Source organism: Natronoflexus pectinivorans (assembly GCF_004345615.1).
Taxonomy (GTDB): domain Bacteria; phylum Bacteroidota; class Bacteroidia; order Bacteroidales; family Marinilabiliaceae; genus Natronoflexus; species Natronoflexus pectinivorans.
Map to the genome: position 1 here is coordinate 346029 of NZ_SLWK01000002.1, position 57671 is coordinate 403699.

Here is a 57671-nt window from a genome sequence, read left to right on the forward strand (position 1 = left end):
GGATCAGAAAGTTCTGAAACATGGCCGGTTTGATTTAACTTTATCTGGCCATACCCATGGAATGCAATTTGGGATAGAACGGGGAGATTTCCGCTGGAGTCCTGCACAGTATGTTCAAAAAAGATGGGCCGGACTTTATCAGGAGGACGATAAGTTCTTGTATGTAAATCGCGGTTTGGGATATCACGGATTGCCGGCTCGCGTAGGTATGCCGCCAGAAATTACTATTATTGAATTGAGTCGGGGTGCATCGGGCACTGAACCCATGTAGTGGTGTTTCATGCTGAATTCCATTTTATCCATATTGGTTATCTGGTTGAATGATTAGATTTTGGCAATCAGGGTTTCTGTTATGCTGCAATCACTCTGTCTTAAGTTTTATCTTCTACCATTTGTTTTAAAAATTCAGGGAGCTTGCAATTTTTAATAAAAAGTGCTTATTTTGATAACGGCATTAATTAATAAAACACCATTTTAATGGTGTTTTTTGTTTTATCTCTAATCCTTTTCAAAATGAAACTCATTTCTAAGAATTTACTAACTGTTTTAGGCTGTTTCTTTGCCTTTTCTTCACTTACTGCTCAAAATCTTGCAGAAATACCCGTTCCGTTAGACCCAATGGTGCGAACAGGCACATTGCAGAACGGTCTCACATATTACATTCGCTATAACGAAGAGCCACAAGATAGAGCCAGTTTCTATATTGTTCAAAATGTGGGAGCACTTTTGGAAGAGGATCATCAAAATGGGTTGGCTCATTTTCTGGAGCACATGGCTTTTAATGGCACAGAAAATTTTGAAGGGAAGGGAATTCTCAATACGCTCGAACGTCATGGAGTGGCTTTTGGTCGTAACATCAATGCATTTACCTCTTTTAATGAAACTGTATATAACATCAGTGATGTGCCGGTTAATCGTCCCGGTATTCTTGATACCTGTCTGTTGATTCTTTATGATTGGAGCAACGGACTATTGCTTACCGACGAAGAAATTGAACTGGAGCGAGGCGTGATTCTTGAAGAGTGGCGAACCAGAAGGAACTCCAATGTCAGGATGAGAGATCAATGGTTCCCGGTTTTATTTGAAGGGTCGATGTATGCAGTTCGTGATGTTATTGGCGACACAACGGTAATTAAATATCATGACCCTGAAGTACTCAGACAGTTTTATCATGATTGGTATCGAACCGACTTGCAGGCCATTATTATGGTTGGTCAATTTGATGTGGATGAAATGGAGGAAAAAGTTATTGAACTTTTTTCAAAAATTCCAGCAGTAGAAAATGCCATGGAACGACCGTTTTTTGAAATCCCAGAGCGGGAAGGCACCGCATTTGTTGTGGCCACCGATAGAGAAGCCACTCAAACGAGCATCACCATTTATATCCCGAGAAGAAACTTGGATTTGCAAAATAAAACTCTTGAAAATTTGAGGTCCGGATACATACGCTCTCTGTATAACTCAATGACAAGTGCTCGAATTCAGGAACTATTGCAACAGGGAACACCTCCTTTTATAAATGGTTACACACAGGCTGGTGGTTTTATGAGGGGTTACGATTCTTATGCTATTGGGGTTACTGCGAATCCCGGAGAAGCAGAAAAGGCTCTTGAAGCCATAATGATTGAAACAGAGCGTGTTTTAAGGCATGGGTTTACCGAAAATGAGTTGGCAAGAGCCAAATCCAATATTCTCACAAACCTGGAGAGTAGGTATAATGACAGGGGGAAGATTCGAAATGATGTATTTGCACGACAATTGCAGAATCATTACCTGATTAATGCTGTAGTTCCAGGCATTGAGTTTGAGTATGAATTTGCCAATCAGGTAATTCCCGGAATCACTGTTGAAGAAGTTTCTGCAATAGCGCGGGAGTGGATACGCGAAGATAACCGAACCATTGTTGTGACTGGTCCTGATAATATAGAACACATAACAGAGGCAAGCGCCCTATCTATAATGGATGGTGTTAAACTTGCCGAAATTGCACCATATGAGGATCGCTTGCTCGCTGAGAGCCTTATTGAAGAGGGCTTGCCCGGATCCTCAATTGAGAAAACTGTAATTCTTGAAGATTTTGATGCCGTGGAATGGACGCTTTCAAATGGTGTTCGTGTGGTGTACCGACATGCTGATTATGAAAAGGATAATGTGTTGTTGTCCGCCTATAGCCCGGGTGGCTCTTCTGTTAAGGGAAATGATTTTGTGCCATCAATTACGCTTTTTAACGAGCTGATAACCAGTTATGGTGTAGGTGATTTTGATGCCGTTTCATTGCAACAGATGCTATCCGGGAAACGGGTTTCGGTGCGCCCCATGGTTTATGATTTTTCGGAAACCATAAGTGGCAATGCCGCGCCACGCGATTTTGAAACCATGATGCAACTGGTTTATCTCTATTTTGAGCAGCCAAGATTCGATGAGGAAGCACATAATGCATTGATGTCGCGCTATGTTTCGTTTGTATCCAATATGCAGAATGAGCCTCGCAAAATAATGAGTGATTCTATCACATTATTATTGTCAGATTTTCATCCCAGAGTGAGAAACTTAGATGTTTCATTGATTAATGAGGTCTGTTTTGAGCAGATTAGAGCGATTTATCAGGATAGGATTCAAGATGCTTCTGATTTTGTTTTCTTTATCGTTGGTAATATGGATGAAGATGTTGTCAGGTTAATGTCGAAGCAATATCTGGGTTCCTTAACCAGCACCGGCCGTGAAGAGACATGGGTTGACCATGGCATAAGGTTTCCTCAAGGCCAACAGAAAAAGCAAATTGAAATACCATTGGAAATACCCAAAGCCAATGTAAATGTGTTCTATTCACGGGAAATGGACTACAGTCCTGAAAATTTGATGTATCTGCGCGTGTTGAGAGGAATCCTTAATTTGAGATACATTGAGACCATTCGTGAAGACGAGGGAGGCACTTACGGAGTTTCTGTTGGCTGGTCGATGAACCGTAAACCGGTTCAAACGGGAGGGATACAGATGAGGTTCGAAACAGACCCTGAAAGAGTTGACCATCTGAAACCAATTCTTTACAGAGAGATTGAGAAAATCATTGCAGAGGGTCCCACGCAGGATGACTTCCAAAAAACCATTGAGAACATTTTGAAGGACAGAGAGCAGGCACGCCGGCACAATTCGTTTTGGCTTAATTCGATTTATAACTTCTATAGAGAAGGGGTTAATCATGCGGATGAAGAGAACTTTGAAGAGATTGCCCGTAACATGACTTTGGATGATATACATCAGTTTGTTATAGAGTTTTTTAATGAAGCTGATTTGATGGATATACTATTTCTGCCACAGGCAGAAATAGTATCTGCTAATTAATTCTAATCAGTTCACCAAAAAACTATTAAAGCCCGTTCTCAGAATAAATTCATGGAAAGGTTCATTGTCGAAACTTCTTATTCCAAACCGGTATCCTAAACTAAAAGGAAGAACAAAGCGGAAAAAATGAGTGTCGGCGTGTAATTCGGTTCCATAGGAAGAGAAGTTGCGTTGGTTTTTCGTGATTTCACCGGTTTGGGCATCGGTCAATGAATAGTTGACAATGGCTGCATCGTAAAACAGGTTTAATCTCAGCCGTTTAATGTATGCAAACGCCCCCATTGAAACATCAGGATTCCAGAGTGGCAGCATGTAGGTGTTTCGCATAACATACATTTCATCGTTGTAAATGGATGAGTAGCCTCGCGGATAACCCAGCACATCGTTGTATCTGAAATAACGGACGAAATCGTCACCATTTCCGGATTCTTCTCCGTTATTTTTTATCTGATAGTTGTTGTCGATGGCAATAGCGTGGTGTTGCATTATGCCCGGGAAATACAGCCTGGAGAACAGGCCAAAAATATTTCCTCTGTCCAGGTCACCATGGATTGAATGCCTGTAAACTCCTTGAATTACCTGACCCATGCGAGGTGCAACATCACGGGATGCACCGCGTCTGATGTTTTGAAAATAGAGACTGTACTCCATGCTGTAAAAATCATAACCGCGACGTGTCTCTTGTTTGGTAACTCCTGTCGGAATAAGCTGATTGGCTTGCAAAATATATTGCGTCATAGGGAAGCTGATGCCGGTCTGTTTTTGCCATGAGAGGGTGACTTCAGGCGATAAAAACCTGCTGTAATTTCCTCTGCTAAGGTTCAGCGGCACCTGCATTCCTAACTCAATTCTGGTATGGTTTATTTGCTGGTCGGTATCAATAAAATATATTTCATCATCTAATTGATAAAATCCACTGCGTTCAAATTGAGATTCACCTGCTCTGATTCCCAGTTTCAGCACTGGAAACCAGGCACGATAAATCATTTGAAGGTGATATTTTTCGTGCGATTGAGACGGATCGGCATTATATCCTGCCGAAAAGATTGCTGTACCAAGTAGATTTTGTGACATTACAGAAACGCCGGTATGAACCTCACTGCGGTCGAAATCTGCATAAACCGGAGCCCAGCTGTGGACGTTAAACAGGTTCCATTTGCTGTATTTTTCAACTTCATATTCGGTGTTTGGGACAGGCGTCGGTGTGGTATCTTTCTGTACTATGATGCTGTCAATGAGGTTGTCGATGAATGAATTGGTCTCTGTTGTCGCTTTTTTCGATGGGTTGTCATTGTATAGCGCCAAAGAAAACCCGCGACTGTTATATTGGCTGTAAACTATTTGATTGCTTTTTGAAACGGCAGGGAACATCGCCCCAAATCTGGATGAAGTCAACTGTTTTTTTTGGCCTGTTTGGATGTTGATGGAGAATATTTCATCACTGATTGCACCTTTGGCATTGTACCAGATGGTGTCTCCGCTTTGTGCCGGATGTCTGATTTCATCAAACCCCGGTGAGGTAATCTGTCGCCACGTTTCTGATTCAGGGTTTAGTGTATAAATTGCTTTCCCCCCCGGGGAAAGCAATACGCAAACAATGTTTTCTCCATTCAGATTCCATGATGGTGTGAGCGGAAAGTAGTTTTCCGGAGTTGAAATTTCTTTTAATTTCTCACCTGTTTTACCATCAATCAAGGTGATGAAAAACCTGTAATCGGGTGTTGATTCAACAACGGCTATTCTATCTTCTAAGGGATGCAAGGCAGGTGCAAAGAAATTGGTTTTTTGAGTAATGGTTGAGGTTTTTCCCGTTTCCAGATGATGGGTTCTGATGACCGACCATGATTCATTTTCCCATCGCGGATGGTACACCAGTTCACTCCATGCCACAAGGTTGCTGTTGGCCGATATGGGTTCAGCTTCACGTATTCCCGTGTAAACAAGAGTTTCAGTTTGTCCGGTATGCAGATTCACTGAAACTATTTGCGAACGCAACGCCGGCCCGCGCAGCTCTGCAACCACCATTGAGTCAGAGATGAATTGCGGATGTGTGTAGCGAAGATAATCGGTGTGCAAAGCAGACACAGAGTCATACCGCGTAAAATTTTGTGCAGCTATTTCATTTTCCCATTCACGGGTTAATTGCTCAAACATGTTGTTGTAAAGCCGTTTTTGATTCAAACCGGTATGTTGGCGTATGGCACGATTAAAGGGGGTCAGCATCCAGCTGTTTCTACCGCTGTTTCTAATGGTTTTTTCCCAGAGCTCGGCGCCATAAGTCTGCCTTGCCATAGCAGTGAGCGGGTAACCCATTTTGTAATAATCAGGCACATGGTCTCTGAATGAACCCATATATGCCTTATCGTAGCTGAATTTTCCTTTTTCAACCAGCTGCGCTTTCAGCTCACGGTTAAACTCGAAAGAACGGCCACGCCCACTGTTTGTAAGGGCTGTTTCAGCAATGATGGCATCACCCTCCAAAAACCACATGGGTAAATACATTCCCAACACTCCGCCCACAGCCTGTTGACCGGTAAAATAGCTTAAAATTCGAGTGAAACCCTGGTTGAGTTTGTCAATCTGCACAACATGCCTGTATTCGTGAATGGCTAAATGTTCAAGCCAATCAGTTGAGCCGATGTTTTGATGGGGAGTTGAAAAGAATTCAGTTCGCCGGGGAGCCCACGAAACAAAACCATTTGAATATACTGTATGATTGTGAATGAGCACATCAACCCTTCGGGGTTGATGTTTCAACGTTCCTGAAATATGCGGAGCCATGCTGTCGATGAAAGCCGCCAGCCGTAACGCTTCTTTTTCTAAGCTCTCCTCAAAAACAATGCGAATCGCCGGTGTTTTTATCTGGTTCCATCTGAGTCTTGCAGGGTCTGAACCTGATGAGTAATACTGCGACAATACCGAAAAACTTAATACCAGAAGGACAAAAATGGCAGTATATCTCATTGGAGTGGTTTCTTATTCAGTTTATATTGTGTCAAATATAACAATAGATGATTAAATTTTGGGTGTGGATGAAGTTGGATGTTAATCATCACATCTAAAATTGTCCATTTTTCTATACTGAAAACAATCGGGTTTCGCCGATTGTTTAAGCCATATATATTAGTTTGATTAATCTGTTTTGTTGAACAATGGAAAATTAATCTCAAAAATATCATATTTTTACCTCGATGTTTTTTTTAGTGGTTTTGAAGGGAAGAAATTCAGGATGGATAAACACAGGTTTGTAATATACCAGTTGTTGCCACGTTTGTTTGGTAACACAAAGAGTGTCAATGTTCCCAATGGAAACATTGACCAAAATGGATGCGGAAAATTTAATGATATCAGCAAGGAAGCGTTGATTTCTATTGCCGGATTGGGTGCCACGCATGTATGGTACACCGGAGTGATTGAGCATGCCACATGCAGTGATTTCTCCAAATATGGTATTGCAGCTGATTCCCCCGATGTGGTTAAGGGACAGGCCGGGTCTCCTTACGCCATAAAGGATTATTACGATGTAGCTCCTGATTTAGCCGTTGATGTAAACAACCGAATGGCTGAATTTGAAAACCTCATTACAAGAACACATGCTGCAGGTTTAAAGGTGATTATTGATTTAGTGCCCAATCACGTAGCAAGAAATTACAACTCCGATGCAGCACCAAAAGGCATTGAGCCTTTTGGGAAAAAAGATAATAAAAAGGTCTCTTTCGCAAAAGACAACAACTACTACTATTTACCCGGTACCACATTCAAACCTCCTTTGCAGATTTCCAACGAAAAACCATGGAAAGAAACACCTGCCAGAGCTACCGGAAATGATTGCTTTTCGCCGACTCCATCGGTAAACGACTGGTACGAAACGGTGAAACTGAATTACGGAGTGGATTATCCGGGAGATACTCAGGTTGATTTTGAGCCCGAACCGGACACCTGGAAAAAAATGCTCGACATCGTACTTTATTGGTCTCAAAAAGGGGTGGATGGATTCAGGTGTGACATGGCCGGGATGGTTCCCGTTGAGTTTTGGCGCTGGATGATTGGTGAGGTACGCTCTAAGTTTCCGGAGATGCTTTTCATCGCCGAAATTTATGAGGCTGACAGGTATCAGGATTATATTTTTAAAGGAGGATTTGATTTTCTGTACGATAAAGTGGTGCTTTACGATGCTTTGCGTGATGTCATGGAGGGAAAGGTTCCGGCATCCGGGTTGACAGATTGTTGGCAAAAAACTGACGGGCTGCATCATTTTCTTCTCTATTTTTTGGAAAATCATGATGAGCAGAGACTTTCCAGTGACTTTTTTATGACCGTAGGTCATAAAGCCATTCCCGGAATGACTGTGGCCGCCACCATGTTTAATAACCCTTTGCTCATCTATTTTGGTCAGGAACTTGGCGAGAGAGGAATGGATGAAGAGGGTTTCAGTGGTCGGGACGGACGTACCACCATTTTTGATTACTGGAGTCTGAAATTAATTCAAAATTGGCGTTCAAATGGCGATTGGACGGGTGCGGATTTGCCAAAAGCGGCCGCTGAATTACGCAGTTTTTATCAAAAACTGCTAACCATTATCCATCAAAAACCTGCATTTTACAAAGGTCGCTTCTATGATTTGATGTGGGTGAACAGACATGAATCATTCTGCCACGACAAAATTTATGCATTTATGCGATATGAAGGAGGCCATTGTTTTCTCATATTGGCCAATTTCTCAGACAAACAGCAATCCTATAAACTGAAAATCCCTTTGGATGCCATGGATACTTGTGGCATGGAGAAAGAACTGTTCTATAATGGGATTGACTTGCTTGGATTTAACCGTCCACTTCAATTTCCTGCCGCTGTTGCTTTAAATGGAGGGATAGGAGGTCGTTTGGAGCCCTATACAGCCTCAATTTACGAGTTAAAGGGGTATGTATTGGATTGATTATTCTGGTTCGATTCTGACCAGGAACTATTTACATTCACTCGTTTTGTTTGTATATTATAGAAGTTATCATTTACTAAACTTCTAAACACACAAAAAATGGGGAAAATTAATTTCACTTTTAACATTGCCCTGGATGAGCAGGAATTTGTGAGGGTTGACGACTATATTTTTACCACCAGGGAAACTTTAAGGAGGGAAGAACCAAAGGTTCAACTGATTTGTGAGAAATTTCTTTCTACGCTTAAAGAGTTTGAAGGACAGCTTACCATGAAAATAGTTGAAGAGTACCTTCTTTTATCAAGAGCTTTAGACCAAACCTGCAGTTTTGAGAACAATTGGGACGATAAAAAAATCCTCACCGAATTAATCAATGGAGCAGACCACCCGGTTAGCTGGTACGCACGTAATTGTAAAATGGCTTGTGTTTGATTAATCTGATTTTTGCTCAGTAAGTTCCTGATATTTTATATTTTTGTACAACATCTGTTCAAAAGGGTTTTTTAAAGCTCTTTTAAACAGATGTTGTATTGTTAAATGATATTCAATTCAATAAGAATATGATAGAAAGTTCGCAGGTGATAATCGAAGATGTGGTGGTTCACCACATCGGAGCTAAAGCTGAAGGTCAGCCGGTTCGATATTCAAAAAATGCGCTTAAACTTCAGGATGAAGAGTTGGTTGGCAACGTTCTGAAAAGTTATTTTTTTAACGCCTTTAAAACCGAAGCTTATTTTAATTTTATTGGAGCAGAGGAAGGTGCAGCCGGAAAGGTATATCAGTTAGCCTGTGAGGTTTTTGACGATTCTTCGTTGTTTTACAATACGTCTCTTCAATTTGCCGAATTTTTGCACGAACAAAGCAATCATCCAAAAATAAGAGGTGGCGAGTTTTACCTGGCTCTGTTTCGCAATTGCGTGGTGGATGGGGAGGTTGTGGATGGCTTAGGACTATTTAAATCTGAAAATAAGGAAACGTTCCTGAAGGTATATCTCAAAGAGCAAAATTTTGAGTTGGGAACCCAGGAGGGAATCAACATCCGAAAGCTCGACAAAGGGTGTATTATTTTTAATACCGAACGCGAACAGGGTTTCAAGTGTGTAATGGTTGATAACATCAACAAAGGAAATGAGGCTCGTTTCTGGAAGGAGGATTTTCTGGGGTTGCAACCACGTGAGGACAGCTACTATTTTACACAAAACTACATGGATGCCTGCAAAGGGTTTGTGAAGGATGTTTATAACAATGAAAACCAGGTTTCCCGCCCTGAGCAGTTCGACTTTCTGAATCGTTCACTGGACTTTTTCGATAATAAACCCAATTTTAAACAGGAGGATTTTGAGAGGGAAGTGGTTCGCTTTCCCGAAGTTTCTGAAGCATTTGCCGATTATCGTCAGCAATTCGAACAGGATAGGGGTATTCCCTTAAACGACAGTTTTGATATATCAAAAAGCGCTGTTAAAAGTGAGAAGAAACACTTTAAATCGGTACTCAAACTGGACAAGAATTTCCATGTTTACGTGCATGGAAAACGCGATTACATAGAAAAAGGATTCGATTCCCAAAAGGGGATGAATTATTATAAACTCTTTTTTGAACAGGAGTTGTGATGCATTCCCGTTTTCCTGCAGAGTTCATACAAAGAATCAACCAGCAATTTGGAGATGATGCCAATGCTTTTCTGGGCGCTCTCTCCAACGATGTTGTAACGTCGGTACGTTACAACCCCAACAAAATGCAGGCATCTTACGAATTGGGAGCAGAGCCTGTTCCATGGTGTAAAGATGGGGTTTATCTCTCTGAAAAACCAGTTTTCACTCTCGACCCTCTTTTTCATGCAGGATGTTATTATCCTCAGGAGGCTTCGAGCATGATTCTCGATTGGGTTTTGCAAAACCTTACAGATTTGCCTGAACATCCGCATGTTCTTGATTTATGTGGTGCGCCGGGAGGTAAAAGCACACTGATGGCCTCTTTTCTTGCAGGGAAAGGTGTTTTGGTGGCCAATGAAGTCATAAAAAGCAGAGCCAATGTGTTGGCAGAGAATCTGATGAAATGGGGTTATTCAAACTGTGTGGTAACCCGAAACGACCCTTCGGATTTTAGCCGTTTACCATCACATTTTGATGTGATGGTGGTAGATGCACCATGTTCCGGTGAGGGGATGTTCAGAAAAGATGAACGTGCCATTGAAGAGTGGAGCCAAGGCAATGTCGCGATGTGTGCATCGCGTCAAAGGCGAATATTGGCCGACGCATGGCCGGCTCTCAAGCCTGGTGGTTACCTGGTTTATAGTACTTGTACCTTTAATCCGGATGAAAATGAGGAGAACATCAGGTGGCTGTGCGAAGGAAACAGAGCTGATATCATTTCATTAAATGCACCAAATGATTGGTGCATTTCTTCGGTAAAGATTGCCAATGGCGAAGCATTGGCATTTTATCCCCACAAATCGAAAGGGGAGGGTTTGTTTGTCGCTCTATTGAGAAAAAATGATGAAGATTCTACAATATCCTTTCCAAAAAAGATTAAAAACAAAGAGAAAAACAAAGCACCCGGTGCTTTGACGCAGTGCTTTAAAAATGCCCCAGCTTTTTTCTTCTCTGAAGAAGCAAACGGTTGGAGAGCTTTTCCGGCTGAGTTTAAAAATGACCTCTTTCAGTATCAGAAGAATTTGTCAGTATTGAGATATGGAGTAGAAGCCGGTCAGGTTATCAGGAACCGCTATCAGCCGTCACATGAATTGGCGATGAGTGTCGATTTGCAACCCGAATCCTTTGTTACCTGTAATTTGTCGCTCAAGGATGCATTGAAATACCTGAAAGGTGAGGTTCTGGTGCCGTCGACAGGATTGGAGACTGGCTTTGTTCTGATGAATTACAATGGGGCTCCGCTTGGTTTTGCAAAGAACATTGGCACCCGGATGAATAATCTGTATCCATCATCGCTGAGGATTCGTATGGCATTGCCGGACTAAAGGTTTAGGTAATATTGTTCTATCGATTTTAATTATAACGAGTCTATTGTTCTTAAATTCTAATAATCTCATCATCTGTTCTAACTTTTAATGTATACATTTGCGCCGCTGAAAAGGGTTTTGTAGCTTTATTCTTTCTTATTTAAAGTGATATAAGGTTGTTAATCTTTTTTTTGTCCGTATGATAATCAGGTGTTTATGAATTTTGCAAACGTAGAGTTCAATCGTCTGATAATAAAAATCTTGCTTATATCTTAAATCTAATATCTGAAAGTCTAACGTTCTATTGATAGTGATGAACATTCGCTTTATAATAAATATTTTTGGACGAGTCCTTATTTTGCTGGGCTTGTTTATGTTAACCCCCATTATATGGGCCTTTGTGTATGGTGAAGATACTGTGGGAGGCATTCTTGCATCTTCGCTTATCACACTTGCAGCCGGAACGGTCATGTATTTTGGCTCCTTAATTAATCTTAGAAAAGAGTTGGGGCTTCGCGACAGCTATTTTACGGTTACGTTTACCTGGGTGGTTATATCTTTGTTTGGCATGTTGCCTTATATTTTTACAGGCACCATCGTGGGTCTGCCAAACATCTATTTTGAAACAGTTTCGGGTTTTACTACCACCGGTTCGTCTATCTTAACAGATATTGAATCTTTACCAAAGAGTGTTTTATTTTGGCGCAGTTTAACTCACTGGATTGGAGGTATGGGAATCATTGTTCTTGTAGTAGCCATTCTACCACTATTGAGAATTGGAGGATATAACCTTTTTAAAAATGAAGCGTCCGGTATTTCTTACGAGAAACTGACTCCTAAAACGGCCAGCACCGCTAAAAGATTATGGGGGGTGTATGTGGCTTTGACATTTATAATGACTGCGGTTTTAATGTTTGGAGAAATCAACTTGTATGATGCACTTAATCATGCATTCAGCACGATGGCAACAGGAGGTTTCTCTACTAAAAATGAGAGTGTTGGTGCTTTTTCTGCTTACGTGCAATATGTTGTAACTTTCTTTATGTTTTTAGCCGGAGTCAACTTTTATTTACACTATCACTTTATAAAAGGTCGGTTTAAAAGAGTGTTTTCCAACGTTGAATTGCGAACTTATGTAACAGTAATTCTTACTGTTACCATTATGATTGCTTTGGTAATTCTTTACGCTGACCATGCACCTATTGAGCATGCATTCAGAGATGCTCTTTTTCAGGTGATTTCAATAATTACAACTACCGGATTTGCCACCTATGATTATCTTCAATGGCCAACACCTGCATGGACTTTGATTTTTCTTCTGATGTTTGTTGGTGCCTGCGTGGGAAGTACCGGCGGTGGAATTAAAGTCATTCGGCATGTGGTATCTTTTCGTAATGTTGTATTGCACTTTAAGCGTATGCTGCATCCCAATAGTGTCAGTTTGTTGAAAATAAACGGGGAGGTCATTGATGATGAAAAAGTGAGCAGTTTGATTACTTTTCTGGTGCTTTATCTGTTTACATTTATTTCCGGATCAATTATTATGGTATTTTTAGGCACCGATACACTCACAGCCGTAGGTGCTGTGGCTGCCAATCTTGGTGGTGTAGGGCCTGGTATTGGAACGGTTGGTCCTGCTTCCAACTATTATCATATTCATGATGCCGGTAAGATTGTACTCTCTTTTTTAATGATTATTGGCCGATTGGAACTTACCACGGTTATCATTTTGTTTACAAGTATGTTTTGGGATAAATACAGGTAACCGGGAGTTCTTGAGGAAGGTTTTCTTTTGGGGATATTTTTATGTTGCCAGTCAGGTAAGAAATAGAAAATCAACAGTTCATATGACAATTTTCGAATTCTAATTTATATTTGTAAAAAATGAATCTATGGACTTACAAACAAGAAAACTCAAAGCTATTGAATATCTAATTGGACTTCGGGATGAAAAGTTATTCAGAAAGATTGAATCAACTATTGTTGAAGTCCAAAAACAACAGACCTCTCACCGTAGTGAGAAACCTTTTTCTGTTGAACAATTAGTTGACAGAGCGAACAGGTCAACAAGAGATTATCTTGCTGGCAATTATAAGACTCAAGAGCAGCTTGAAAAAGAATCAGAAAATTGGTAATTATATGAAAATAGTCTGGTCTGACTTTTCAATCGAAATGCTTTTAGAAATTTATTCTTACTACAAGAAAAAAGCAAGCCCTTCAATTGCAAAGAAGATTAAGACAGAAATTTTGACTGCGACCAATCAATTGAAAAAACATCCAACGTCAGGGCAAATTGAAATGAATCTTGAAATGTTGAATGAAGGGCATCGTTATTTAGTAAAAGGAAACTACAAGATTACTTACAAAGAAATACCAGAAGGACTGCTTATTACTGACGTTTTTGACACAAGGCAAGACCCAATAAAAATCAACGACGAGAAAAGAGAACCCAGCTAATATCAAGTATTAAATAAGTTATGCAATGAATAAGCTGTAATGAGAAACGGGATCTAGCAATTCTATACAAATCATCCCGAAGGGATAAAATACAAAAAAACACCACATATACATGCGGTGTTTTTTGTATGACTGTGTTTTTATTTATCCACGAAGTGGATAAATGGCATTAAATTTATCCATTCTTCAATTTCAGGTCAAATACATCAGTCCTTCTATCCTTGAGATTTCGCACACTTCCGTATGTGTGCAGCTCCGATAGCAAATCCAAATCCACATCAGAAACCAAAATCATTTCTGTATTAGGTGTGGCTTCGGTTTTTACCCCGTTGGTAGGAAAAGGAAAATCGCAGGGTGTGAACACTGCCGACTGTGCATACTGAATGTTCATGTTGTGAACTTTTGGAAGGTTTCCAACCGAACCGGCAATGGCTACAAAGCATTCGTTTTCGATGGCTCTGGCTCTTGCACAGTAACGAACACGACTGTATCCGTTTTGCGTATCAGTAAGGAACGGCACAAAAAGTATTTTCATCCCCTGGTCGGCCAGGATTCTTGGTAGTTCCGGAAACTCCACATCGTAGCAAATCAAAATACCTATTTTGCCGCAATCGGTTTCATACACCTGTAGTTTATTGCTTCCAGATAGCCCCCATGCCTTGATTTCATCAGGAGTAACATGAATCTTTTCATAAGAATCAAAAGTCCCGTTCCTCCTGCAGAGATACCCAACATTAAAGAGTTTGTCATCCCGAATCAGTGGCATGCTGCCTGTTATGATGTTTACGTTGTAGCTGATGGCCAGCTGGATGAAACGATCACGGATATCTTCTGTGTATTCTGCCATCTTTCTGATGGCATCGGGCTCCGACAGGTGGTTGTATTTTGCCATCAATGGTGCGTTGAAGAACTCCGGGAACAATATAAAATCACTTTTATAGGCCGAAACGGCATCTACGAAATACTCAATCTGTTCGTACATATCCTCTGAGGTAGCGTAATGGCGCATTTGCCACTGCACCAATCCGAGTCTGATGACTGATTTTTGCTGTTTTAGTTCTTTGGTCTTTTTGGTATAGTAAATGTTGTCCCACTGCATCAGAACCGCATACTCTTTCGACTCTTTATCCCCCGGTAGGTAATCAGTTAAAATCTTTTTAACATGAAAATCGTTTGAGAGCTGGAAAGTAAGCGTTGGGTCGAACAGTTCTTTGTCTTTAACTTTTTGGATGTATTCCCTTGGTGTCATTTTTGAAGCGTGGATGTGATATTCAGGAATACGTCCGCCAAAAACAACGGCTTTCAGATTCAGTTGTTCACAAAGTTCTTTTCGTGCATCATACAACCTTCGTCCTAATCTTAACCCTCTAAACTCAGGATGAATAAACATATCGATGCCGTAAAGAACATCTCCACGCGGGTTGTGAGTGGTAAATGTGTAGTTGCCGGTAATTTCCTTATATGAATGTTCGTCTCCGAACAACTCGTATTTTACACAAATAGAGAGAGCACAACCAACAATAACTCCATCCACCAAAACAGCTAATTGTCCCATTGGGAAAATATTCAACAGCGTTCTGATTTCGTGCTCACGCCAGTATGATTCCTGCCAGTTTGAATAGGCTTTTAGCATGGCAGCTTTCAGTTCTTCGTAATCGTCGATGTTAAGATTGCGCAGTTCTACATTTTTAATGTCGGTCATATATTCAGTTTTTGCTTTTTTGAAGTAACAATTTTACGGGTTTTAAAACCCGTAAAATCTACTAGAAAAGTATATAAAATAAACTTCTTAAGCAATGGATTGTTTAATTTCTAAGTCATCAATAATATTTTGGATTAACGACCGTTGAGTTAGAGTTTATTTTAACAGATCATTCTTCTATCCCTAAATTGATAGATATTAATGATTATGATTCTTAAAGGAACCAAGTTTGATAAACCTACTTTCTTTCTAAACTAATTAGTTCATCTCAATATCCAGGGGCATAGTATTAAAATTGTGGAGACAATTCATTTCTAAATGAATCCGAGATGAATTCAAAACAATATATATTGCTTTTAAAGCTAAGAAATATTTCGTAAATTTAAATGGATTGAAGTTCAATGCAATAAGAATATATGAAAACAATAAAATACTTATTTCTTCTTTTGATTGTTGTTTCCGGTTGTGGAACTGACATTGAGACAATCACCATGCAGCGGGAAGGCATTCTGACCTTTAGGGTGGAAGGTTCTGACGAAATTTGGAGGAGTCGTGATATGATTTTTTATCCCGGACAATCTGTGGTAGTGGAGTTTGACGATGAAGAGACGCCGGCTGTGCTGTTTCGTCGATATTATCTGGTTTTTGAAGGACGGTCTCCCGATGGAATGGACTTTGAACTTTCGTTCTCAATTGATGTTAATGACGAGGATGATATGAGGCACCGATATACTAAAAACTATCATCCTAAACGAGGCGGTCTGCACAATGTCTCTCTGATATTAATTGAAAAAGAGAACCCCATTCGCTATTTCATGGCTGAGTTATGTAAAGATAGCATGGAGGATGCTTTTTTTGAAATCGACAGGCAGAAATCTGATGAGCGTATAATTGCCGGAGTCCTTGGAGCGAGTCTCTGTTTTATTCATGACTCTGACTCCCTGTTTTCTATATATAATGCGGAATTCAAAGATATTGAATATTAAATAAATGATGTATGAACAGATTATACCTTGCTATATTATTTCTTTCAGTAATTGGTTGTTTAGAATCTCATGCTCAGGTTACCGATGTGCGGCCTGCAGGTTTTGATGTGATTGTTAAAACCAATGGTGAAATAGTTTACGGAAAAGTAATAGAGGTAAGTAGAACGCAGGAATTGGTTCGCTATAAGCGAACCGATATTCCCGATGGGCCTGTGTATGAACTTTTCTGGGATGAGATATATGCCATCAGCTATCGGAATCAGCTAACTGAATATTTTGTTGAGAATGAGCATGAAACTTTTCGAAGTCCTGTCCGTTGGCCTTTTGGCAGGTCAGCAGTGGTTGAACCCACAACTGATTCCGATGAAACGCTTTGGTTCTCGGAAATTGACAATGGAGAGTTACGCATAGGATTTGGATTGCTCAGGCAGTATTCAAAAGTTTCAGAAATTGATGATTATCGGGACAGGACGGGGTTTCCATCAATGGCGATTACATATCTGTTTCCTTTTCGAGAAAATATTGAGTTGGGAACCTCCATTAGTTGGGCCAGTTTTAAGTATTCGGACAGAACTTTAAGTGAATATGACCAACTTTTAACGCAACGTGATATAACTGAAACGCTTTTCACATTTGCATTGGTTGGCCGTTATTATATTGATATGGATTTGTTCAGACCATATCTTTTAACAGGGTTGGGTTATACAAATTCGAGTGTAAGAACCGATGGCCTCATTACCTTTACCGATGATGAACGTTCTGTTTTGGTTCAGGGTGGTGCTCGCAGTGGGAGTTTTGGAGTTCCTTTGCGTGCGGGTTTTGATGTTCGTTTGAGCGAGAAAGCAGGAGCTTATGTGGACATTGGAACAGGTTTGACTTTGTTACAAATTGGGGGAGTTTTTAAAATAGGAAAGTGATGAAGGGAATTTTAATACTTTTAGCGTCTTTTTTGATGATTTGTTTTCCATATAATTCGGAAGCTCAGACATCAGAAGGTAAAGAAAGCGGTGGCCTTGCTATGTTTTTCGGGCCATCTGCTACCTATTTTCATGGAAAACACTCTGATGAATTTGATTCTTTTGAAAGTGACAGGTTAAACTGGCAACTGGATGCTTTTCTGGGATTTTATTCAGGCCAAAGAGATGGCGGAACTGCCATTGGTGTTTTTGGCACAGCCGGATACAGTAATAGGAATACAATTAGGGAGATGAGTGGGTATGCAGGTTTTGAGTTGGATGATGTGATTGAAAGCCGGTTTAACTCCTTTTATCAAATTGAGGGAGGATTTTTGCTGGCCAATGTTTTACGATTAAGTACGGGAGTGGGTAAACAGTATTATACAACAACCGGCGGTGACAATAGTTTCAACTATCTGTCGACCACCGCCGGATTTCTTATTAATATGGGTAAGGTATCGTGGAGTATAAATGCCAACCTCAATTACGGCAGAGACTATTCGGATACCATTCTAAGATTATCTACAGGATTAATGTTCGGGTTCTAGTTTTATCAAGGAAATTTTGGGAATTTTTTGAAGTCGGGGTCTCTTTTTTCCAGAAAGGCATTTCTACCTTCCTGTGCTTCCTCCATGAGGTAAAACATCAGGGTAGCATCACCGGCCAGTTCCATGATTCCCGCTTGTCCGTCGAGTTCGGCATTGAGGCCTCGCTTTATCATTCTCAGTGCCATAGGGCTGCGCTGGAGTATGATTTTGCACCATTCAATGGTCTCTTCTTCAAGAATATCCAAAGGAACAACTTTGTTGACAAGTCCCATTTTTTCAGCTTCTACTGCGGAATATTGTTTGCACAAAAACCATATCTCACGAGCTTTCTTTTGTCCAACATGCCTGGCCAGATACGAAGAACCAAAACCGGCATCGAAGCTACCCACTTTGGGACCACTTTGTCCAAATATGGCATTCTCACTGGCAATGGTGAGGTCGCACACCACATGTAAAACATGGCCGCCACCGATGGCATACCCGTTTACCATAGCCACCACAGGCTTTGGAAGGGAGCGAATGCGCTTGTGTAAATCAAGCACATTGAGCCGTGGAACCCCATCTTCATCGATATAACCTCCATGTCCTTTTACATTTTGGTCGCCACCCGAGCAAAATGCTTTATCTCCTTCGCCGGTAAGAACAACCACGCCAACATCCTGCCGTTCCCTGCAAATATCAAAGGCTTCAATGAGTTCTTTAACGGTTTGTGGACGAAATGCGTTGTAAACGCGTGGTCGGTTGATGGTAATTTTAGCAATCCCTTCCCAGGTTTCCAACCGGATGTCTTGATATTCCTTTTCTGATATCCAATTACGTTCCATTTCTTTATTTTTTTACCACATCAGAAACATAAGGTTTCTGATAATAATTATTACAGACTTCCTTAATATTTTCTTATGTGCCTTATGTGTTATACAGATTAAATCTCGTTTTTCAAAAACTTAAAATATTGTTTCAGCAATTTACCACTTTCTACGTTAGGAGTAAATACCTCCATAACGGCAGGTTTGTTTGAAGGGTTAAAAAAGGTTTTTAATTGCTCAGCCACATCCTCAGCATTTTTACACGAGTAGTAATCAAGTCCAAAAGTGCGGGCTATTCCTTCGCTGCTGTGGGTGTGTTTTGCTTCAAAGAACTCTTCCAGCTCTTCTGTGTCTGTGGGGCCGGGAATAAACCTAAAGATTCCACCCCCACCATTATTGACAATGATAACTCGGAATGATGGGGGCAGGTATTTGTGCCAAAGTCCATTGCTATCGTAAAGAAAAGAGAGGTCTCCGGTTATCAGCAGCACAGGTATCTCTGAACCATAAGCTGCTCCCGCAGCAGTACTTACACAGCCATCAATGCCGCTGGTTCCACGATTTGCATACCAGGTATTTCCTGTATTCCAGTTAAAAAGTTGTGCATATCGCACCGGTGTGCTATTACCCAGATGTATCTGCCTGAAGGAGAGGTTGGTTTCACTCAGTATTTTAAAGAATTCCAGGTCGCACCATCCCAATTTGTCAAAGAATTGGGTGTGCCTTTCGGCGGATAAGGTTGCACGTTTATTCCATGTGTCTCTAAACCGCTTTTCCCGCTCCTCCATTTTGTTGGCTACCTGTTGAAGAATTTGCGCAGCATTTCCTTTTATAATCCTTGAAAGTGCCTGATAGGTGTCGGTTATTTGATGATGATTTGAGAAGTGCCAATGAATTTTAGGCTTGGTTTTTCGTAGTATCTTTTTTATCATCTTCGAAAGCACAGGAACATCAAGGGTGATCAGCATGTCGGGGCTGAAAAAAAGATGCTCGTCTTCGGTAATGGTGGAGACAATTCTGTCCATATTGCCAATGAAATTGTCGCTTTCCAGATTGGATAAGGTTTCTGTAAGCACAACCACTCCCTTTTTTGCAAGCAACTCCAGTGCGTTTTTAAGTTCAGGTTGATGATACATGGCTCCGGTAATTACCATGACCCGCTCGTACCGTTCAATCTCTGATGTTAAAAGAGAGATGGCCTCTTCCGACAATTGACTGTCGCCGGTTAATAACTCAATTTTTCTGGCTGTTTTTTCGGGGTAGACCGTTCTTCCATAAAGCGGTTCGCGCATGGGAACGTTGATGTGAATGGGGCCACGTACTGTTCCGTTGCATTTCTGAAAAGCTTCATTAAGCATACGATTCATGTACCACTCATCATCGCTGTGTCCTCCTGAAAGTGGCAGGGTGCATTGATGGCGAATAAAGTTATTGTAAATCCCTGGCTGGTCAATGGCCTGACCGTCTGCCTGGTTAATCCACTCTTTGGGGCGGTCGGCAGTGATTACAACCAATGGGATTTTTTGATAGTAAGCTTCTGCGACTGCAGGTGCGTAATTGAGTGCAGCTGTACCGCTGGTACAGACCAAAGCCACGGGCTTTTTCTTTTCACGGGCCAGTCCCAATGCAAAATAAGCCGCGCTGCGCTCATCCACAATGCTCAGGCATTCAAATTTTTCGCATCCGTTAAAAGAAATAATCAGGGGAGCATTTCGTGAACCCGGTGAGATTATAACCTGCTCAACACCATGAAGGTGACATAATTCTACTAGTGCTTTAACAATTGGTTTATCAGAAATTGGTTTACTCATTATATGGTTTTGATTATATACGAAAATAGATAAATGCTTAAAGGAATCAAGCTTGAGCCTGTTGAAGGCTTTGCTCAATAGCTGAAAGCATCATGTGGCTCTTGAGAATTGTTTCATCCCACTCTTCTTGGAGTACAGAACGTCGTGTAAGTCCGCCTCCTGCAAATATAGTACTATGATTTTGGTTAGTTTTCATGCAACGGATGTTTACGAAAAGATGCAGCCCGTCTCTGTTGACAGGACCTAAAAAACCACCATAATATTCTCTTTTATGTGATTCGGTTTCCCGAATCAGTTGCATGGCTTTTTCTTTTGGCTCTCCGCACAGAGCTGGTGTAGGGTGAAGTTGTTCTATGAATTCTCCGGTTTTGTTTTCTATATTGGAATATGGAAAAGAATACAAGGTTTTAAGATGAGTCACATTGCCTGCTTTCACTACTGAAGGTCCAATCTTCTTATAGTTGTTGATTTTACTTCTGGTTAATAATTCATCAATGTAGTTGCTGACCATTTGTTGTTCTTCCTGTTCTTTTCCTCCCCATTTGTACATTTCGGAATCATAAATCCGGCGTGTGCCGGCAAGTGATACCGTTGTAACGGTATCATCTGTTTTGTCCAGTAAAATTTCGGGTGACGCTCCAATCCAAATGCCGGTTTGGGGTGTGTGCAGCAGATAAACAAAAGCGTTGGAGGCTGTACGGCATAAATTAAGGTATATTTTAGCCAAGTGTGGTATAAGGTTCTGTTCAACTTGTATTTTGCGCGATAAAATTACTTTTTGAACAGTTTCTTCTTCAAGAGCTTTAGCCATTTTTTTGAACTGGTGTGTATAGGTTTCAAATGTGTTTTCGCAAATTACGGTTTCGTTCTGGACAGCAATTAGTTTTGGAAAGCTCTTATTTTCTGGCTCAAATTGGTTCTCGGTTGTTTCAAACCACCAGGCTTTTTCACTTTTTGTGTCAAATGGGAATAGGAAAAATCCCTTGAGGTTAAGATAACTATCGAAGTCCTTATGCGTTACTTCAATGCTCCTTTTTATTGAGCAAAACGTTAATTTGCCATCGCGGGGAAGCCGGTAAATGATGCAGGATTCCTTTTGCAGTTGTTTATTTATTTCTGAGATGATGTTGGTTTCCATTTTGTCTTTGTACAATTTGCAAAGATAACCAATTTGAGGTAGTTTGTGTTGAATTTGGACACGAAGAGATTCTCAAAAATGATAAAAAAATAACCACAAAGACCATTGAGTGTTACACAAAGTTCACAAGGATTGTATGTTGGGATATTTACCTTTGTGAGTCTTTGTGTATTACTTCGCGTTCTTTGTGGTTAAATCTTAATAATTACTCTCGTTCTTAAAATATGAACTGTATTCCACCCAGATATAATGCACCAATGTTATCCATGTAGCCAAATTCAGGGGAATCATTGTTGATTAAGTTACGGGCATTAATAAAAATACTCAGGTTGTCTGTAGCTTTGTACGAAATCTTGGAGTTCAGAATTATTTTGCTGTCAATATTAACATCACCGTTGATTGTTTGATAGGTCTGACTGCTGTAAAAATATGTGTCCGAAGCAATTGTCAGCTTGTCGGTTGGCCTGTAAATAATTCCTGCCATTCCCCAAAACGAAGGAGTGTTCTTGTGTTTTACACCATCTTCAAATTCTGTTGGTTGCCAGTCTGATGTTACAGGTTGTAGATTCTCAGCTGTTGGCTGAATCTGTCCTGCCATAATTCCTCCAATCAGATTTGTTAAATTCTCTCCTGCGGTTAACAATTGTCGCTGCGTGATTTGATTTCTATTTATGTTTGAGTAGTTGTCAAGTTTAGTGTGTTGAATCGTTCCATGAAAACGTGTGATGATCTTTTCTGAAATGATATAGTCGAGGTTAAAACTGGCTCCTATTTGTGTGGCTTCCAAATCCATGTTGTTGTATGTAATGTAAACATGTGTTTCTGGGGTTTGAGTCTGCCCTGTTACCAGTTCCATGACATTGAATATCCCTGAATAATCTGTCATCAAAGCACCAAAATTTTGGGTTTTTGAGGCGAATAACTCTAAATCCAACAATATTCTATTGTTTGGTCGCACTCTGTATCCAAATTCCACCATGTCAGTTGTTAGCAGGTCTGCTTCGGGGTTTCCATTAAAATGGACAAAGTTTGGAGGTGTTCGCCCAGTTCTATCCCAAGTGTAATTTGAATGTGCATTTACAATAAAGGAAGACCTGTTGGCTCTTGAGTAAACAGCACGTACGGTCTGATTTTCGTTTATGGGCAGTGTTCCGGCAAATTGCCAGGAGGTATACCATTTATCAGGATTGTTATATTTTTCAGTACGCAATGCTGAGATAAGTCTTATTCTATTGAACAACATATAGTCGAGACGCAGACTTAAGCCAAGAGTGTTAAGCTCTCTTTTAGCATTCAGATAGCCATCCTCTCCTGTTTCAAGATATGGTGTATCATCATAATAGAGATTTTGGTAGCTTACCCCTGGGCGGATGTTAAATGAGTTTATATGGAAGTCATATTCTGCATTGGCATTGAACTGACCCATATCGATTTTAAAACCTGTTTCACCGGTAGAAAAATCCTGCACTCCCCCCATGTAATTAGATTGAACTCTTAAATCACCCAAATTAGCTATCAGGTTAAAATAGCCGGTGGATGATTTTCTGCCAGCCAGTGCTCGGGGAAGATCTCCAACCGGAGAACTATTAACATAAGAGTTTTGGTATCCACCGCTTAAATCAATGCTTGAATTGGTAGAAATATCATAGTTTATATATGCATTTACGCCAAGATTTTCTCTTCCCAATCCAGGATCCGGAAAGAGGTTGTCAATGTCGTCGGTTAACAGGTTGAAATAATGCCCCTGATAAAGTTGGCGAAGGTTTTGATATTGATTTACGGGAAGAAAACCACCATTAAATGGTTCATATTCATCTTCTCCTGTCTGCAGATACATTTCACCAAGATCAAAGAAATTTACTTTATCGGTTTCTCTGTCTCGCATCTGGAAATTGGTTGTAACCGCTGCTGAGAGCCTTTCATTAAAAGACCTCCTGATAGACAAATCACCCGTGTATGTGTTCATGCTGCCCGCTTGTACCGAACCCGAAACCAATGGTGACTGACTGGTCGTTTTTGAGGTCAGGATGTTAATGACGCCATTCACTGCGTTAGAACCATAGAGCGCGCTGGCAGGTCCGCGAACCACTTCGATACGCTCAATGTCTTCAAATCCAATTGGCAAAGATTCCCAAACTATCGCTCCGTGAGCATAGTTAAATACAGGTCGTCCATCAATCATCAGAAGTGTATTGGTGTTTTCTGAGTAAAGCATCATATTGTGAGTCGGCAAATTGTCCAGCCCTCTTAAATGCACATCAAAATTGCCATTGGTTTTTTGGCGGACAATGATTCCCGGAATTAATCTTAATGCTTCTTCAATTGTTGTGGCACCGTAATCTCGAATTTCCTGCCGGGTAAGTACGCTCGAAGATAGAGGGGATACCATGGTACTCTCATCTCGACCAGAAGCTGAATAAACGTTTCTATTGATAAGCAGGTCGATTAGCTCTTCAAGACTTGATACACCCATTAAATCCATGGCGGCCATGAGTTCTTCCAGATCAAGATCCGCAAGATCTTCAATTGACATTTCTAAAACGGCTTCTCTGGTTAATGGAGCTCGGTCTGGTTGTTGCGCAATGGTATTAACTGAGATAAAAAGTATAATAAGTATTGATATATATTTCTTCATCTTAAGAATTATTAGTGTTGAATGATTAGGTTTAAAATTGCAACATCATTTATCGTACCTCGTCACCAAGGGCAATAAGTCGACTGGAGGTGTTTAGTCCATGTCGCTCTATGTTTTGAGGGCTGATTTGGAAACGCAATCTCCCATCACGCATTAAAAAAGAAATCCCGGCACCTTTTTCACATAAGCCCTGTTCGCCTCCAACAATCAATACCGGTTCGTTCTGTTTTAGCGAAATCAAATCAGGTAAAATACCACATCTGTCAGGAGCCAAATATATGATGTGGGTTTTGTCTATGCTACCAATAGACTCAGCACTTCGAACCACAAGTCTGTTTCCGCCGATAGTTCTGGATTGTGAAAGTTCTGTGAGTTCTCTGACAATTTCATTGTCTCCAACAATGGTGATGATGAAATCTCCGGAATTCGCGTCTCCGGGCCATCCGATGTTTTGAGCAAAATTGAAAAGGAAGAGTGCTTTAAATTTTGCTATTTGCCCGGCTGAAGTTGCTGCCGGACAAAGCAATGCTAACATGAATAACAACAAAAGTGTTTTTTTCATAAGTTCATAATTGTTAAGATTTGTAGATTGAGTTTAATATAATTAAAATATTTTTTGCTCTATAATTCTGAAAGTTATACTTTAAACATGATTGCGTTTACGCAATTTTCAATGGCAAGGGTTCGTTATTTAATCAAAGATTACATACTGTTCATAAAAAAAAGAGAGCCTTTCGTCAGGCTCTCTTTTAAATTGAGATATTAGAAATGTCATAAATAAAAATGTGCTTATGACATTTCATAAAAAATATGACAAACTAATCCAAGATTAGTGATCGTGGTGGTGATCGTCATGATGATCATCATCTTCCACTTCAATTTCGATGAATTTTTGCGCTTGATTTCCGGCTTTATCCACTGCAAAAACACCTAAATGGTATTCCCCATGCTTTGCATCATCTGGAATTTCCAACTCTAATTTAAGTTCATAGGTCTTTACATTTCCTTCAATTACTCCATCTTTGTGCACATGCCACTCTTTTTCACCATGATGGTGATCATGATCTCCATGTTTCAGAGTGATCACCTGGCTGTGCGTGTGACCATCGCTGTTGTAATGGATGTCAATTTTCCATGAAGCCAACTCCGTGTCATCGGTAATAATGGCATGCAAGTGAATGGTTTCTCCGGGATGAAACTCTTCATGATCCTCTGGTGAGATGATTTCAATGACTGGGGCAGTGGTATCTACATCGTCGTCGTCACTGCAAGCAGCAAACAAGCCAAGAGCCAATATGGCTGGTAATATATATTTAAGTTTTTTCATTTTGTAAATTCTTAATATGATATAAATCAATGAATATTCTATATTATTAATAGTTCGTTAATCTTTTTTATTCATCTAATTATCAAATATTTACGAATTCGCTGTGAAATTATCCAATCAGATGAAAATAAGAAGATTACTTGTGTCTAATATCTAATAATCTAAAAGTCTAACGATCTATTGTATTATCTCCTGCCCTGTAAAAGATGTTTCGTCTCTAACGAAGCAAAAAATAACTGGCATTATCCCATTTTCTTGAGATTTTTCCGGACAGAAGTGTTGCTTTAACTAATTTTTAAAGGCAAGGAGGGCCTCTCAGCAGATAGTAAACAATTGCCTGACAATAGATTTTCTTCTCGGTGGATGATATTATTCTTTCTTCTCTTTCAAGTGGTATGCAGCACAAGGGTGGTTCAGATACCGACGCCGGAAAAAACTGAATTTGGCTGAAAACACAAGTTTCATCCTCTTCATTTTGATTGTTAGAAACATCGCAATGATGATGGCAGTTTTCATTGTGTACCGGAGCCAAATGATACATAACAAAATGCAAACCCTTTCCTGCTTCAGTAAGCAGGAAAGAAGCAGCCAAAAATAAGGCCGGTATTTGCAGTTTTTGTATCATATTAAAATTCGATCTTTAGTAATAATTGAATGTTTCTTCCAGGTTCCGGAATTTCCAGGTTTCTGTAAAAACTGATGTGGTTGTAATATCTTTTATTCAAAAGGTTGTGTCCGGTTAAATTGAGCTCTGAATTTAATCCGCTTATTCTAAAAGGAACTGAAATTGCTGAACCAAACAGGATGTAACCCGGTGTTGTTTTCTCGTTTCTTGCAATTCGGTTTTGAGAAGCTGCCACCCGCGAATTGAGCGATAGGCGTACCCGAGTGTCATTGGTCGAGTATCTAAATAATCTTGTTAATTCAATAAAACCATTGGCAGGGGGAGAAAAGGGCAGGGGATAGGCTGCATTGTTTGTTTGAGCAATTTGTTGATTGTAAAGCCATTCGGCGTTGATTTCAATTTCCCATCCCGGATGCAACTCTTCAAAATAACTGATCTCTACACCAGACATAACTGCTTCTGATTCTGAAAATCTAAAGATTTGCCCTGTATGCGGAAGATAGCTCCACTCTCCTGTTGGCCGCAGAAATATGTAATTCGAAAAATGATAAACATAGGGCGACACACTGATTTGGCGTCTATAGGTTTTATAATTCATGGTAACATCGGCAAAGAACCCTCTTTCCGGTGAAAGATGAGGATCTCCCAGCTCGTGACGAAAGGAGCCGTGATGAACTCCATTGGCTCCCAGTTCAATTGCTGTTGGAGCACGAAAACTCTCTCCCAGATTCAGAGAAAGTTTTATGTTTTGACCAGCATTCCATGTGGCACCAACCAGCCAACTGTAATTGTTAAACTTTCTATCGGTTTCAATGGCTCGTGTAGCATAAAAGGCTGCTGTTTCAGCACTTCTTCCCTGATTCAGCATGTATTGCTGTAATATGGGATCAAAATACCCTTTTGTCTCTAACGAGATTAGATCGTATCTGATCCCACCATTGAACTTCCATCTTCTGTTGGGCTCATAGTCATATTTTATGAATGCTCCGTTGGCAGATCGTTTATACTCAGGAAGCAGAAAAGCATATCCGTCTGTCTCATTTTTTTGCCATTGGGATTGTATGCCTGTGGTTATGGCGTGATTGGGTGTAAATCTGAAATTCCATCTACCGTTGGCACTATAGGTAATCAGGTTAAAATCCAGTTCCAGGTCGGGATTGGTTTGTGGTGGAGGCTGGTTTCCAAAATGTGTGTGAAATTCGGCCCATTCCTGTCGGTGATTATTTTGAACACCCAAATCCAGCATAATTGTGGAATGGGGAGTGTGAATGGTGGTGTTGGATGTCATGCTTATGTGTTCCACATTTTGATGTGGAAGTTCAATGTTTCTGTAATTTCCATCGTCCTTAACCCGCCTCAAATCGGGGATTCCATGCGCTCCTGGAAAAAAACCGGATTTTTGCCAAACTCTTGATGCCGTGATGCTGGTTCTCCAAAATTCACCCAGATAACCTGCCTGAAAAAAGAGATTGTAGTCATGTCCGGCACTGTTTTTTAGCCTTCTGTTGTGAATGGGGATGTTTCTTGTAAGATATACAATCGAGTCGGTTGGAATGCGGTAATCGCCGTATTCCATGAGGGTTAACCGGCTTTTGAAAAAAAGCCGGTTGTGTCTTCCCTGCAAAAAGAGAGAACCTCCTACAGTTTCATTTACTGATTTTCCCAGAAGATGAAAAGAGCCGCTGATCCCTTCATCTGGAGGTCTGCGGTTGGATATTTTCAGAATCCCTCCAATGGCATCACTTCCATGTTCCAACGAAGCTGCTCCTTTTATAATTTCAACCTGCTCCGATAGAAACGGATCAATTTCAAGACCATGATCTGCTCCCCACTGTTGACCTTCTTGTTTTAGACCGTTATTAACCACCACTACACGATTAAAGCCCATTCCCCTTATAACCGGTTTTGATGCAGCTGCTCCAATATCCATTGTGTTGAATCCGCTTTGCCGTTCCAGACTGCGTACCAATGTTCCATTAAACTGACGGTGTAATTGCTCTGCAAAAATGGTTTCCCTACTAAGTCCGGGAGCTGTTTGCATGTTATTTCCCCTGACTTCAACCTCGCTGAGATGAATGTTATCAGGTGTCAGATTGATGCGAAGATGCTTGTGTCCATTAACAATCAGCAGTGTGTCAAAAGTTTTGTATCCCATAAAGGATACAGACAATTGAGTATGACCGGCAGTAATTTGATTAAAAACAAAGCGTCCGTTGTTATCGGTGACAGTCTGTTCATTTTCTGTTTGAACATAACTGCCGGGAACCGGCATGTTGTTTTCGTCAAGAACCAGTCCTGCAACGTGGTATCTTTCCTGCGAGAATACAGAAAATGATAGCAGAATAAACAGGATAGTTACTAATATACGCATCAGCGTTTTTAAATTAATGTGGTTAATCTACAATCTGGCTGAGGAAAATTGTCAGCAGGCTAATCTGTTCGAGTGTCGCACGATGCTACGATTACCAAAACTTCAAAACAAGTCACAACTCCATGATTTTTAGTTCATGTTGGAGTATCCTACTTAAGTTCTAAATGAGCAATCTTGCTTTTGAACAATCAAACTACAGATCACATGGCTGTTTATTGCAACAGCAATTAACCAAATGTTGGTTGTAAAAAAATATGAGAAAAGTAAATTAAAGCACCGAAGGTGGTGCTCTGAGTTGTTTGTGAAGACCGTTAAACGAGTGGTAAAAATCAATTACATATCCCGGGATGAAGGAATCCGGAAAGATGTTAGCTGTTTGAGTAATGCTGTTTTTTATCTCTGAACAGAAGGTAAATTCATATTGACAGATGAAGCATATTGAAACCTCTCCGGTTTCAATCAGCAGAAAATCGCCAATATGAGTGACTATATCAGTAGTTGGTGAATGATGTGGGATATAGCAACAGGCATGAGATTCATGGCACTCGGCTACATGTTCCATTTTATGGAACGACTGAAACAGCATGGTAAATATCATTACCATGGCCGGAACAGGTCCCAAATATTTAAGCCATCGATGTTGTCTCATTACTTATTTTGCTTCTATTCGTATTACAAAACTAATAAATTAGAGAAAATGTTTCGGCTTTTATTGTTTTTTAGCATTTGAAGATGATTTTGTGAATCCCCAAAATTCGGTATTCATCTGGCAATTTCTTCCGTTTATCGAATTTGGGTTGGTTGATTCAGTTGCATGGTCTATTTTTACTTCATAATATTTTAAATAATTATTATGGGTAGTTGTAAAGCATCCGGAAAATATGGTTTTGGCCTGGTAGTATTACTGGCCGGTTTAATATTGTTGGGAGGTAATCTTGGATTGATTCCCGAACATATTTATAACGTAATAATGCGCTGGCCAATGATTTTGGTGGCCATATCTATGATCAGCTTTATTAATCGTGATTGGCTGGCCGGCTTAATCTTGCTGACCATTGGTTCGTATTTTATGATGCCGCATTTGGTCGATGATTTTTCCATGAGGGAAATATGGAAATATTGGCCTGTTTTGTTGATAATCATTGGAGTTGCAATTTTAAGAGGCAAGCGAAAAAAAAATGCTCCTTTACACTATCACTCCAACAGCGATGATTATATTGAAGAGATAACAATTTTTGGTGGTAATGTCACCCGAATTGACTCTAAAAACCTTAAGGGAGGTGAAATTACGTCGATATTTGGAGGAAGTGAGATTAATCTTATTGATGCAGAATTATCAGACAATGGCGCAACCATTGAGATGACAGCCATCTTTGGAGGAGTGAAGCTGATCGTTCCCCGCCAATGGAATATAAAGATTGAGGTAACAAGTATTCTTGGAGGCTTCACTGACAAACGTGTTCCAGGAGGTGAAGGTGTTGATGCCAGTAAAACTCTTGTCATTAAAGGCGAAACCATTTTTGGAGGAGGGGAGTTGGTTAGTTATTGATGCAAGTATATGACGTCATAAATCTTGCATATTGACTTTATTTTAATGGATTAAAAGTCTCAAATTCAGGATTATAATCCTGAATTTTTTCTGGCTTAGCAGAAGATCAGACCAACTTGAGTATTGCATGGTTCATCGGGTACATACTTAATTGGGATGGTTATTCAATACCAAAACATATTGATCTGGTAATTTCGATGTTTTATCTGAAGCAGTTAAAAAAATAAGATATACTTTATATTAAAGGATCAAAAAGGTGACTAAACAAGAAATTTTACAAGTAGAGGGATTACGAAAGCGCTTTAAAGATATAGATGCGGTTAATAACATTTCCTTTTCTGTTGCGGAAGGAGATGTATTTGCATTTTTAGGACCCAATGGTGCAGGTAAAACAACAACCATAAGAATATTAATGGATATCATTCATGCCGATGAGGGCACAATTAGCTGGAACCTAAAAGGGCAGGGAAATGGTTTTCCTTTGGCTTCCCGGCTGGGTTACCTTCCAGAGGAGCGAGGGTTGTATCTGGATTTGCCGGTAATTAATTCCCTAATTTATCTTGCCGGTATAAGAGGGATGCAAAAACCAAAGGCAAAGGCTGCTGCTATGCATTGGCTTGAAAAATTAGAATTGGCTGATCGTGCCAATGAAAAGCTTCAGGCGCTTTCCAAAGGAAATCAACAGAAAATTCAGTTTATTGCCTCCATATTACATGAACCGGAATTTGTAATTCTGGATGAGCCTTTTTCAGGTTTTGATCCTATTAATCAGGAGAAATTCATAGAATTCATCAAAGCGATTAATTGCAATGGTACAACAGTTCTGTTAAGTGCTCATCAAATGGCATTGGTTGAGAGAGTTGCCAATAAAGTGTTTTTGATAAACGATGGATGTGAATTGTATAATGGCTCTTTACCCGATATCTACAACAGATTTGGCGACAGGATGGTTTTAGATCTTGCTTTTGAAGATCATGCTCCAGTAAATAGAATTTCCGAAATTGAAGAGGTTGAGCATGTTGAGGCTGTAGATGAGAAGCAAATAAAAGTTACTTTTATGCCCGGAACCAAAATGGAGTTCATACTAAAAAAGTTGTCAGGTTTTCAGGGAATTACAGAATTCAGTACTCAAAAATATACATTGCATGATATTTTTCTTAATCTGGTTAAAAATCATCGTTCATGAATTATTGGATACAATTAAAGACGGTTATGTTGTGGGAGTACCATCGTTTCTTTAAGATAAAGAATGAATTGATTGGTATAGTTATAATGCTGGTATTTTTCGTTATTGGTTTTTTTGGAAGTAGTTATGCTTTTAAGGCATCTCAGGATAAATCTCCAATATTTGTTGCTAATGATGTTGATGGAGAGTTGATTGAATTGTTAAGTGAAAACTTTGATGTGACAATTTCAGATTATCAGGAGCAGGAGACTTTTATTGCGGAATTGCCTGAAAGAAAATCAGGATTGCTTTTAACTCAGGAGGGAGCAACATTTGAAGTACACAGTTGGAGAAATTCCGGAAGGATAAAAGAGTTACAACGTTATTTGGATGAATATCGCAGTAGACAGGCCATGCAGGAGATTGATTTGCCAAGAGAGAGTTTGCAATATGTTTTAAAGCCTGCAAATGTTAACGAGGTTTATTATTTCACTGCCGGAAGCAGGGAACGAAGGATCATGGCAATCTTTTTCTCGGGAATGATGGTGATGGCTGTTTTTATCAGTTTCGCATATCAGTTCACAGCTATTACAGGCGAAAAGCAACTGCGAATTACAGAGCAGATTGTTTCAGCTATTCGGCCACAGGTCTGGATGGATGGGAAGATTTTGGGCATTACATTGACTGGATTCTCTTCTATACTTATTTATACCATCATCAGTATTTTAGGTGGGATTATTTATTTTCAGATAACCGGCTCTCCGTTATCCAGCGTGCTGGCATATTTACATGTGCCTTCTATTCTGCTTTTTTTATCATTTACTGTGGTTGGGGTATTACTCTGGAATTCTGTTTTAGCCGCAATCGCTTCAATTATAACTGATCCCAATAACTCAGTCAAGTCGTCTTTAATGATTTTGCCTTCATTGTTCGTTGGAGCCTCTTTTTTGCTCCTTTTAAATCCCGATAATCACGTAGCTGTTTTTCTTTCTTGGTTTCCGCTTTTCTCTGCTTCCGCAATGCCTATGCGATTTGTGGTAACTGATGTTGCATGGTGGGAGATTTTGGGATCGTTTATTTTATTGGCGTTAGCTTTTTATTATATAAGGAAGCTTGCTGCCCGGATATTTCATGTTTCCATTTTGATAAATGGAAACGAACCCACATGGAAGGATGTTTTTCGCATGCTTAAAGAGTCCAAATAGACAGAATTATGCTGCACCCGGTTTTATCACATAAATACACTGTATTCAGTCTGTTGCCTTTTTTGGTGATACATGCGCTGGTGCCTGCAGCTCTTTTATATTATTATGGCAACCTTAACTGGCAGGATGCATTCATCGACGGGTTGGTTTACAGCGCTGTCATGGTGGTGGTGGGGTTCAGTTTATGGTATCCGATTGGCTATGGGGGCGGAGATAACTCCATTTCAGGGAGATTGGTAACCAATGTTTTGGTTGGGGTTTTAAGTGTGATTGCCTGGATGTTGGTTTCAGGAATTGTAAGTCACATGCTTCTTGGTCACAATTCTTATTATGTGGCACTGGCTAAACAAATAATACCAATCCGCGCCTTATGGGGAATCGAACATTTTATGATGATCATGGTGATGTACCACTTTTTTGTGTTTTATCGTGACCTTGAGGAAAAGCGATTACAGGAGGAGGTCTTAAAAAAGCAGGTAAAGGAGTCAGAGCTTAAATCTTTAAAATCTCAATTAAATCCCCATTTTTTGTTTAATAGTTTAAATTCTGTAAGCTCACTTACCATCACAGAGCCGGAAAAAGCAAGACGTATGATAACCCAACTATCGGATCTGCTTCGCTACTCGTTGCGTAATAAACATACCGAATTAATTCCTGTATGTGATGAGTTGCAAAATATTCGTCGTTATATGGATATTGAAAAGGTTCGTTTTGGTGATTTATTAATTTACAAAGAAGAGGTGTCAGAAAGATGTAATCAATGCAGATTACCGGCAATGGTTTTACAACCATTGCTTGAGAACTCCATAAAACACGGGTTATACGAAAGTCTTGACCCTGTAACGGTAAAGATTAAATGTAATTTTACATATCCTAATCTGGAGATTTCAATTTCAAATAACTGCGATGTCTCTTTACCTTCGCCAAAAGGCGAAGGTATGGGACTTCGAAGTACAGCCAATATTCTTCGTAATATGTACAACCGGGAAGGTTTATTGAGGACAGAAAATGTCGGGAACGAATTTATGGTTCATCTGATTATCCCACAAAACAGTTAAGTTATGGCAATAAATAATTTTAAGGTTTTAATCATTGATGATGAGCAGCCTGCGCGTCAATTGGTAAGGCTGTATCTTAAAAATTTGACCGAAATTGAGATAGCTGGTGAATGTTCCAACGGTTTTGATGCCATGAAAATGATTAAGGATATCAACCCTGATTTAATATTTCTGGATATTCAGATGCCAAAGGTGAATGGATTGGAGTTGCTTGAGGTACTTGAAAAGCGACCAAACGTCATTTTTACGACAGCCTATGATGAATATGCCATAAAAGCTTTCGATTTAAATGCAGTGGATTACCTTCTTAAACCATTTTCAAAGGAGCGGTTTGATTCTGCTGTTAAAAAGGCATTGGAGAGGGTTGGTAGCAACTCCGAGGCCATGCCCTTGCCGGTTGAAAAGATCAGGGAGAGCACTCCGGAACTTTTATCCCGCATTGTGGTGAAAAAGGGGAGTGGGATGGAGGTCATTCCGATAAATGAAATTATTTTTCTTGAAGCTCAGGAGGATTATGTGATGATTTATACGGCCAAAGGCCGTTTTATGAAAAACCAGACCATGAGCTACTATGAATCTCATCTGAACGATTCATCTTTTGTTAGAATTCACCGCTCTTATATCGTAAACATCAGTAAGATATCCCGTATTGAACCCTATGACAAAGATTCGTATGTAGCCATAGTAAATCCGGATCATAAGCTAAGAATCAGCCGTTCAGGATATAAAAAACTAAGGGAGCAATTGGGTATTTGATTTGTTGTTTTTGGGTTCTCGATCCTTCAGAATAACTCACCATTTTAGTCATTCACTTAATTAAGATACTCACTAAGTAGGGTCTGCTGAAAAAGTCAGCAGACCAAAATAATACTTCTTTTGTCCTCAAGCCGGACGGGCTCTTACTTTTTTTCAACAGCAAAAAAAAGTAAGCAAAAAATGCCGCCGCTGTTGAAAAATTGCCTAAATAACAATCTGCCAGGCTAAAATCTGCGAACTCGCTACGCTCAAACAACGCATATTTTTACGCCTGTCACATTGTTATTCTTAACGGCATTTTTCAAAGGCGGAAGTTCCCATTATTTCCAGCTTTTTCAATGCACGGAAATTCTATAGTTATATTAAAAAAGCTTGCATTTTAATGACTGAGAACAAGGCTATGTCACACATTATTAATTATGTAAAAGTTTTTCAGCAATCCCTAAGTAAAACTTGCCATTACTGATAGTGTATGTTTATTCAAGGGTATAAAGTTCGGTTAAATTTTAATAACATAATTAAATTAAAATCATCTGATTATTAATGCATAAGTAAATTTTTTGTATAAACTGTTATGTAATTAGTAAGTATTATTTTATCGGTTTTGTATTGTGTTTATTATTTATTTATGTATGTTTAACAGATGATTGTGTTTTTTATTATCTTCTGTGTAATATTCTTTCAGCTTATGCTTTAACAGTGTTTTGCTTAAGAAATTAATATCGATCGTGAACTGGATATTTACTATGGCTAACTATTATATTTTTAGCTGTACTGTAATAAAGAATAAATAAGTTAATATATAAAATTTTTGGAATGGTTTTTTGGAAAAGTAAACCCTCTAATAAACACACACTATCTGATATAATGAGGGGGATGCAGCATTCAGTGAATACTGCACAGGAAATATTGGCAAAGCACTATGTCAATTTAATGGAAAAGTTTTTTGATGATGAAGGTAAACCAGTCACACGTACTGTGTTTTTGCCTGACAACAGGAGTATAGAAGTTCCTGTTATTTCATTAATGAATCAACATTCGCTTTACGTCGATGAACTGGAGATTGATTTTAAAGCACAGATTAATGGAGTGGCTTTAAAGAATCTGAGAGAAGGAAAAGAAGATGTAGATCGTGCAAGCTTTGCCATTGATTTTACTCCAAGCGATAGAAGTGATAATGCAGTTTCTGTTAAAATCAAATTCAAATCCTGTCAAAAACCTGAAGGTGTGTCCAGAATTGTGGATGAATTTGATAAGACCATTTTACCGGTTGATAACTTACCTGATGAGCCGGAAAGCGATGAAAATCAAACTGACAGCTAATAAATAGCATCAATTCTTGACTTAAAATAACTTTAATCTTAAAACAAATTTGTTATGGCAAACAGTATTACAAAAAAACTTGAAGGATTATCTATGGACGACCTTATTTCTGCACCATTGGTGGCAGCTTGCGAGGCTCAGTCGAAATTGGCTCAAACTGCCTACAAATACATGACAGAGATAGGTTTTGAGGATGGAGATTTTTCAAAGCCTAATTTATTGAATTTTACTCTTCAACGTCCCGTCGAGACCAATGAAGGCCTTAAAACTTCAAATGTTGAAGTTCAGGCTCCTTTTTTGGGATTAGTTCCCATTCCGTCACTATTGATTGATGATGTAAAAGTTGATTTTCAGATGGAGGTAAACTCAGTTACAGCCTCTTCAAATAAAAATGAAAAAGAGGCATCTGCTGAAGCAAAGGGAAGTTTTAAATTGGGCTTATGGGGAAAAGGGAGTGTGAAAGTTAACGGAAAAGTTACAACTTCAAAAGAGAACACCCGAAGCACAAATCAGACAGCTAAATATCAGATAAGTGTTTCTGCTAAACAACAACCACCCACAGAAGGATTGAGCAGACTAATGGACATCCTTGCTAGTTGTACAGCCCCTATTTCCGAAAAGTAACCTAACAATCCTGTATAAATTATTTTGAGCCTGATTTATTTATTGACCAGATAAATAGATTAGGCTTTCATTTTTTATGTAAATTTACTGAGTGAACATGAGAATTGCTTTTAATATTAAAAGAATCCCGGTGGGATTCTTTTTGTGATTCAGCCTTTATATTAATACGAACTGAATTTATTCTATCCCGAAATATTTAAAATTGACGTACTGATTTAATATAAGTTTATCATCATCTAATCTAATAAAACATGGCAGCAATAATTGTAGTTGTAGTTTTGGTCTTAATTGTTATATTGATTTATAACGGGCTGATTCGCAGACGTAACGAAGTAGATAATGCCTATGGTGGCATGGATGTTCAGTTGAAGAAACGATATGATTTAATCCCTAATCTCGTTTCCACCGTAAAACAGTATGCATCACACGAGAAGGAATTGTTGGAGAAAATTACCGAATTAAGAGCAAGAGCCGTTTCCGGGTCGTTAAACAATGATGAAAAGGTTGATTTGGACAATCAGATTTCCGGTACCTTAAAAGGAATTATGGTGGCCGTTGAAAACTATCCCGATTTAAAAGCAAACGAGAATTTTCTCAACCTACAAAGAACACTCAATGAGGTGGAATCTCAAATATCTGCTGCACGCCGCGCATACAATGCAGCTGTTACCGATTATAACAATGGAATTCAGACTTTTCCTGGAAATATGATGGCCGGAATGATGGGAATGGAGCGAAAAGAGGTATTTCTAATCCCTGAAATTGAAAGACAAAATGTAAACGTTAAGGATTTGTTCAATGGATAATGCATACAATCCGAGGGAAGTAAACCTTGGAGCGCTTTACAATGAAAAAATTGAACCTCACCTGGTTGAATTAAAAGGAGAAAGACGAAAATATCAGCAGGAGTTATTTAGAATAGTCCTTTCCGTTATTGGGTTGGTCATTTTTATTCTGATGTATAGCAAATCAGGGAGTGGCTTGTTTTTGGTACCGGTTATTGGTGCTATTGCGCTGATAATTGTTTTCGGCATAAAAGCCAGTCGAAAAATGAAATCTTATCGGTCGGCTTTTAAGGAAAAGGTTGTTGTGAGAATTGTTAAAACAATAAATCCCGATTGGTCGTATCATGCTGATGGAATGATATCCGAATCAGTATACCGTACCAGCGATATTTTCAGACGAAGTTTTGACAAATACAGGGGAGATGATTTGGTGAGAGGAACTCTTGATAAAACCGACTTTGAGTGTTCCGAGCTCCATACTCAATACCGCGAAGTTACAACAGACAGCAAAGGACGAACCCGCACCCGTTGGGTCACCATTTTTAAAGGTCTATTTTTTCATGCTGATTTTAATAAGGAATTTCACGGCAAAACTTATGTCTCTCCCGACTTTGCTGAGCGTTTTCTGGGAAGAATCGGACGAAAATTTCAGAAAATATCCGGTCCCGCTCCTTTGGTTGTGCTTGAGAATGTAGAATTTGAAAAGGAGTTTGTGGTGCATGCAACCGACCAGATTGAGGCAAGATATATTTTAACTCCAACCATTATGGAGGCGATGGTTAACATCAGAAGAAAGTATAATTGCAACGTGCATTTCTCGTTTATAGGGTCGCGTGTTTACTGTGCACTGAGTATGAGAAAAGACCTTTTTGAACCAAAATTGTTTGGTTCAATTGTGGATTTACATGAAATTGAAAACATGTACCACCTTTTCCGTGTTAATGAAGTAATCATTCATGAACTAAATCTTAATACCCGAATCTGGACAAAAGATTAGTATCAAGTCAATCATTAAAATGACGGGTTAACTTGGGGGTTAGGGCTGAGCGAGGGAGATAACTCAGATTTGACTTGACATTAGTGTTTTTTCTAACAAATTGATTCGATATATCAGGTTATGATTTTCAAGAAAGAGATCATTCGTGCTTTAGTGCCGGTGTTTTTTGTTGTAGTTGGGTTCTCTCCTTTATTGGCCGAAGATGGACCGGTGCAAAACGGTAAACAGGGTTGGGGATTCGGGGTGTTACCCGCGATTTCCTTCGATGCCGACTTGGGATTCCAATATGGTGGGCTGGTTAACTTCTTCCATTATGGTGATGGCAGCAGATTTCCCGATTATGACCATTCACTCTATTTTGAGATTTCCAGATATACCGGGGGAAGTGGAGTGTTTCGCTTTTATTATGATTCTGACCGGCTTTTTGAAGGTTTGAGAGTTACCACAGATTTAACTTATATGCCTGAGCAGGCTTATGATTTTTATGGTTTTAACGGGTATGAATCGGTTTTTAATAAAAGTTGGGAGGACGATGGTTCGGCAGATTATCGTTCAAGAATGTTCTATAAGATGCAACACAACCTGTTCCGGTTTAAAACCGATGTTCAGGGTGCTATTGGTGACGGAAATTTCAGATGGATAGCAGGTGTTAACTTGTTGAATTTTGACATCGGTTCTGTAGATATTGACCGCCTGAACCGCCGACGAAGCGATGAAGACCAGCTGCCTTCTTTGGAAGAGCAACCCGGGCTATACGAGAGATATCTCGACTGGGGAATTATCCCCGAAAAACATTCAACCGGCGGCTTTGTGCCGGAAATAAAGGCCGGAGTGGTTTTTGATTCGCGTGATAATCGTCCCAACCCCATGAGAGGTGTTTGGACTGAGGCTGTTGTATTGGTTGCTCCGGAGTTTTTGGGCGCAACCACAGGTTTTTCGAAATTAGCAATTACCCATCGTCAATATTTTACCATCATACCCGAAGACCTCTCTTTCGCCTGTCGTCTTGGTTGGCAGCATACCATATTGGGCGATGTTCCGTGGTATTACCAATCGCAGATTATTACATCGGTCATGGCAGGTTCTACATCCACCGGGTTGGGTGGGGTACGAAGTTTGCGTGGAATTCGTCGTAACCGTGTGGTTGGTGATGGAATGGTGTTTGGAAATTTTGAACTCCGATGGAAACCTCTATATTTTAGCCTTTTAAATCAACAATTCTATTTGGGTGTAAACAGTTTTCTGGATGCCGGCAGAAGCACATCAAAAGTTGATGTTAAGTCTCATATTTCCGGAATTGATGCTCCCATTGATGATTATTTCGATTTTGGTGCAGAAGCTCTTCATGTGAGTTACGGTTTGGGTATTCGCGTTGTTATGAACCGCAATTTTATTATTGCGGTGGATTACGGACGTGCTGTTAATGAGCAGGATGGTGACTCGGGGTTTTATGTTGGATTGAATTATCTATTTTAAAACAACCCCATCGCATTTCTTACCGATGCCTTAAACATCAAAACTCCTTTTTGTGGATTTGAAACCCGGTAACGTTGTTTTAATATGGCTTCGGGTTTAGCAAATTTAATTTTGTGGAACAGATTGAGGTAGTATCTGTAAGCAAGATATACCCCTAATCTCACTTGTGGTTTTAGCCTGACGATGCCTTTAAAGGCTTCGTCAAAGTCAGATTGTATCTCTTTCTCAATTTTTTGTTTGGCTGCGGGTGTAAAATTATTGAAATCAATGTCTTTAAAATAGATGCGTCCTTTGTTTTGGTAGTCATCCTGCGCATCGCGCAGGAAGTTTACCTTCTGGAAAGCTTCTCCAAGTTTGCGTGCCGGATAACGCAGTACATTGTATTCTTCGTCATCATCAACATAAAAAACGCGCAGGCACATCAATCCAACCACCTCGGCGGAACCGTAAATATATTTTTCCAAATCATTGCGGGTGTAGGTTTTGTAATTGAGGTCCATCTCCATGCTGTCCAAAAAAGCCGTGATGAGGTCATGGTCGATTTTACACTCGTTCACCGTGTGCTGAAAGCTGTCCAGTATGGGGTTGAGGCTGATGCCACGCTCAATGGCTTTCCAGGTGTCATCACGAAATTCGTTTAAAAGGGTTTCACGATCGTGCTCCAGAAACGTATCAACAATCTCGTCGGCATATCTCACAAAGCCGTAAATGCTGTAAATATGATTGCGGTAATTTTTATCGAGCAGGCGTACTCCCAGCGAAAATGATGTGCTGTAAAGTCGGGTGGTGCTGATGCTGCACTTCAGATTGTTTTTGCGGTAGATGTTCATATCGGCCTCCTTTCAATTCTTTTGGTTTAAATCTTCTATTACCCTGGCAGTAGTCAGTTTGCTGCTGATAACTGTCATGGGCAATCCGGTTCCGGGAATGGTGGACGCTCCAACGTAATAAAGATTCTTTAGCTCCTCATCTTTATTGGATGGCCTGAACCATCCAATTTGGTTCAAGTCGTGTGCCAATCCCAGTCCGCTTCCTTTGTACAGGTTAAACATGCTTTCCCAATGCTCCGGAGAGAGAATTGTTTTGCTGACTATCATTTCTTGCAGATTGTAGCCGCTGCGCCGGGACAAATCATCAATGATGTTTTGTGCGATCTCTTCGCGGTCGTTCCAGTCGGGTTTGAACCGCAAATCGGGAGCGGGACAAAGTATAAAAAGACTCTCATGACCTTCAGGTGCATATTCAGGATTGTTCTTTGAGGGTACGTTTACATAATAATATGGCTTTTGAAACGATACCCGGTTTTTAAATACACCTTTGGCGTACTCATCAAAATTGTTACCCAAAAAATAGTTATGATGTTGGAGATTGTCAAGTTTTCCTTTAATGCCAAGGTAAATGGTGAGTGGCGCCATGGTCCACTTCATTTTGTTAAGTTTTGATTCCCTGTATTTTGCACGATTAAGTATTTTACCACGAAATGATGCCGCATCGGCGTTTATCACAAACAAATCGGCCTGCCACTGCTTACCGGAGCTGTCGGTGAGGGATTTAAGGGTGCTGTTTTGATAAACAGCACCCGTGATTTCTGTATTGTAATGAAATTTCACTCCTTTTTCCTTTAGAACCTTCTCCAAACTCTCAACTATTTTATACATTCCACCTTTCACGTTGTGGTAACCATCGTGCTTCATTTCAACATAATTAAGCAACGAAAAAACGGCAGGCGTATCAAAAGGAGTAGCACCCAGAAAAAAGCCAACCAATGAAAATACCATACGAGCTTCCTTGCTTTCGAAGCTGTCGCAAAGCTCTTTCCACATGGTTTTAAATAGTAAAGGGGTATGTTTTAACGGCACTCGTGCCATTTGAAACAGGTAACCGGGAAATGAGTTGAAATTCCGGTGAACGATGCGGCTAACCGTATCGTTATATAGACTTTCGGTTTTTCGAAGGTGAGCTTCCATCTTTGCTTTAAAGTCCGGCTCAAACGGTTCAAATTGCGCAGAAAGCTTGTCTAGGTCCTTATAAATTGTAAAGGTTTGGCCTATGCCATGAATGTTTACGGTGAAAAGAGGCTCCAACTCAATGAATTCAAAAGGATAATCAATGCCGCAACTTTGGACCAGTTCATCAAACTCGTAACTCATGCTGAAAAATGTCGGACCTAAGTCAAATTTAAAACCATCTTTCTCCAGCATATTGAGGCGACCTCCAGCCTGATGGTGTTTCTCCAAAATGGTGACATCAAAACCTTTTGACGCCAGCCGCAGAGCGGTGGCTAAACCACCAAGTCCGGCACCTACTATGATTATCTTTTTTTGGGACATTCGTTTAGCTTTATTTCTGCAAATTAGATAATGTTTTTGATGATTGCACTATATTTACTGCAATTTAAACCATTTATGGGTTTGTTTTGTTTAATGAAGCAAGAAAATTTATTAAACAGAAGTAAAAGATACTTGATTTGAGTAAAAAAGCAGCCATAATAATTGGAGCCGGAATCGGTGGTATTGCTGCAGCCTTGCGTCTTGCAGCAAAGGGGTATGATGTTTCTGTTCTGGAGAAAAATTCCGAGGCAGGTGGGAAAATGGCTCAATTCACCCAAAAGGGATACCGTTTCGACATGGGACCCTCGCTTTTTACTTTGCCACACTTGGTTGAGGAGCTTTTTGCTCTCTTTGGCAAGCGAATGGAGGATTATTTGGGGGTGGTTGAATTACCAATGACCTGCAACTATTTTTTCCCTGATGGGAAAATCATAAAAGCATGGAGCAACCGGGATAAATTTCTCGATGAGGTTCAAAATTCAGGTGTTAGCCGACAGGTTGTTGAGGAGTACCTAGAAAAGCAATCTTTTCTTTATACCCACACGGCTGATTTTTTTCTGTTTAACTCCATTCATAAACCCTCCACCTTTGTTGGTGATGCCGGGAAGAAAAGCTTAAAAGCTTTACACAAACTGGATGTTTTTACATCCATGCATCAGCGAAACAAAAGAACCTTTGGTGAGAGTTATCTGGTTAGGTTGTTCGACAGGTACGCCACTTACAACGGGAGCGACCCATATCGGGCTCCGGCAACTTTGAATATGATTGCACATCTGGAGCATAACACAGGAGCCTGGTTTCCGAAAAATGGCATGTATGGCATTTTAAATGCCTTAAAGAAATTGGCTGAAGAGGAGGGTGTTCGATTCCTTTTTAACACCGAAGTTATCGGTTTGGTAACTTCCGGAAGGGAAGTTACAGGTGTGCGAACGGGTGATTGTATTTATCCGGCATCACTGGTTGTAAACAACACCGACATAACCCTCTTCTACCGCGATATTTTGCCTAACAACAATAAATTGAGAAAACTGATGAAAAGGGAGAGGTCGTCATCGGCTCTTATTTTTTATTGGGGAATGAAAGTTAAATCTGAATTGGATGTACATAACATCCTTTTCAGCAACGATTACGAGGCAGAATTCATAGGTTTATTTAAAACCAAATTGTTTGCCGACGATTTGACTGTTTACATATTCATCAGCAATAAAGTGGTGCCTGATGATGCACCAAATGGTTGCGAAAATTGGTTCGTGATGGTTAATGCACCCGAAAATGTTGGTCAGGACTGGCAGGAAGAGGCCACCCGTGCGAGAGAGTTGATTATTTCAAAAATCAACACTGTTTTAAATATGGATGTTGAGAAAGTGATTGAATTTGAGCAAATTCTCACTCCGGAAGACATTGAAGAGCGAACAGGCTCTGTGCATGGTTCACTATACGGTCACAGCAGCAATTCGCCTTTGGCTGCTTTTTTAAGACATCCAAATTTCAGCAGAAGATATAAAAACCTTTATTTTACGGGTGGAAGTGTTCATCCGGGTGGCGGAATTCCGTTGTGCCTGGCATCGGCAAAGATTGTGGATGGGATGATAGATTAAACGCAAAGGCACGAAGACTCAAAGTATTTCATATATTTAAAAAGATAATTCCCATGAGTTTTATTGTAAACTATTGCAAAAACCTTACTGAAAAGGAGGTGGAAAGATTTCTTATCATTTACTATTGTGTTGGGGTAGCAGGCTTTCTGATACCTTACACCCGGCCAATATTTGAGGCGCTGATTCCTCTGTCGGTAATTTTGAATATCTTTTTAATCCTGTTGTTTCATAAAACTTACAACAAAACAGAGATTGCAGTATTCTCTTTTATCTTTGTTTTTACCATTGCGGTTGAGGCCATTGGGACAAAAACCGGCATGCTTTTCGGAAGCTACTTCTATGGACCAAATCTTGGGTGGAAAGTGTTTGATGCCCCCATTCTGATTGGAGCCAATTGGCTGGTACTTGCTTATGGCGCTACGGCCATTGTTCGTCAGTATCCGGCACTTAAAAAATGGGTTCCATTCTCTGCAGCAGCACTTATGGTTTTGTTTGATTTTATAATGGAACCCGTGGCCATGAAAACCGGGATGTGGGACTGGGCTGGCGGAGTTGTCCCTTTGCAGAACTATTTTATGTGGTTTGTGGTGGCCGTTATTGTTGTTGGGCTTTTCGAACTATTCAATGTAAAAACTGTAAAACCTATTGCCATCCGCCTATTTTGGGTGCAAATGGTGTTCTTTTTGGTGTTGAACATCTTTTTGTAAAGGAATTTTGAGAGATCTTAGAGACTGTGTAATATAGTTCTCTTTTCTTTATCTCAACTTTCCATCTAATATCTAAAATTCTAATCATCTAACCTTATGATTAAAACCTGCCATAATCGGTTGTACGACTCTTTCTTTAACTATTATATTCATCGAATCCTGAAGAAGGATTTTCATTCAATTCATGTTGTTGGAGAATGGAATAGAGATGTTGAGAGCAGTCATTTAATCATAGGCAATCATGTGAGTTGGTGGGATGGATTTTGGGTATATTACCTCAATAAACGCTTTTTCCAAAAGCGCTTACACGTAATGATGCTCGAAAAACAATTGAAAGAGAGAAAGTTTCTAAGCCGTTTTGGTGCTTTTTCAATAGAACCCGGGAGCCGGTCTGTTTTGGAGTCTCTTAATTATGCCGCAGAAAAACTGAGAGAGCAGGGTAATCTGGTGGTCATGTACCCACAGGGAAAGATAGCCTCTTTTTCGGCAGGAGTATTGCCTTTTCAGCCGGGTATTGAGTATGTTTTGAAAAAATCCGGCATTAATCATGTTTTATTTTACGTGGCTTTGGTGGACTACTTCTCTAACCGGAATCCTGTTTTAAACTTGTATTTGGGCAGAGCGGAATGTAATGAACCAACAGCAGATTCAATTGAAGAGCAGTTTAGGAGGTTTTACTTTCAAGCTGTTGAGAAGCAATCCGAGATAGAATCTTGAGAAGCAATGGGATTAAGACTTGCGTTGGACTATAAGTTTTAAGTTTGCATTTGACGAACGGTTTTAAAAATTACACGAACGGCATAAAAACATTGATGAACGAAACCTTCACTCATCTTCGGCGTATAAAAATTACCAATTTAAACCACGCTGAAAATGAAGAGGATGAACTATTGGATACCGCGGTTTTGTGCCTTTTTGACTGTAATTCTATTATCTACGGTATTGCAGGCCACAAATAAAAAGGATAAATGTGTTGAGTGTTTCTCCACAGAAATTATATCCATTGAGAAAGTTGATGATTGTATTACCATTTCGCTGGAGATATCTGCCGATAAAACCTGTCGATTTGCGCTCTCTCATTTTGTAGTGGCCATTCCATGCGGTTCTGTAACGGAAGCATGGAACAGTGGAGGTTGGAAAATGGAGTACATCATCACCGACCCTACAACAGGAGTACGTGGTTTAAAAGTGGACGATATCAAAGGGTTTGGTGAAAGAAGAAAACCCGGGTCATTCACGCTTACCTACACAGTTTGTGGAGATTCTGAATGCCTGGAAACCATTTTGAAAGGTTTTGAGGTGTCCTATAAAGCTGCGTGGTGTGTCTATTATGAGGAGCTTATCCCAGATGTAGATGACCAAGCGGATGAACTGACAGCTCAAATGTCAGCAACCCATGTCAGCTGTTTTGGGGCTTCTGATGGTTCAGTGGCGGTGGAAGTCGCCGGTGGAGAATTGCCATACATTTATTTATGGGAAAATGGTGCTGAGACAGCCGTTCTGGAAAATGTTCCGGCTGGTCAATATTCTGTCGTTATAACTGATGCTGCCGGAAGTTCAATAGAACTTTCAAAGGAGGTTACTCAACCTTCCATCATTAATGTTGCAGCTTCGTATCAGCCTGCCACCTGTACTCAGCCCGATGGGCATATCAATTTGACAGTGACCGGTGGAACCGGGGATTTTCAATACGAATGGAGCCATGGGGAGGAGACTGCAAATGTTTATGGCTTGGCCGTGGGAAGTTATAGCGTCAAAGTTACTGATGAAGCAGGATGTTCTGTTTCACGTACATATTATGTCAACAGCCAATCGCCAATTCAGATATCTGGTGTTACCAATCGTCCGGCTTGTCACGAAACCAACGGCGGAACCATTGATATCAATATAACCGGCGGAACAGAACCATATAGCTTTAAGTGGTCAAACGGAGCCACAACACAAAATTTGACCGGACTTAGAACAGGCTCATACCATGTTACGGTTACCGATGCGGAGGGATGCACCCAAATGCGCTCTTTTTCGATAACCCGGGAGGTGTTTTTCGCCTCAGTTCAGGTTATTCACGCCGATTGTCAGGGAGAGGGGGGGGCTGCCATTCTGACTCCCAATAACGGAACAGCACCTTATACCGCAAATTGGAGTACCGGTGATACCGGTTTAGAAGTTGAAAACCTTCCTGCCGGTCAGCATTCTGTATTGATTACCGATGCCAATGGCTGTCAAATATCTCAGCAGGTAAACATTCAGGCCGATAACGCCATTCAGTTGAATGTGACAGTGAGTTCACAATCCTGTGATGCCAACGGTTCGGTGCTGGTTGATTTGTCAGCCAGCGGGGGCGAGGCTCCATACCAGTTCTATCTCGACGGAGAGTTAACCGACACACAATTTTCAATAGATGCGGATGGGAATTATCTCATTTCGGTCGCCGACCAAAAGGGATGCACCGCCAGTGAAAGCATCACAGTCAACCTATCGCAGCACTCCTTAAGTTTAAATGTCGAAATTTCCCAACCGGATTGCTTTAATCCACAAACGGGAGTAGCAAATCTTCAAATATCCGGCGGAACCGAACCTTATGCCATTTATTGGAATGACGTTGAGGAATCCGTATATGAGAAAAATCTGCCATCCGGAAATTATGAAATACAAGTCATTGATGCTTTAGGGTGTAAGGCTTTTTCATCTTTTATAATAAACGAAATAACATTGCCCACCGTCAATATTTTACCGGCCGATGATCCGGAGTGTGAAAGCATTAATAACTTGGTATATGCCGAGATAATTAATGCTGATGATTTTGAGTGGATGATAGATTCCGAATCATCCGGATGGATGATTACAAACTACAATGCAACTACGTTGCATTATAGTGCCGGAACGGGAAGTGCAGTCATCAGTTTAATGGCTACCTCTCCCGATGGTTGTGAAGCCATGGATTTCATTGAGGTGGTATGTACCGCTGATGACAATGGAAACGATGACGACACAGGTACACCCGGTGATGGAGACGATTCTGACTCAGATGACGGAGATTTGGATGATGGAGGAAACCCTGATGATGGAGACGATGACACCGGAGAACAACCTGATGATGGATGTATGAAGGGTTGTATTTGGTTGGATAAGGTTGTCGTTACCAGTTCATTTAAGAATTGCACGAAATACGAATTAACCTTTGTTACCGATGGCAGTTGCCGATACGATTTATCTCATTTGGTGATTGATTTGGATGGACACTCCGCCTATAAAGTTTCCAATTCACGGAATTGGAAACAGGAAATCAATCGCACAGACCCTAAGTCGGGGTTAACAGGAATCAAAATTGACGAAATAAAAGGATTTGGAAAAACGGCGGGCGACAGCTTCACCGTCTCATTTAAACTTTGTGATGCCGGAGATTTTAATTCAGGATCATTTTTGGTGGCATTTAAAGCCGGAAATTGTCTTGAAATTGTGGAACTCAGTTCAGAAGTTAACAGCGTAAATGCGGGGTCTCTTCAAATGTTTTCCTATCCAAATCCATCGGCAGATGATACTTGGTTTGAGTTTGAATCCAATGTTGACACCCGTGGAAAGTTAATCATATATAATCAGGCAGGTGTTCCGGTGGAAACCCTTTTTGACGGCAAAATGCGAAAAGGTGTCGTTTATAGAACCAAATTCAGCGGCAAGGGTAATGATAAAATTTTATTCTATCAAATGGTTACAGGCCACGATAAAAAGGATGGAAAGCTATTAAGAATTGGTCAGTAGGAGAATGTGATTAACCACAAAGAATTCAGAGGATATCTATACATTTAAAATCATTAAGATTTTAATTTCTTCATAAACAAAACTTTGTGGTTAATTCTTAATTCCCAATTCCAATTCAAAACGAATACTTCAATGCCACGTACCATGCAGATCCGGCTTCTTCAAAAATGGTGTTTCTACCTCCTGCAAATATTTGCGATATAAAATCCAAATCCCAGTTGGTCATAAGTGAGTAGGACAAGGATGGTGATATAAAGAATGATTGCTGGTCGGGAAGCGACATAATGGCCATTCCTCCCGACAGTACCGGTGAAAAAGGATGTTGCAAACTCAGTGTGATGGCATATTCCGAGAACATGATGTTATCAGCCGAAAGTGGTTGGTTCAGTAAAAGTGCTGCACTTTCTAATGGTCTGTAACCGCCGTTGTACAGAAATTCCAGTACTCCAAAAGTGCCGTTTGAAAACATGTAATCAACTCCTGTGGCAGCCACTATGTCGTTGTTATTGCTGTTATCCAAACCCTGAAACCATGTAGCTTCCCCCTTAAATCCTGCGCCGCCAATGTTGCCTGCCCAGCCAAAACCAACCGCACTTCGGTGTCGATAATAACCGGCCAGTATCTGAAAATCATACCCGCGGTGATTGGTTACCCACATCAGAGCACCCACACTTTGGCGTCCATCTCGAGCCGGACTGTAAGCTGCCTCCACACGTGAAGCAAATCCCATGTTGTATTGAATCCTTAAGGCATCGGCTCCGGGTCGCTCTTCATAATCGAAATCAAAGAATGAATAGGTGTTGAATAGGTCGTTTGGATTTGATACCAGGTTGATTCCCCAGTTGATGCGTTGTCTCCCAACACGAAATTGCCAGTCGTTGTGCCTGTAATCCATAAATATACGGTCAATCTCTGAGTTCCCAACCCACCGACCATTGTTCAACCAGTTCCACGATAAGTCCATCAATCCATCGTCCTTGGCCAAGATGTCGGCAAAAAATGGATAATCAGCGAAAAGTGGATTGTATATAATACGGTTACGCCCTTCAGCCACAAGGCGGAGGTGGTTGTTCAAATCCCACCTTAGGTTTAAGCGGTTGTGGATGAGGTTATCGAAGGCCGGATCAGAAAAGCTGTTGGAGAGCCTTACACCCGGCATCTCTTTTACGTAGCCTCTCACGGTGATGTTTTCAGTTGCCTTTAGGCAACTGAAAGTTGTGATGAATATAAATAGGGTGAATATTCTTGTTCTCATAAAAAACTTTTTCTACTCCTGCCTTACCGCTTCGGCCGGTTTAAGCCTGATGGCTTTTAATGCAGGATAAATGGATGTTGAAAATGCTGTAATTATCACCAGAATTGGTAAAACCAATCCATAGGAGGGAGCCAGTTCAGGATATATAATTGGCTCAAAGCCAAAGTCGGTAAGGGAGTCGCCACCTACGTTTCCCAAATTAATTCCCTTGTTTTGAAAAAGAGATACCGTTGCATACCCTGTCAGCATGCCACCCAATGCGCCTGTAAGTGTGAGAAAAGTTGTTTCCAGTAATATCATCACAAACACCTTTCTTTTACTCATTCCAATGGACATCAGCATACCAAGTTCTCTGATTCGCTCAATGACCGACATCAGCATGGTATTCATCAATCCAAAAGCCAATGCCATGAGGATGATAATCAGGATAATCATGAACATTGTACTTCCCAGTTCATTGTAAAAGGCCAGTTGGGGAGACAGTTCCGACCAGGTTCTGATTTCCAGTTCAGGGTATTTTGAAGCGTAGTTTTTTGCAAAGTCTGATACTTGGTTTAAATCGCTCAACACGATGGCAATTTCATTCACAACAGTTACTTTGCCAAGGTATTGGCCAATGTCTTGTTTTAACACAAACACATTGGTTTCATCAAAAAAGGAGTTGGCTGTTTGAAAAATGCCCGATACCCTGAACGATGCCGATGCCAGTTCTCCTTCCAAATCCTGAAAGGTAAGAACAATTCGTGAGCCGGGACGGGTTTTTGTTTTTTCTGCCAGACTTCGTCCAATCAGCACGGGGTTACGTGCTGATTCATCTAAATATGAACCGTCTATGATGTTTTCGTTCAAAAAAGTTGTTTGCGCCTCCATCTCAGGGTCAATTCCTTTGATGGTAACCCCGCTGGTCAATGTTGCAGTCCCCATCATGCCACTCACAATGGTGCGGCCACTCCATGCGGCCACCAGTTCATCGTTATTGAGCTGGTTTGTCAGCTCCTCCCGGTTCTCAATTACATATTTTGCGTTGTCTTGTTTGATGAATTCGGGATGATGAATTTGGAGGTGTGAAAATTCCTGTTCCACACCGGTTCTGAATCGTTGATTCATGAGTCCCTGAGCAAGGGAAGCGGCCATAAGGCCACCCCACAACCCGGCCATTATGGCTATAATCATTACAAAACTACGTTGAGGATTCCGCCAGATGTTCCTCCATGATATGATTAGTAGTGTGTTCATAGAAATCTATTTTTTTGCTTCCATGATATGAATTCTGAATACCTTGTAAACAGGAAACAGTCCAATCAGAAAGGAGATGATGAGTACTATTAAAGCCTGGTTTAAAAATATGTTTGGGTCTGCAGAAAATGGCAGCACCGGCTCAAAGCCATAGTCTGCAATGGCTTCGGCCATATCACCCGAGAGAGGAATGGGGTGGTGGTAAAACCACGCCACAACCGGAATTGAAATGATGATTCCAAGAACTACGCCCGCCATTGAGATAAAAAGGGCTTCAAAAAAACAGACAATGGCCACCTGCGCCCGCTTCATCCCAAGAGAGAAGAGCAGAGCAAACTCTTTGCGCCGTTCAATCAGCATGGTAAGAATGGTGCCAAACAAACCAAAAGCAATAATTATGTATAGAATCATCATCATGATCATGGTTCCGGCCACATCAAATTTCATTAAATTAAGCAGGTCTTCAAGCAACTCCTCCCAAGTTAATACCCGATGCCACTCCGGGTCAATCATCATTCTGAGATTTTCGGCCAGCTGCTGAGTACGTGCCGGGTTTTCCGGCATAATGATAAGAGAGGTTACCCGGTTGCCTGTTCCGTAAAACCATTGAGCCTCGCTGAGCGACATGTAGATGGTGTTGTTGTTGATTTCCGGAATTTTCAAATCTACAATTCCCTTTACCGGATAGGTTCCCGCAGCAGTTGAGCCATGAAAACCCTGCCCGAGCAGTACCAGCGTATCGCCAACGGTTACATTCAGAATTCCCGCCAATCCTTCTGCCAACATCAGACCATTATCATCGGGTTTTAGAAACTCTCCTTTTACGAGGTCTTCATTCAGATCATTCATCCTGATTTCCAGTTCAGGGTCTATCCCGTTCAGAATGCTTCCGCGGGTGTTGTTTTCTGTAGCTACAAGCACAAAGTTTTGCAGCCTTGGAACATGGAAGGCTATTTGTTCATCGTTTTTCTTAAGTATAGCCTCTATCTCTTCGTCAAACAGCAGGGTGTGGTCAATGGAAGGCTCTTCATCAAAAAGCACATCCTGAATCTGTATATAGCCGGTGCTGTATCTAACCATGCTGTCAATCAAACGCTCATAAGAGCCTTTCTCCATAGAAACGAACAGAGTGGCCAAAAGTACGGCAAACAATACCGAACTGACGGTGATCAATGTCCGTTTTCTGTTGCGCCACAAATTGCGCCAGGCAAGTATTAAGAGAATCTTCATTTTATTATTTTTTAGTAAGTGTAAAGTTTAAGGTTTTATGTTTAAGGTTCTAAGTTCTAAGTTTAAAGTTCAAACTTCAAACCTTGCACTTCAAACCTCAAACCTCAAACCTTGAACTCCCAACCTCATCCTCACTCACTCTTCCGTCCACCAAAGTGATTACTCTTCCGGCACGTTCGATGACTCGTTGGTCATGGGTTGAGAAAATCAGCGTTATGTTCTCTTCCTTGTTAAGTTTTTCCATGATATCCAACAGGTTAAATGCCGATTCTGTGTCAAGGTTGGCTGTTGGTTCATCAGCCAGTACAAATTTTGGCTTGGAAGCTAGTGCCCTCGCCACTGCAACTCTTTGTTGTTGCCCGCCTGAAAGCTGATTGGGGCGTGAGTTGAGCTTGTCGGACAAACCCACCTGTTCAAGCATCTCCGTTGCCCTTTTTTCCATTTCAGCTTTGGGACGTTTTTGCAGAAGCATGATAAATGAGACATTCTCTTTTGCTGTTAGCACCGGAATCAGATTGTACGATTGAAATACGAAACCAATGTTTCGTAATCTGAAATCGAAAAGCTCGCTCTCTTTCATCGTGGAAATTTCTGTTCCATCAATGAATATCTCCCCTCCGGTTGGTTTATCCAATCCGCCTATCAAATTCAGAAAAGTGGTTTTTCCACTACCTGACGGGCCTACAATAGCAGTAAACTCTCCTTCCTTGAATTCCAGGCTGATGTCGTTCACCGCCTTAACAGGCGCCACAGAATTGTTGTAAATCTTTTGAAGGTTGGTGGTTTTTATGACTGTTTTCATATTTCATATGTTTTGAAATTCTTTATCTCTATGTAATGACTTTTAGTTAAGGCATTTATCCTTCCCGCTCCCCTTAATCCCCCCAAGGGGGAAATCCTTCTGCGCGGGTTGGAATCCCCTTGGGGAATAAAAGGGTGAGCGAAGGCGAATATAATTTTTCATTAACTAAACGACATTGAATCTCTATGGGTTGTTCTCATTGCTGGTTTCAGATGTTTGTGTTCGTTACCTGCTAATTAATTCCTTTATTCCAATTGTTAATAGTTCGTTATTCTTTTTTATTTGCCTAATTATCAGATATATGAATCTAATTGTGTGAAATCTAAATACCAGATAATGAGAATCTTGCTTATGTCTTAAATCTAATATCTGAAAGTCTAACGCTCTATTGTAAATTGCACCCATAGTTTCTCAATTAATTTAGATTTGAATTACCTCACGTTTCGCATGTTCTGTTGAGAGAAGAAACTCCGGTTCAAATTGATTGAGAAATCCATTTTGTGAGTGGTGATGATGGTTCTGTGTCCATCTCTCTCCTGCGGTATCATTTCCATAATTGTAGGGATTTCCCTGCCGCCCAATTTTTTCACCTCACGAAACAGGATGGTGCTTACCAACTCCTGGTATTCATCATAGTTCTCAAGTTTTACCGGCAAATAGTTGCTTTTACTCACCCAGTATATTACTTTTTCGTATACCACTGGTGTTTCAGGGTGGGGGATCATTTCAATTTTGTAGCAATCAACACCATCAATAGTTTCGCTGCCTAACAACTTGTGGTCATAGTCATCAACAGATGAAGTCCCGCGCACCAAGTCGTCGTTAGTAAAGTCGCTTCCCATCCACGATTGAGACATCATGCTGGGAGGCATCTTGACGGTTCTGTCAATGTTGGGAACATAATTCCAAATTTCATTGCCTCGTTTTAGAAAAGAGGTTCCCTGGTCGCGAGCCGGAGCTGTAACCAATATTAAAGAGTAATCATCACCCAATGCCCATGATTTCATGGTAATTTCCCGTGTGTACCTGGGGCGAACTGTTTTCATAGTCATTTCACTGTAGGATGCGTCTCCTCGCATGTTATCCTCCATTCTGCGGATGATCTCTTTGGGATCCTGAGCAGTAGCTGATGAAACAGTAAGAACCAGTAAGCCAATCGTCAGAATAGTTCTTGTTAGTTTAGCCTCTTTTTTCATTCTATTTAGTTTTATGTGGTTTTTTAAATACAATAAGTTCGGGCATAAAAGAACCAAAAAGATAAATAAATAGTCGTAAACTATTTATTCTTTTTATAAAGATCCCATTTTTTCAGCACTTCCGGAAATTCTTCAATAATCCAATCATAGAATTCGATGGCATTTTCCAGCCAGACCGATGATTTGTCCTTTTTATTGGATCTGAGATTAAGTCCCTTTTTGTATAAAGCCTTCAAGTATTTAAGTTGCTCTGTGCGTTGATGAAACAGTTCCACCCATGAAATGTCGTCGGATAACATGTAATAGGTTTTTCGGTCGCCGGGGATGGTAACAGGTTTTATAAACTTGGTTTGGGTCATGGCTTTTACATTGGTGCTGATGGAACTTTTACTGGCTTGCAATACCTGAGTGAGCTCGTCAAAAGAGACCATCTCTTTATCCGTAACCATTAGGTAACCCAGAATTCTTCCTGCCATTCGTGTCATTCCGAATGTTTCAAACAGCAATCCTGTTTCTTCAATATATGCACTTCTATCGTTTATGGTTGACATATTTCTATTCTTCGTATTTTAATGATGGTACAAATATATGACATATTATTAAGTTCTGCAATAAAAGAACTAAAAAAACGATATTAAAAATTGATTCCAGGCGATTGAGATGTTTTAATTGCTTTCTTAAAATTGATGTGGTCATAGCCACATCAAAAAAGCAAAGATCATTAGGGATTTCCTAATGATCTTTGTGGTTTGAATCTTATCACCTAAATGGTGGTTAACCTGTTTTATTCAGAACCAATTAGGTAATCAATTTAGAGGTTTTGAATAAAGCAGGTTAAGAGCCTTAAGCTACATAAACATGACTACATTTTTACCACCTTCACAGTTTTGCTGCTGCTGTCCTGCTTAATGGTTAGGATATAAACTCCACTTATCAATTGATGCCCAATTTCGATATGGTTAGATGCATAGCCACTTTCCACCATTACTCCATTTATCGAATATACCTGATACATGAAATTTCCGCTTTTTAAAATGGTGATTCCATTGTTGAAAGGGTTGGGGAAATATTGGAAATTGATATCCTCCTTGATTGTTTCTAAAGTTGTCGTATAATCTATCAGTTTTCCATACAGAGATGATGTTTGGATGATTTCCCTTGTTTGAGATTGACTTTCCCACTCAAGTTTTAATCGGGTTGTTTCTGCATTGTACTCTGACTCAATTCTGATTCTGTTTTTATGAAAAGGGACATGAGGCATCTCAATTCTAAATTCAGTTGCAGATGCAACTGTCCCGGTTTCAAGGATCAGTTTGTCATTAATCCATACTTTGGTGTTATCTGATGTTGTAAGGTATAAAGAGTATGGTTCTGCATATCTGGTTTCTAAGACTCCGGAAACTCTTAAAAGTCCGGAGCCAACTCCATCTATCACACCTCCTTCTATATTGACTTTATCAAGGAATTGACTAACCGGAATAGTTACTTCTTCATCTTCGAATAATGAGAGATTTAAGCCGTTCCCATTTCCTGGATGCTTTTGTTCAAGTTGGTAATAAGGAACAATGATTTTTCCATCATTGTCGCTATGAGCAAATACAAATGAAAGAACATTCTCATTTAATAATGCTGTTCTGTCGATCAGTCCTTCATTCATTCCAGTATTACTTTCGGAAACATCCAGTTCTGTCCAAGTTTGATAGTTTTCAGAAGCTGCAGCAAAATATATCCTGTAATTCCCACCAACAACATAAACGTTATCGTTTTCATCTACTGCAATTTCACTTCTGTTTCTTCCTGATGGCGCAATTAAGGTATTGTGCCAGTTCCCATCGTCATCAATAAATATGTGACGCAGAAATCCATGATTTATTCTGGCACCCCAAAAATCGTTGTTGTTTGGAAGATGATCCGGCATGTAAGATTGAAGGATATGGATTCGTCCTTTACTGTCAACAGCTTGAGACTCCTGATTAATAAGTCCTCTGTTCGTTCCGATATCCCAAATCTTTGTTCCCGGAGATGTTAGAGTAACAGGATTGGTGTTGACAGTTCCAATTTGAGTACCCTGAGCATTGTACCAGGTTCTTCCGTCGTCATCGCTGTATGCATAATAGACATCATGATTTGTCCGAGGATCAGGTGTTCGTCTCCAAATCCATGAAACATGCAGTCGTCCATTGGGATCGTAATTGATTCCATTGATGTATGCATTTTCATCGCTTGTAGTGCCATGAAGATATTCACCGATGTAGGTCCAGGTACCGGATTCTCCTGAATACTCCCAAAGGAATGAATCTCCGCTGCCACTCCAGCCTATTCTGCACTCGAATAAAAGGTCTCCATTGGGTTTTGAAAGGAATCTGGGGTAAGTTACATTGCCAACCGGATTGCCGGATATCAGGTAATTAATTCTTGGGCCAAAGGATGCTTCATTCCAGAGATGCTCATCAGGATTGTTTGCTAGACCTGGAACTGAGCGTTTATATCTTAGTTCGGTATTGTGGTGATCGTATGATAAATGAATGGTGCCGTCGTTTTCACATATTCCCATTGAAATCGTATAATGGTTATCCGCCACTCGACTTAGGCTCACGGTGTGATCTGTAAACTCTATAACCTCCCACTCTCCATCAGGAAGTTGCTTCCTTGCCAGGCATACTCTTGCAGCCCGGTTCCAATATGTCACATATTGATAACCATTGTAAGTCATTATGGCGTTTTGTTGAAACGAGGCAAAATTGGCTCCTTCAACTGATGTGGCTGCAACTTGCGTTACAACGTCGTATTGAAATTTAGAATGATTGATAAACAACTCGGTGTTTACAGTTAACTTATTATCCGGTGACAATTTTTCCGGAACATAACGTTGAGGTTCCACTCCATCAAGAATAAAACTCTCGCAATACAAAGTAAACTCATCACCATTCAGTGCCTCAGAGGAAATGTCATAAGTAATCCATATGTGATTATTACCTGCTATCAATGTGTGATCAAGTTGGATCTCAAATTCATCAGTTATTGATTCATCTTTTAGTTCAGCAATAAGTTGGGCTGTGTCAAACAGCTCAGATTTGCCTGTAGAGTAAACCCTGATATTGGTTATATTATTTTTATTTGAAGTACCTGCTGGATTTAGAACCAGCTCTGTTAAGCGCAATGGATTCTTTTGATATCTGGTTTGAATTTCCAATTTTAATACTGCGTTATTCTTTGAGTTGGCATTGATGTATCCAACTAACGGTTGGGAGTTGCTGCTTTGGTACTCCATCGGTGTAAACACCGAAGAAACAACATATGTGCCACCTTTAATTGTTCCGTGATATTTACTTGAGCCCAGATTGACAGCCTGACTGTTGTTTAAAAGATCAAAATTCCAATAACCCAACAACTGCTCTTCGCTTCCAACGTTATAGATTGTAAACTTATTCTCTTCTATTTGTTGAGTTGTTCTTGCGGCGTTCCAAACTCGAACTTCATCTATAGTGCCGTTAAATGCTCTGTTGTTTGCGTCACTGTCCCAGCCAATATATAGATTACCTGTTGAGTAATCGTAATTTTGATTGTTAACCTGTCTGGAATATTCATTTCCATTTAAGTAAATGGTGCTAGAAGTTGAAGTGACCACTGCAGCGACGTGTTGCCATTCTCCCGGTACTACTTCTATGTCAGTAAGGGTGCCATAATCGTTGCTTGCAACATTAGTCATTAATCGCAATTTTCCTGATCCCTGCCATCCTGACGCATATTGAATTCCACTCTGAGATATTCCCCTATGGTAGAATAACCCTGTATTATCCGCCTGGGTTGCTTCAGGTTTAATCCACATTTCAATGGTGTAGGGCAAATTGTTTAAGGGGAAACCTGAAATATTGATGTGACTATTATTTCCATTATCTCCGGAAAGTTGTAATGCATAATTGGTTCCATCTGCTTCGGAGACATTAATTGTATAAGTTCTTGATGTTTCGCCATCTGTTGCAGTAACCTCTATGTGAACAGTTGTCATTCCATTAGTCAG

At 40.3% G+C, this 57671-nt stretch carries 46 protein-coding genes (2 of these 46 cut by a window edge); 26 read left to right on the plus strand and 20 right to left on the minus strand.

The annotated features are described in order from the left end of the window. On the plus strand, nucleotides 1–271 hold the final stretch of the coding sequence (locus EV194_RS04785; protein ID WP_132432619.1) for a metallophosphoesterase. The gene continues 992 nt to the left of window position 1, outside the view; only the last 271 of its 1263 coding nucleotides appear in the window; its start codon lies beyond the left edge, outside the window; its stop codon occupies nucleotides 269–271. 242 nt (nucleotides 272–513) lie between these two features. Then, nucleotides 514–3342, plus strand: coding sequence for a M16 family metallopeptidase (locus EV194_RS04790; RefSeq protein WP_165921800.1), 2829 nt, complete (start codon nucleotides 514–516; stop codon nucleotides 3340–3342). A gap of 6 nt (nucleotides 3343–3348) precedes the next feature. Here EV194_RS04790 and EV194_RS04795 read toward each other — a convergent pair whose 3' ends face one another. After that, nucleotides 3349–6306, minus strand: a complete 2958-nt coding sequence (locus tag EV194_RS04795) for a TolB family protein (RefSeq protein WP_132432622.1) — start codon at nucleotides 6304–6306, stop codon at nucleotides 3349–3351. Between the two features lie 181 nt (nucleotides 6307–6487). On the opposite strand from EV194_RS04795, the gene EV194_RS04800 reads away from it, so the two are divergent. The 7 genes from EV194_RS04800 to EV194_RS04830 all read left to right on the plus strand — a co-directional run bounded on the left by EV194_RS04800 (nucleotide 6488) and on the right by EV194_RS04830 (nucleotide 13694). Next, entirely contained in the window at nucleotides 6488–8278 is a 1791-nt protein-coding gene (locus EV194_RS04800; RefSeq protein WP_243699330.1) for an alpha-amylase family protein, read from the plus strand. Nucleotides 8279–8377: 99 nt separating this feature from the next. Further along, complete coding sequence (locus tag EV194_RS04805) at nucleotides 8378–8710, plus strand: hypothetical protein (protein ID WP_132432625.1); 333 nt, start codon at nucleotides 8378–8380, stop codon at nucleotides 8708–8710. A 128-nt stretch (nucleotides 8711–8838) separates the two neighbouring features. Beyond that, a complete protein-coding gene (locus tag EV194_RS04810; protein ID WP_132432627.1) occupies nucleotides 8839–9888 on the plus strand; it encodes a nucleoid-associated protein in 1050 nt (349 codons plus the stop codon). After that, nucleotides 9888–11255 (plus strand): methyltransferase RsmF C-terminal domain-like protein, encoded by a 1368-nt coding sequence (locus EV194_RS04815; RefSeq protein WP_132432628.1) that lies wholly within the window; start codon nucleotides 9888–9890, stop codon nucleotides 11253–11255. Before EV194_RS04810 ends, EV194_RS04815 begins: the two co-directional genes overlap by 1 nt. Before the next feature lie 355 nt (nucleotides 11256–11610). Further along, a complete protein-coding gene (locus EV194_RS04820) occupies nucleotides 11611–13002 on the plus strand; it encodes a TrkH family potassium uptake protein (RefSeq protein ID WP_243699331.1) in 1392 nt (463 codons plus the stop codon). Between the two features lie 127 nt (nucleotides 13003–13129). Further along, complete coding sequence (locus EV194_RS04825) at nucleotides 13130–13372, plus strand: hypothetical protein (RefSeq protein WP_132432631.1); 243 nt, start codon at nucleotides 13130–13132, stop codon at nucleotides 13370–13372. Between the two features lie 4 nt (nucleotides 13373–13376). After that, nucleotides 13377–13694 (plus strand): type II toxin-antitoxin system RelE/ParE family toxin, encoded by a 318-nt coding sequence (locus EV194_RS04830; protein WP_132432633.1) that lies wholly within the window; start codon nucleotides 13377–13379, stop codon nucleotides 13692–13694. A gap of 175 nt (nucleotides 13695–13869) precedes the next feature. On the opposite strand, the gene EV194_RS04835 is transcribed toward EV194_RS04830, so the two are convergent. Beyond that, nucleotides 13870–15396 carry a bifunctional GNAT family N-acetyltransferase/carbon-nitrogen hydrolase family protein gene (locus EV194_RS04835; protein WP_132432634.1) on the minus strand — a complete coding sequence of 509 codons (1527 nt, stop codon included), beginning with the start codon at nucleotides 15394–15396 and terminating at the stop codon, nucleotides 13870–13872. 416 nt (nucleotides 15397–15812) lie between these two features. Here EV194_RS04835 and EV194_RS04840 point away from each other — a divergent pair, with 416 nt between their 5' ends. The 3 genes from EV194_RS04840 to EV194_RS04850 are packed head-to-tail and all read left to right on the plus strand — an operon-like array spanning nucleotide 15813 to nucleotide 17886. Continuing rightward, complete coding sequence (locus EV194_RS04840; protein WP_132432636.1) at nucleotides 15813–16382, plus strand: hypothetical protein; 570 nt, start codon at nucleotides 15813–15815, stop codon at nucleotides 16380–16382. Between the two features lie 11 nt (nucleotides 16383–16393). Then, the gene (locus EV194_RS04845; RefSeq protein ID WP_132432638.1) at nucleotides 16394–17299 is read left to right on the plus strand and encodes an outer membrane beta-barrel protein; all 906 of its coding nucleotides are present in this window, start codon (nucleotides 16394–16396) and stop codon (nucleotides 17297–17299) included. After that, a complete protein-coding gene (locus EV194_RS04850) occupies nucleotides 17299–17886 on the plus strand; it encodes a hypothetical protein (RefSeq protein WP_132432639.1) in 588 nt (195 codons plus the stop codon). Before EV194_RS04845 ends, EV194_RS04850 begins: the two co-directional genes overlap by 1 nt. 5 nt (nucleotides 17887–17891) lie before the next feature. Here EV194_RS04850 and menB read toward each other — a convergent pair whose 3' ends face one another. From menB to EV194_RS04895, 9 genes are all read right to left on the minus strand, one after another. Then, nucleotides 17892–18710 carry a 1,4-dihydroxy-2-naphthoyl-CoA synthase gene (gene menB, locus EV194_RS04855; RefSeq protein ID WP_132432641.1) on the minus strand — a complete coding sequence of 273 codons (819 nt, stop codon included), beginning with the start codon at nucleotides 18708–18710 and terminating at the stop codon, nucleotides 17892–17894. Between the two features lie 98 nt (nucleotides 18711–18808). Then, nucleotides 18809–20503, minus strand: a complete 1695-nt coding sequence (menD, locus tag EV194_RS04860; RefSeq protein ID WP_132432643.1) for a 2-succinyl-5-enolpyruvyl-6-hydroxy-3-cyclohexene-1-carboxylic-acid synthase — start codon at nucleotides 20501–20503, stop codon at nucleotides 18809–18811. 46 nt (nucleotides 20504–20549) lie between these two features. Beyond that, nucleotides 20550–21641: a chorismate-binding protein gene (locus tag EV194_RS04865; RefSeq protein ID WP_132432645.1), complete on the minus strand. Its 1092-nt coding sequence runs from the start codon at nucleotides 21639–21641 to the stop codon at nucleotides 20550–20552. A gap of 217 nt (nucleotides 21642–21858) precedes the next feature. Continuing rightward, the gene (locus tag EV194_RS04870) at nucleotides 21859–24276 is read right to left on the minus strand and encodes a TonB-dependent receptor plug domain-containing protein (RefSeq protein WP_132432646.1); all 2418 of its coding nucleotides are present in this window, start codon (nucleotides 24274–24276) and stop codon (nucleotides 21859–21861) included. Nucleotides 24277–24325: 49 nt separating this feature from the next. Further along, entirely contained in the window at nucleotides 24326–24838 is a 513-nt protein-coding gene (locus EV194_RS04875; protein WP_132432648.1) for a YfiR family protein, read from the minus strand. A gap of 267 nt (nucleotides 24839–25105) precedes the next feature. Beyond that, complete coding sequence (locus EV194_RS04880) at nucleotides 25106–25603, minus strand: DUF4625 domain-containing protein (protein WP_132432650.1); 498 nt, start codon at nucleotides 25601–25603, stop codon at nucleotides 25106–25108. A 295-nt stretch (nucleotides 25604–25898) separates the two neighbouring features. Further along, a complete protein-coding gene (locus tag EV194_RS04885) occupies nucleotides 25899–26228 on the minus strand; it encodes a hypothetical protein (RefSeq protein WP_132432652.1) in 330 nt (109 codons plus the stop codon). A gap of 1 nt (nucleotide 26229) precedes the next feature. Beyond that, complete coding sequence (locus EV194_RS04890; protein WP_132432654.1) at nucleotides 26230–28599, minus strand: TonB-dependent receptor; 2370 nt, start codon at nucleotides 28597–28599, stop codon at nucleotides 26230–26232. Nucleotides 28600–28867: 268 nt separating this feature from the next. Further along, nucleotides 28868–29248, minus strand: a complete 381-nt coding sequence (locus tag EV194_RS04895) for a hypothetical protein (RefSeq protein ID WP_132432656.1) — start codon at nucleotides 29246–29248, stop codon at nucleotides 28868–28870. 204 nt (nucleotides 29249–29452) lie between these two features. On the opposite strand from EV194_RS04895, the gene EV194_RS04900 reads away from it, so the two are divergent. The 10 genes from EV194_RS04900 (at nucleotide 29453) to omp85 (ending at nucleotide 39537) form a co-directional block, all read left to right on the plus strand. Then, nucleotides 29453–30148 carry a LiaI-LiaF-like domain-containing protein gene (locus EV194_RS04900; protein WP_132432658.1) on the plus strand — a complete coding sequence of 232 codons (696 nt, stop codon included), beginning with the start codon at nucleotides 29453–29455 and terminating at the stop codon, nucleotides 30146–30148. 256 nt (nucleotides 30149–30404) lie between these two features. Then, nucleotides 30405–31334, plus strand: coding sequence for an ABC transporter ATP-binding protein (locus tag EV194_RS04905; protein WP_132432660.1), 930 nt, complete (start codon nucleotides 30405–30407; stop codon nucleotides 31332–31334). After that, entirely contained in the window at nucleotides 31331–32518 is a 1188-nt protein-coding gene (locus EV194_RS04910) for an ABC transporter permease (RefSeq protein WP_132432662.1), read from the plus strand. The genes EV194_RS04905 and EV194_RS04910 overlap by 4 nt, the downstream gene beginning before the upstream one ends. Before the next feature lie 8 nt (nucleotides 32519–32526). Continuing rightward, nucleotides 32527–33576 carry a sensor histidine kinase gene (locus tag EV194_RS04915; protein WP_132432664.1) on the plus strand — a complete coding sequence of 350 codons (1050 nt, stop codon included), beginning with the start codon at nucleotides 32527–32529 and terminating at the stop codon, nucleotides 33574–33576. 3 nt (nucleotides 33577–33579) lie between these two features. Beyond that, a complete protein-coding gene (locus EV194_RS04920) occupies nucleotides 33580–34332 on the plus strand; it encodes a LytR/AlgR family response regulator transcription factor (RefSeq protein WP_132432666.1) in 753 nt (250 codons plus the stop codon). An 867-nt stretch (nucleotides 34333–35199) separates the two neighbouring features. After that, nucleotides 35200–35655, plus strand: coding sequence for a DUF2589 domain-containing protein (locus EV194_RS04925; protein WP_262708651.1), 456 nt, complete (start codon nucleotides 35200–35202; stop codon nucleotides 35653–35655). A 54-nt stretch (nucleotides 35656–35709) separates the two neighbouring features. Next, nucleotides 35710–36279 (plus strand): DUF2589 domain-containing protein, encoded by a 570-nt coding sequence (locus EV194_RS04930; RefSeq protein ID WP_165921802.1) that lies wholly within the window; start codon nucleotides 35710–35712, stop codon nucleotides 36277–36279. 251 nt (nucleotides 36280–36530) lie between these two features. Beyond that, nucleotides 36531–37085 (plus strand): LemA family protein, encoded by a 555-nt coding sequence (locus tag EV194_RS04935; protein ID WP_132432670.1) that lies wholly within the window; start codon nucleotides 36531–36533, stop codon nucleotides 37083–37085. Beyond that, nucleotides 37078–38061, plus strand: coding sequence for a DUF3137 domain-containing protein (locus EV194_RS04940; RefSeq protein ID WP_132432672.1), 984 nt, complete (start codon nucleotides 37078–37080; stop codon nucleotides 38059–38061). The genes EV194_RS04935 and EV194_RS04940 overlap by 8 nt, the downstream gene beginning before the upstream one ends. A 120-nt stretch (nucleotides 38062–38181) precedes the next feature. Further along, nucleotides 38182–39537, plus strand: a complete 1356-nt coding sequence (omp85, locus tag EV194_RS04945; RefSeq protein ID WP_132432674.1) for an Omp85 family outer membrane protein — start codon at nucleotides 38182–38184, stop codon at nucleotides 39535–39537. On the opposite strand, the gene EV194_RS04950 is transcribed toward omp85, so the two are convergent. Continuing rightward, complete coding sequence (locus tag EV194_RS04950; RefSeq protein WP_132432676.1) at nucleotides 39534–40367, minus strand: phytoene/squalene synthase family protein; 834 nt, start codon at nucleotides 40365–40367, stop codon at nucleotides 39534–39536. The two genes, omp85 and EV194_RS04950, sit on opposite strands and share 4 nt — an antisense overlap. A 12-nt stretch (nucleotides 40368–40379) precedes the next feature. Next, nucleotides 40380–41867 carry a phytoene desaturase family protein gene (locus EV194_RS04955; RefSeq protein ID WP_132432678.1) on the minus strand — a complete coding sequence of 496 codons (1488 nt, stop codon included), beginning with the start codon at nucleotides 41865–41867 and terminating at the stop codon, nucleotides 40380–40382. A gap of 137 nt (nucleotides 41868–42004) precedes the next feature. Here EV194_RS04955 and crtD point away from each other — a divergent pair, with 137 nt between their 5' ends. The 4 genes from crtD (at nucleotide 42005) to EV194_RS04975 (ending at nucleotide 47931) form a co-directional block, all read left to right on the plus strand. Continuing rightward, complete coding sequence (gene crtD, locus EV194_RS04960) at nucleotides 42005–43465, plus strand: 1-hydroxycarotenoid 3,4-desaturase CrtD (RefSeq protein WP_132432680.1); 1461 nt, start codon at nucleotides 42005–42007, stop codon at nucleotides 43463–43465. 53 nt (nucleotides 43466–43518) lie between these two features. Next, complete coding sequence (locus EV194_RS04965; protein WP_132432682.1) at nucleotides 43519–44172, plus strand: carotenoid biosynthesis protein; 654 nt, start codon at nucleotides 43519–43521, stop codon at nucleotides 44170–44172. Nucleotides 44173–44268: 96 nt separating this feature from the next. Beyond that, nucleotides 44269–44889, plus strand: coding sequence for a lysophospholipid acyltransferase family protein (locus tag EV194_RS04970; RefSeq protein ID WP_132432684.1), 621 nt, complete (start codon nucleotides 44269–44271; stop codon nucleotides 44887–44889). Nucleotides 44890–45045: 156 nt separating this feature from the next. Then, a complete protein-coding gene (locus EV194_RS04975; RefSeq protein WP_132432686.1) occupies nucleotides 45046–47931 on the plus strand; it encodes a SprB repeat-containing protein in 2886 nt (961 codons plus the stop codon). 115 nt (nucleotides 47932–48046) lie between these two features. On the opposite strand, the gene EV194_RS04980 is transcribed toward EV194_RS04975, so the two are convergent. From EV194_RS04980 to EV194_RS05010, 7 genes are all read right to left on the minus strand, one after another. Next, complete coding sequence (locus EV194_RS04980) at nucleotides 48047–49186, minus strand: hypothetical protein (protein WP_132432688.1); 1140 nt, start codon at nucleotides 49184–49186, stop codon at nucleotides 48047–48049. 12 nt (nucleotides 49187–49198) lie between these two features. Further along, nucleotides 49199–50422, minus strand: coding sequence for an FtsX-like permease family protein (locus EV194_RS04985; protein WP_132432689.1), 1224 nt, complete (start codon nucleotides 50420–50422; stop codon nucleotides 49199–49201). A gap of 6 nt (nucleotides 50423–50428) precedes the next feature. After that, entirely contained in the window at nucleotides 50429–51652 is a 1224-nt protein-coding gene (locus EV194_RS04990; RefSeq protein ID WP_132432691.1) for an ABC transporter permease, read from the minus strand. A 97-nt stretch (nucleotides 51653–51749) separates the two neighbouring features. Continuing rightward, complete coding sequence (locus tag EV194_RS04995; protein WP_132432693.1) at nucleotides 51750–52454, minus strand: ABC transporter ATP-binding protein; 705 nt, start codon at nucleotides 52452–52454, stop codon at nucleotides 51750–51752. A 431-nt stretch (nucleotides 52455–52885) separates the two neighbouring features. Then, nucleotides 52886–53650 (minus strand): outer membrane lipoprotein-sorting protein, encoded by a 765-nt coding sequence (locus EV194_RS05000; protein WP_132432695.1) that lies wholly within the window; start codon nucleotides 53648–53650, stop codon nucleotides 52886–52888. 80 nt (nucleotides 53651–53730) lie between these two features. After that, the gene (locus EV194_RS05005) at nucleotides 53731–54201 is read right to left on the minus strand and encodes a GbsR/MarR family transcriptional regulator (protein WP_132432697.1); all 471 of its coding nucleotides are present in this window, start codon (nucleotides 54199–54201) and stop codon (nucleotides 53731–53733) included. A gap of 311 nt (nucleotides 54202–54512) precedes the next feature. Beyond that, nucleotides 54513–57671 carry the 3' portion of a BNR-4 repeat-containing protein gene (locus tag EV194_RS05010; RefSeq protein ID WP_132432699.1) on the minus strand. The gene runs 1638 nt beyond the window's last position, so only the last 3159 of its 4797 coding nucleotides appear in the window; the start codon falls outside the window, past its right edge — the gene reads right to left on this strand; the stop codon is at nucleotides 54513–54515.

Excerpts from the sequence above, each read along its gene's own strand:
- EV194_RS04790 (WP_165921800.1), top strand. The coding sequence starts at position 514 with ATGAAACTCATTTCTAAGAATTTACTAACTGTTTTAGGCTGTTTCTTT.
- EV194_RS04795 (WP_132432622.1), bottom strand. The coding sequence starts at position 6,306 with ATGAGATATACTGCCATTTTTGTCCTTCTGGTATTAAGTTTTTCGGTA.
- EV194_RS04805 (WP_132432625.1), top strand. The coding sequence starts at position 8,378 with ATGGGGAAAATTAATTTCACTTTTAACATTGCCCTGGATGAGCAGGAA.
- EV194_RS04810 (WP_132432627.1), top strand. The coding sequence starts at position 8,839 with ATGATAGAAAGTTCGCAGGTGATAATCGAAGATGTGGTGGTTCACCAC.
- EV194_RS04815 (WP_132432628.1), top strand. The coding sequence starts at position 9,888 with ATGCATTCCCGTTTTCCTGCAGAGTTCATACAAAGAATCAACCAGCAA.
- EV194_RS04820 (WP_243699331.1), top strand. The coding sequence starts at position 11,611 with ATGTTAACCCCCATTATATGGGCCTTTGTGTATGGTGAAGATACTGTG.
- EV194_RS04825 (WP_132432631.1), top strand. The coding sequence starts at position 13,130 with ATGGACTTACAAACAAGAAAACTCAAAGCTATTGAATATCTAATTGGA.
- EV194_RS04830 (WP_132432633.1), top strand. The coding sequence starts at position 13,377 with ATGAAAATAGTCTGGTCTGACTTTTCAATCGAAATGCTTTTAGAAATT.
- EV194_RS04835 (WP_132432634.1), bottom strand. The coding sequence starts at position 15,396 with ATGACCGACATTAAAAATGTAGAACTGCGCAATCTTAACATCGACGAT.
- EV194_RS04840 (WP_132432636.1), top strand. The coding sequence starts at position 15,813 with ATGAAAACAATAAAATACTTATTTCTTCTTTTGATTGTTGTTTCCGGT.
- EV194_RS04845 (WP_132432638.1), top strand. The coding sequence starts at position 16,394 with ATGAACAGATTATACCTTGCTATATTATTTCTTTCAGTAATTGGTTGT.
- EV194_RS04850 (WP_132432639.1), top strand. The coding sequence starts at position 17,299 with ATGAAGGGAATTTTAATACTTTTAGCGTCTTTTTTGATGATTTGTTTT.
- menB (WP_132432641.1), bottom strand. The coding sequence starts at position 18,710 with ATGGAACGTAATTGGATATCAGAAAAGGAATATCAAGACATCCGGTTG.
- menD (WP_132432643.1), bottom strand. The coding sequence starts at position 20,503 with ATGAGTAAACCAATTTCTGATAAACCAATTGTTAAAGCACTAGTAGAA.
- EV194_RS04865 (WP_132432645.1), bottom strand. The coding sequence starts at position 21,641 with ATGGAAACCAACATCATCTCAGAAATAAATAAACAACTGCAAAAGGAA.
- EV194_RS04870 (WP_132432646.1), bottom strand. The coding sequence starts at position 24,276 with ATGAAGAAATATATATCAATACTTATTATACTTTTTATCTCAGTTAAT.
- EV194_RS04875 (WP_132432648.1), bottom strand. The coding sequence starts at position 24,838 with ATGAAAAAAACACTTTTGTTGTTATTCATGTTAGCATTGCTTTGTCCG.
- EV194_RS04880 (WP_132432650.1), bottom strand. The coding sequence starts at position 25,603 with ATGAAAAAACTTAAATATATATTACCAGCCATATTGGCTCTTGGCTTG.
- EV194_RS04885 (WP_132432652.1), bottom strand. The coding sequence starts at position 26,228 with ATGATACAAAAACTGCAAATACCGGCCTTATTTTTGGCTGCTTCTTTC.
- EV194_RS04890 (WP_132432654.1), bottom strand. The coding sequence starts at position 28,599 with ATGCGTATATTAGTAACTATCCTGTTTATTCTGCTATCATTTTCTGTA.
- EV194_RS04895 (WP_132432656.1), bottom strand. The coding sequence starts at position 29,248 with ATGAGACAACATCGATGGCTTAAATATTTGGGACCTGTTCCGGCCATG.
- EV194_RS04900 (WP_132432658.1), top strand. The coding sequence starts at position 29,453 with ATGGGTAGTTGTAAAGCATCCGGAAAATATGGTTTTGGCCTGGTAGTA.
- EV194_RS04910 (WP_132432662.1), top strand. The coding sequence starts at position 31,331 with ATGAATTATTGGATACAATTAAAGACGGTTATGTTGTGGGAGTACCAT.
- EV194_RS04915 (WP_132432664.1), top strand. The coding sequence starts at position 32,527 with ATGCTGCACCCGGTTTTATCACATAAATACACTGTATTCAGTCTGTTG.
- EV194_RS04920 (WP_132432666.1), top strand. The coding sequence starts at position 33,580 with ATGGCAATAAATAATTTTAAGGTTTTAATCATTGATGATGAGCAGCCT.
- EV194_RS04925 (WP_262708651.1), top strand. The coding sequence starts at position 35,200 with ATGAGGGGGATGCAGCATTCAGTGAATACTGCACAGGAAATATTGGCA.
- EV194_RS04930 (WP_165921802.1), top strand. The coding sequence starts at position 35,710 with ATGGCAAACAGTATTACAAAAAAACTTGAAGGATTATCTATGGACGAC.
- EV194_RS04935 (WP_132432670.1), top strand. The coding sequence starts at position 36,531 with ATGGCAGCAATAATTGTAGTTGTAGTTTTGGTCTTAATTGTTATATTG.
- EV194_RS04940 (WP_132432672.1), top strand. The coding sequence starts at position 37,078 with ATGGATAATGCATACAATCCGAGGGAAGTAAACCTTGGAGCGCTTTAC.
- omp85 (WP_132432674.1), top strand. The coding sequence starts at position 38,182 with ATGATTTTCAAGAAAGAGATCATTCGTGCTTTAGTGCCGGTGTTTTTT.
- EV194_RS04950 (WP_132432676.1), bottom strand. The coding sequence starts at position 40,367 with ATGAACATCTACCGCAAAAACAATCTGAAGTGCAGCATCAGCACCACC.
- EV194_RS04955 (WP_132432678.1), bottom strand. The coding sequence starts at position 41,867 with ATGTCCCAAAAAAAGATAATCATAGTAGGTGCCGGACTTGGTGGTTTA.
- EV194_RS04965 (WP_132432682.1), top strand. The coding sequence starts at position 43,519 with ATGAGTTTTATTGTAAACTATTGCAAAAACCTTACTGAAAAGGAGGTG.
- EV194_RS04970 (WP_132432684.1), top strand. The coding sequence starts at position 44,269 with ATGATTAAAACCTGCCATAATCGGTTGTACGACTCTTTCTTTAACTAT.
- EV194_RS04975 (WP_132432686.1), top strand. The coding sequence starts at position 45,046 with ATGAAGAGGATGAACTATTGGATACCGCGGTTTTGTGCCTTTTTGACT.
- EV194_RS04980 (WP_132432688.1), bottom strand. The coding sequence starts at position 49,186 with ATGAGAACAAGAATATTCACCCTATTTATATTCATCACAACTTTCAGT.
- EV194_RS04985 (WP_132432689.1), bottom strand. The coding sequence starts at position 50,422 with ATGAACACACTACTAATCATATCATGGAGGAACATCTGGCGGAATCCT.
- EV194_RS04990 (WP_132432691.1), bottom strand. The coding sequence starts at position 51,652 with ATGAAGATTCTCTTAATACTTGCCTGGCGCAATTTGTGGCGCAACAGA.
- EV194_RS04995 (WP_132432693.1), bottom strand. The coding sequence starts at position 52,454 with ATGAAAACAGTCATAAAAACCACCAACCTTCAAAAGATTTACAACAAT.
- EV194_RS05000 (WP_132432695.1), bottom strand. The coding sequence starts at position 53,650 with ATGAAAAAAGAGGCTAAACTAACAAGAACTATTCTGACGATTGGCTTA.
- EV194_RS05005 (WP_132432697.1), bottom strand. The coding sequence starts at position 54,201 with ATGTCAACCATAAACGATAGAAGTGCATATATTGAAGAAACAGGATTG.